The organism is Blastococcus sp. SYSU D00868 (assembly GCF_054050575.1).
Genome location: NZ_JBJGZO010000007.1, coordinates 112,782 through 167,941, shown reverse-complemented (window position 1 = coordinate 167,941; position 55,160 = coordinate 112,782). Strand labels below are relative to the sequence as shown.

Here is a 55,160-nt window from a genome sequence, read left to right as displayed (position 1 = left end):
CTGGGGTGGCTGTTGCCCATCCGGAACGGCACGACGCCGCCGGCGACGTAGGCGCTGGTCTGGTTGACCAGCCCCGACATCGCCGAGGAGAGCAGGTTGACCTCGACGTGCTGCCCGCGGCCGGTCTCGTGCCGCAGGTTCAGGGCCGACAGCACCCCGATCGTGGCGTGCAGCCCGGCCATCACGTCGAACACCGCGACGCCGGCGCGGTAGGGGTCGCCGCCGGGGTCGCCGGTCAGGCTCATCAGCCCGGAGATCGCCTGGACGATGAGGTCGTAGCCGGGCAGCGCCCGCCCGCCGGGCCCGCTGCCGAAGCCGCTGATCGAGGCGTAGACGATCCGGGGGTTCGTCGCCGCCACCGAGGAGTGGTCGAGGCCGAAGCGGGCCAGGCCGCCGGGCTTGAAGTTCTCCACCAGGACGTCGGCGCGGCGGGCCAGCTCGCGGGCGGCCGCGGCGTCGTCGGGGTCCCTGAGGTCCAGGGCGACCGAGCGCTTGTTGCGGTTGACGCCCAGGTAGTAGGTGGAGGTCGCCTGCCCGCCGACGTCGCGCACGGGCGGCGCCCAGGTGCGGGTGTCGTCGCCGCCGGGCCCCTCGACCTTGACCACCTCGGCGCCCAGGTCGGCCAGCAGCATCGTGGCGTAGGGGCCGGCGAGGATGCGGGAGAAGTCGGCCACCAGCAGCCCGGACAGCGGCCCGCCGGTGGTTCCAGTCGTCATCGCCGTGCGTGTCCCTCCGCCGTCCGGGCACCGCGTTCCGCCGCTGTGCGGACGCCTGTCCGCCGGAGTCTCGGCGCCGGTCCGCGCGCCTGTCAACCGGACGCGATCGTCCGTCTCGATGCCTTGACACGTGTCGCCGGTCACGGCCAGGGTGGCCGCACCCGGCGTGCCGACCGCATCGCGGACGGGCGTCCGACAGCGTCGTCGTCCGAGTCGAGGAGGATCCCCATGAGCGACCCGAGCACCGAGGCCGGCCGGCCCGTCGTCCTGCGCGGCGGCACCGTCCTCCCGATGGACGACGCGGGCAGCGTGCTGTCCGGCGCTGACGTGCTGGTCGCGGACGGCCGGATCGCCGCCGTCGGCACCGCGCTCGACGTGCCCGAGGGCACCCAGGAGATCGACGCGACCGGCGGCATCGTGATGCCCGGCATGATCGACACCCACCGGCACATGTGGCAGACGGCGATGCGCGGCTACGGCGCCGACTGGACGCTCACCCAGTACTTCGTCTGGTACTACCTCGAGCACGGCAAGAAGTTCCGCCCGCAGGACATCGCCGCCGGCAACCGGCTCGCCGCGATCGAGTCGCTCGACGCGGGCGTGACCACGACCGTCGACTGGTCGCACAACCTGCAGAGCGTCGAGCACGGCGAGGCCGCCCTCGAGGCGCTCCGGTCGACGCCCGGCCGGTTCGTGCTGGCCTACGGCAACATCCAGGCCGGCCCGTGGGAGTGGACCGCCGACCCGGCCGTGCGCTCGTTCCTCGAGCGGCTGCGCGACGAGCGCGACGACATGATGGGCGTCCAGCTGGCCTTCGACGTCACCGGCGACCCGGCGTTCCCCGAGAGGGCGGCGTTCGAGGTGGCCCGCGAGCTGGGGCTGCCGGTCACCACCCACGCCGGCGTGTGGGCCGCCACGAACGACACCGGCATCCAGCAGATGTACGACGGCGGCTTCATGACGCCGGAGACCACCTACGTGCACGCGGCGACGCTGACCGCCGACAGCTACCAGCGGATCGCCGGCACCGGCGGGTCGATCTCCGTCGCGACCGAGTCCGAGTGCAGCGCCGGTCAGGGGCACGCCCCGACCGAGCAGGTGCTCAAGCACGGCATCCCCGTCTCGCTGTCGATGGACACCAGCGTGTGGTGGAGCGGTGACATGTTCTCCGCGATGCGGGCGACGCTGAACGCCGACCGGATGAGCGAGCACATGGACGCCCACCTCAAGGGCGAGACGATCACGCACCTGCGGCTGCGGGCCCGCGACGTCGTCCAGTGGTGCACCCGGGGCGGCGCGCACACCATCGGCCGCGGCGGCGACCTGGGCCGGCTCGAGCCCGGGTACAAGGGCGACGTCGTCCTGATCAAGAACGACTCCTCGCCGGTGTCGTTCCCGCTGCTCAACCCGTTCGGGCACGTGGCGTTCCAGGCGCAGCGCGGCGACGTGCACACCGTGCTGGTCGACGGCCGGGTGGTGAAGTCGGAGGGGAAGCTGGTCGGCGTCGACCTCGCCGCGGTGCGCCGGGAGGTCGAGAACACCATCGACCACCTGCGCGGCGAGTGCGGCGAGGAGGTCTGGGAGGCCGGGATGTTCCCCGAGATGCCCGAGGCCGAGGCCGAGATCCTGGACAACCCGTACCAGTACAGCGACTACAAGGACGAGTCGAAGCGGGCCGGCGGCGAGGACCGCGTGCTGGGTCGCTGAGGCGCGGAGGACAGAGATGGCGGGACGCGGGGCGGGGCCGGACTTCGTCGAGGCGCTGGCGCGCGGCCTCGACGTGCTGGCCTGCTTCGGGCCCGCCCACCGGGTGATGTCCCTGTCGGAGGTGGCGGCTGCCGCCGGCCTGGCCCGGCCCACGGCCCGGCGGCTGCTGCTGACCCTGACCGAGCTGGGCTACGTGCGGTCGGGGCCCGCCGGGTTCGAGCTGACCCCGCGGGTGCTGGACCTGGGCATGGCGTACGTGGGGTCGCTCGGGCTGTGGGACGTCGCCCGGCCGCACCTGGAGGACCTGGTCGCGCAGACCGGCGAGTCCTCCTCGATGGCGCAGCTCGACGGCTCCGACATCGTCTACGTCGCGCGGGTGTCGGTGCCGAAGCTCATCGCGCTGCGGGTGGAGATCGGCACCCGCTTCCCGGCCGCGCAGACCTCGCAGGGCAAGGTGCTGCTGGCCGCGCTGCCGCCGGCCGAGCTCGCCGGGGTGCTGGCCCAGCCGAGCCGCGCCGGGCTCCCGCCGTACATCGGCACCACCGAGGAGCAGCTGCGCGAGGAGCTCACCGGGGTGCGGGCCCGCGGCTGGGCCCTGGCCGACGAGGAGCTCGCGCCCGGCGTCCGGTCGGTGGCCGTGCCGGTGCGCGACGGCGACGGCGCCGTCCGGGCGGCGATGAACGTGACCGTGCACGCCTCGGAGACCTCGACCGAGCGGCTGCTCGGCGAGCACCTGCCCCGGCTGCTGCGCGCAGCCGGCGAGGTGAGCGCGGACTGGGCGCGGTGGCGGGCCCGCCCGCACGCCGAGCTGCCCCGCCCCGCCGCCCACGGCTGACCCCCGGCCCCCGGCGCGGCGGGAGCGTTGCCCCGCGACCGGCCGGGAGCAGCCCCGCCGTGGCCGCTGCCGGGACGACCCTCAGCGGTGGTGGCGGTGACGACGCTCGGTGGTGGCGGCCGGTCAGCCGATGCCGCCGCCGGGCCCGCTCAGCCCGGCCGAGGGCAGGTTCCCGTACGGGGTGCCGGTCCGCTTCCCGCAGAGGCGGCAGATCTTCTGGTCCGGTCCGTGGCTGCGCTCGTCGTCCGGCCGCCGCTGGACGTACGAGTGGAACCCCAGCCGGCACCGGAGGGGCTTGTGCGTCATGGGCAGACGCTAGGGCGGGGGCCGTCGCGCGCGCAGTGCCGGAGGACCCCGGGACGCCCGATGGCGAGCGGCTGGTGCCCCGTCGAGATCTGCACACTCGGCGGCATCAGGCGCTGATGGTGACGAGTGTGCAGATCTGGCCGGTCAGGTGAGGGCGGCGACCGCGGCGGCCAGGCGGGCGCGGGCGCCGGCCAGCGAGGGGCCGTACCAGGTGAGGTCGCGGCCGGAGACCAGCGCGGCGGGCAGTCCGTCGAACGCCTCGGGGCCGTCGTCGGCGGTGAACCGGTAGGGCTCGTCGGGCAGCAGCACCGCCTCGGTGCCGGCCGCCCGGATCTCCTCGACGGTCACCCGCGGGTAGCGGTCCTCCCCCGCCCCGAACGCGTTGACCAGACCCAGACGGTCGAGCACGTCCCCGGCGAAGGTGCGCGGGCCGACCACCATCCACGGGTCCCGCCAGATCGGGACGGCGACGCGGAGCCCGGACGCCGGCGCGGGTGCCGCCCAGGCCGCACCCGCCTCGGCCAGCCAACCCGGCTCGCCCACCCCGAGCGCCTCGGCGAACAGCCGGCGCAGCGAGGCCAGCGCCTCGTCCACCGACTCCACCACCGTGACCCACACCGGGATACCGGCCGCCCGCAGCCGGTCGACGTCCAGCCGGCGGTTCTCCTCCCGGTTGGCGACGACGAGGTCCGGCGCCAGCGCGGCGATCGCCGCCCGGTCGGGGTTCTTCGTGCCGCGCACCCGGGCGACGTCCAGCCCGGCCGGGTGGGTGCACCAGTCGGTGGCGCCGACCAGCCGGTCGGGCACGGTGGCGGCCAGCGCCTCGGTGAGCGACGGGACCAGGGACACCACCCGCCGCGGCGGCCGGGCCAGCGGCACCGCCGTCCCCAGGTCGTCGACGGGCGTCACCGGGTCAGGAGGCGAAGTCGCCGGCCGAGCGGCGCAGGTCGCGCAGGATGTCGATCAGCTCGCGCATCCGGTCGTTGCTCAGCTCCGGCGCGGCGAAGACCTCGTTGATGCGGGCCGTGGCCTCCGCGGCCAGCGACCGGCCGGCGTCGGTGATCTCGACCAGCACGCCGCGGCCGTCCTCGGGGTGCGGACGCCGCCGCACCAGCCCCGCGGCCTCCAGCCGGCTCGCCGCGTTGGTGACGCTGGCCGGGTGCACCTGCAGCCGCGCGCCGGCCTTGGCCATCGGCAGCGCGCCGGTGCGGGTGAACGACAGCAGCATGAGCAGCTCGTAGCGGGCGAAGGTCAGCTGCAGCGGGCGCAGCACCTCGTCCACCCGCGCCTGCACGATGGCCTGCGCGCGCATCAGCGACGTGACCGCCTCCATGCCGACGGCGGCGTCCCCCCAGCCGTGCTCGCGCCAGTGCCGGGTCGCCTCCGCGACGGGGTCGAAGGGCAGGGACGGCGTGCTCACGGCGGTCATGATGACTCACACGCTGCGGCGGTACCGGCCACCCACCTCGAAGAAGGCCTCGCTGATCTGCCCGAGGGAGCACACCCGGACGGCGTCCATGAGCTCGGCGAACACGTTGCCGCCGCCCATCGCGACCTCCCGGAGCCGGGCGAGGGCGGCCGGGGCCTCGGCGGCGTGCCGGGTGTGGAAGTCCTCCAGCCGGGCGAGCTGGGACTTCTTCTCGTCCTCGGTGGCGCGGGCGAGCTCCAGCGAGGTCGCGGGCTGCTCGGAGCGGTGCGGATCGAGGAAGGTGTTGACGCCGATGATGGGCAGCGAGCCGTCGTGCTTGCGGTGCTCGTACAGCATCGACTCGTCCTGGATCCGGCCGCGCTGGTAGCCGGTCTCCATCGCGCCGAGCACGCCGCCGCGCTCGGCGATCCGGTCGAACTCCGCCAGCACCGCGGCCTCGACCAGGTCGGTGAGCTCCTCGACGATCGCCGACCCCTGCAGCGGGTTCTCGTTGGCGGCCAGGCCCCACTCGCGGTCGATGATCATCTGGATGGCCAGCGCGCGGCGGACCGAGTGCGCCGACGGGGTGGTCACGGCCTCGTCGTAGGCGTTGGTGTGCAGGCTGTTGGCGTTGTCGTAGATCGCGCACAGCGCCTGCAGGGTGGTGCGGATGTCGTTGAAGTCCATCTCCTGGGCGTGCAGCGACCGCCCCGAGGTCTGCACGTGGTACTTCAGCTGCTGGGCGCGCGGGCCGGCGCCGTAGCGGTCGCGCATGGCCACCGCCCAGATCCGGCGGGCGACCCGGCCGATGACGGTGTACTCGGCGTCCATCCCGTTGGAGAAGAAGAAGGACAGGTTGGGCGCGAAGTCGTCGATCGCCATGCCGCGGGCGAGGTAGGCCTCGACGTAGGTGAAGGCGTTGGCCAGCGTGAACGCCAGCTGGCTGATGGGGTTCGCCCCGGCCTCGGCGATGTGGTAGCCGGAGATCGACACCGAGTAGAAGTTGCGCACCCGGTGGTCGATGAACCACTCCTGGATGTCGGCCATGCACCGCAGCGCGAACTCGGTGGAGAAGATGCAGGTGTTCTGGCCCTGGTCCTCCTTGAGGATGTCGGCCTGCACCGTGCCGCGCACGGTCGACAGCACGAAGGCCCGGATCTCCTCGGCCTCCGCGGCGTCGGGCCCCCGGCCCTCCTCGGCGCGGAAGGCCGCCAGCCGCTGGTCGATGGCGGTGTTCAGGAACATCGCGAGGATCGCCGGCGCCGGGCCGTTGATCGTCATGGACACCGACGTGGTGGGCGCGCACAGGTCGAAGCCCGCGTAGAGCTCCCGCATGTCGTCCAGCGTGGCGATCGAGACCCCGGAGGTGCCGACCTTGCCGTAGACGTCGGGTCGCAGCTCCGGGTCCCGGCCGTAGAGGGTCACCGAGTCGAACGCGGTCGACAGCCGGGTGGCCGGCTGGCCCTCGCTCAGCAGCTTGAAGCGGCGGTTGGTGCGGAACGGGTCGCCCTCGCCGGCGAACATCCGGGCCGGCGCCTCGCCCTCGCGCTTGACCGGGAAGACGCCGGCGGTGAAGGGGAAGGCGCCGGGCAGGTTCTCCCGGCGCAGGAACCGGACCAGTTCGCCGTCGTCGCGGGTGCGCGGCAGCGCGACCCGCCGCACCTTGGTGCCCGACAGCGTCTCCCGGGTCAGCGGCACGGTGATGTCCCTGCCGCGGACGGTGTAGGTCAGCTCGTCGCCGGAGTACTGCTCGACGGTGGCCGGCCAGCGCTCGAGCAGCCCGGCGACCTCCGGGAGCAGCCCGGTGGCGTCGGCGGCCGCCCGCGCGGCCGCCGCGGCTTCCCCGTCGAGCACCTCGGCGGCGGTGGCCAGGTGCTGCCGGCGGCGGGCCAGCCCGGCCTGCTCCTCGGTGGCGCGGTGGTAGCCGCGCACGGTCTCGGTGATCTCGGCCAGGTACCGCGACCGGGACGACGGGACGACGCTCGACAGCCCCGACGAGGCGCGGACGTCGACCGCGGGCAGCGCACCCTCGCCCACCGCGAGGCCCCGCTCGGCCAGCAGCGCGCGCAGGTGCTGGTACAGCGCGGTGACGCCGTCGTCGTTGAACCGGGCGGCGCTGGTGCCGAAGACCGGCATGGCCTCCCACGGCTGCCCGAACGCCTCCCGGTTGCGGACCATCTGGCGGGCGACGTCCCGGCGGGCGTCCTCGGCGCCCCGCCGCTCGTACTTGTTCACCGCCACGACGTCGGCGAAGTCGAGCATGTCGATCTTCTCCAGCTGCGACGCGGCGCCGAACTCGGGCGTCATCACGTACAGCGAGACGTCGCTGAACGGCACGATCGCCGCGTCGCCCTGCCCGATGCCCGGCGTCTCCACCACCACCAGGTCGACCCCGGCGGCCTTCACCGCGGCCAGCACGTCGTCCAGGTGCTCGGGCACCTGCGCGCCGGCGGTCCGGGTGGCCAGGGAGCGGAAGAAGGTGCGGTCGCCGCCGACCGTCTCCTCCAGGGCGTTCATCCGGATCCGGTCGCCCAGCAGGGCGCCCCCGCCGCGCCGGCGGGTCGGGTCGATCGCCACGACGGCGACCCGCAGCCGGTCGCCCTGGTCCAGCCGCAGCCGGCGCAGCAGCTCGTCGGTCAGCGAGGACTTGCCCGACCCGCCGGTGCCGGTGATGCCCAGCACCGGCACCGCGCGGGCCGCGGCCGCCTCCCGCAGCGCCGCCGCCAGCTCCGGCGCCCGGCCCGCCTCGAGCACGGTGACCGCGCGGGCCAGCGCGGCCCGGTCGCCGCCCAGCACCGCCTCGGCGGACGGCGCGGTGGCGGCCAGGTCGACGTCGCACTCGCGGACGAGCTCGTTGACCATGCCGGGCAGGCCGAGGCGGGCGCCGTCCTCCGGGGAGAAGACCCGCACCCCGCGCTCGGCCAGCAGCGCGATCTCCTCGGGGACGATCACCCCTCCCCCGCCGCCGAACACCCGCACGTGCCCGGCGCCGGCGGCGGTCAGCCGCTCCCGCAGGTAGGAGAAGTACTCGACGTGCCCGCCCTGGTAGGAGGAGATCGCCACCCCCTGCACGTCCTCCTCCAGGGCCGCGCGGACGACGGCGTCCACCCCGCGGTCGTGGCCGAGGTGCACCACCTCCGCGCCCTGGCTCTGCAGCAGCCGGCGCATCACGTTGATGGCCGCGTCGTGGCCGTCGAAGAGGCTGGCGGCGGTGACGAACCGGACCGGGTGGACGGGGACGTGCAGCGGGGCGGCGGTCACGGCGGGCTCCAGACGCGGGATGCTCGGACGTCCAAGGACCCTACCCGATTGTTTGGACGTCCACGGATCTTTTCCGGGCCGCCGGCGGTGTAGCGTCGACCCGTTCCGGCTACACATGCCAGGTAGGTCGAATCGACGGCCCGCACCGCACTCCAACCGAGTAGGTCGGCCATGTCGCTCGCCTTCCGCGCCTCCTCCGACTCCCCCCTGGTCGTCTCCGTCGACGCGCACTACGCGCGCGTGACCCTGATCGGGGAGCTCGACCACTGCTCGGCCCACCTGCTGGCCGAGGCGCTGCCCGCGCTCGCGGCCGCGCCGCCCGGGGCCACCTGGACGGTGGACGCCGCCGCGGTCACCTTCTGCGACGGCGGCGGGCTGGCCGCCCTCGTCCGGGCCCGCGACCGCGCCGCCGCCGACGGCCGCCGCCTCGTGCTCACGCGGGCCAGCCGGGGCGTCCGCCGGCTCATCGAGGTGACGGGCACCGGCGACCTGCTGCCGGTGCTGCACCCGGTGCCCCCGGTCGCGGGGTGACCGCGCGGCGGTGACGGCAGCGGAGTCGCTGGGGAACGGAGACCGTTCCCCGGCGACTCCGCTCAAGCGTTGCGGGTGGCGGCGGCGGCCTCCAGGCCCAGCTCGCGCACCGAGACCTCGCGCATCTCGACCTTGCGGATCTTGCCCGTGACCGTCATCGGGAAGGCGTCGACGACCTTGACGTAGCGCGGGACCTTGTAGTGGGCCAGCCGGCCGGCGCAGAACTCGCGCAGCGCCTCGGCGGTGAGCGGCTCGGCGCCCTCGCGCAGCCGCACCCACGCCATGAGCTCCTCGCCGTAGCGCTCGTCGGGGACGCCGATCACCTGCGCGTCGACCACGTCGGGGTGGGTGTAGAGGAACTCCTCGATCTCCCGCGGGTACACGTTCTCCCCGCCCCGGATGACCATGTCCTTGATCCGGCCGACGATGTTGACGTAGCCCTCGCCGTCCATCACGGCGAGGTCGCCGGTGTGCATCCAGCGGGCGGCGTCGATGACCTCGGCGGTCTTCTCCGGCTCCTCCCAGTAGCCGAGCATCACCGAGTAGCCGCGGGTGCAGAACTCCCCCGGCGTCCCGCGCGGCACCGTCAGCCCCGTCTCGGGGTCGACGATCTTCACCTCCAGGTGCGGGTGCACCCGGCCCACGGTGGAGGTGCGCCGGTCCAGGTCGTCGTCCGCGCCGGTCTGCGTGGACACCGGCGAGGTCTCGGTCATGCCGTAGCAGATGGTCACCTCGGTCATGCCCATCTCGGCGACCACCCGCTTCATCACCTCCACCGGGCACGGCGAGCCGGCCATGATCCCGGTCCGCAGGGAGGACAGGTCGTACTCGCCGACGTCGGGCAGGGCGAGCTCGGCGATGAACATCGTGGGGACGCCGTACAGCGACGTGCAGCGCTCCTCCTGCACGGCCCGCAGGGTCGCGGCCGGGTCGAAGCCGGGGGCCGGGATCACCATCGTCGCGCCGTGGCTGGTGGCCGCGAGGTTGCCCATCCCCATGCCGAAGCAGTGGTAGTAGGGCACCGGGATGCAGATCCGGTCCGCCTGGGTGTAGCCGCAGCCCTCGCCGACGAAGAAGCCGTTGTTGAGCAGGTTGTGGTGGGTGAGCGTGGCGCCCTTCGGGAAGCCGGTCGTGCCGGACGTGTACTGGATGTTGATCGGGTCGTCGGCCGACAGCTCCGCCTCCCGGCGCGCCAGCAGCTCCCGGTCGCCGGCCCGCCCGGTCTCCAGCAGCCGCTCCCACGCCGGGTCGCCCAGGAAGACGACCTCGCGCAGGGCCGGGCAGTCGCCGCGGACCTCGCCGACCATCGCCCGGTAGTCGCTGGTCCTGAACTCCGGGGCGCTGACCAGCACGGAGATCCCGGCCTGGCGCAGCACGTAGGCCAGCTCGTGGGTGCGGTAGGCCGGGTTGATGTTCACCAGGATCGCGCCGAGCTTCGCCGTCGCGTACTGCACGAACGCCCACTCCGCGCAGTTGGGCGCCCAGATGCCGACCCGGTCGCCCTTCGCGACGCCGAGCGCGTCCAGGCCGAGGGCCACCGCCTCGACCTCGGCGGCGAACTCCGGGTAGCTGTAGCGCCGGCCGGTGGCGCACTCGACCAGCGCCTCGTGCTCCCCCACCCGCGCGACCGTGCGGTCGAGGTTCGCGCCGATCGTGTCGCCGAGCAGCGGCACGGTCGACGTCCCGCTGGCGTAGGAGGGCTGAGGCGGCTGGCTGCTGGTCATGGCGCGTCCTCCGCGGACGACGACGACGGGGTGACCGGGCCACCCTCCACCCGGAGCGGGGCACGTCACCACCTACGGACGGGGGGACCGGGAAGCGGACGGCCGCGCGGGCGGTTGCCCCCGACAACGACACTCGCCCCTAGTCCGGGCGATCCCGCTCGCCCCCGGTCGGGGTGCCGAGCCGAACGAGAGGTCCCCGCACCATGTCGCCGTCCCAGCCCCTGCCGCTGTCCGTCCTCGACCTGGCCCCGATCGCGCCCGGGCAGACCGCCGGCGAGAGCATCGCGGCCAGCGTCGCCCTCGCCCGCGCCGCCGAGGAGCACGGGTTCCGGCGGGTCTGGTACGCCGAGCACCACAACATGCCGACCATCGCCTCCTCGGCGACCAGCGTGCTGATCAGCCACGTCGGCGCGCACACGCGCACCATCCGGCTCGGCGCCGGCGGCGTGATGCTGCCCAACCACTCGCCGCTGACGATCGCCGAGCAGTTCGGCACGCTCGAGGCGATGTACCCGGGCCGGATCGACCTCGGCCTGGGCCGCGCGCCGGGCAGCGACCAGAACACGATGTACGCGCTGCGCCGCGACGCCCACTCGGCCGACCGCTTCCCGCAGGACGTGCTGGAGCTGCAGGGCTACCTCGCCGGCGAGACCCGGGTGCCGGGCGTGGACGCCGTCCCCGGCAAGGGCTCCCGGGTGCCGCTGTACGTGCTGGGCTCCTCGATGTTCGGCGCCACGCTGGCGGCCGCCCTCGGCCTGCCGTACGCCTTCGCCTCGCACTTCGCCCCCCAGCTGCTGGAGAAGGCGGTCGCGGCCTACCGCAGCGAGTTCCGGCCCTCGGCGGAGCTGGCGCAGCCGTACGTGATCGCCGGGGTGAACGTGGTCGCCGCCGACAGCACCGACGCCGCCCGCGCCGACCTCGAGCAGGTGCGCCGCCGGCTGGCCGTCGGGCTGTTCGGCCGCGGCCGCGAGCTGACCGACGCCGAGGCCGACCTGCTGCTGGACGGCGGCGCCGGGGTGCACGTCGACGGGATGCTCACCCACACCGCGGTGGGGACGGCCGCCGAGGTGCGCGAGCAGCTGACCGCCTTCCGCGCGCTCGCCGACGCCGACGAGCTGATCGTGGCCTTCCAGGCGCCCCGCCCCGAGGCCCGGCTGCGCGCCGTCGAGCTGACCGCCGCGGCGATGGAGTCGGTCGCCGCGTGAGCCCCGCTCCCGGCCGGGGCCACGGGACGTCGGGGTGAGGCGTCGCGCCGGTGCCGGGAGGATGCGGCGGTGAGTGTCGAGACCGCCCTGCTCCTCGTCCTCGCCGCGATCGCGGTGACCGTCGCCGTCCACCGGGTGGCGGAGCGGACCGGCCTGCCCGCGGCGGCCCTGCTCACCCTGCTGGGGATCGCCTACGCGTACCTGCCGGGGCCGAACGTGGAGCTGGACCCGCACGTGGTGCTGACCCTCGTCCTGCCGCCGCTGCTCTACAGCGCGGCGCTGGACTCCTCGCTGCTCGCGATCCGCAAGAACCTGCGCACGGTAGTCAGCCTGTCGGTCCTGCTGGTGATCGCGACGGCGGTGCTCATCGGCATCGGGTTCGGCCTGTTCGTCGCCGGGGCCACCGTCGCCGCCGGGATCGCGCTGGGAGCCGCCGTCGCCCCGCCGGACCCGGTGGCCGCGCTGGCCGTCGGCCGGCGGGTCGGCCTGCCGCCGCGACTGCTCACCCTGATCCAGGGCGAGGGGCTGCTCAACGACGCCACCGCGCTCACGCTGCTCACCGTCGCGGTCGCCGCGGCGCAGGGCGACGGCTTCTCCACCCCAGCCGCGCTGGGCCAGTTCGCCCTCGCCGCGGCCGGCGGCGTCGTCGCCGGCCTGGCAGTGGCCTACGGCGTCCGGCCGCTGCGCCGGCTGCGGCGCGACCCGCTGTCGTCGAACGCGGTGTCGCTGGCCACGCCGTTCGTGGCCTACCTGCTCGCCGAGGCGGTGCACGTGTCGGGCGTGCTCGCCGTCGTCGTCGCCGGGCTGGTGATCGGGCACAACGCGCCCTACTGGCAGTCGGGCGCGACCCGGCTGCAGACCCGGGCGGTGTGGCGGCTGGTGGACTACCTGCTCGAGGGCGTCGTCTTCCTGCTGATCGGCCTGCAGCTGCCCTCGGTCATCGAGAACCTCAGCGACTACGCCGTCTCCACGATCGTGATCGCCGTGTCGATCACGATCGGCGTGATGCTGCTGCTGCGGCCGCTGTGGATGCTGCTCACCGAGTCGATGCCGGCCTGGATGCACGCCCGGCTCGGCGGACAGGACACCGGGGACGGCGAGGGCGCCGCGGACGCGCCGCCGGTCACGGGCCGGTCGGCGACGGCGTTCGGCGGGCGGCACCGCACCGGGCGGCTGTCCGGCCGCGAGATCGTCGTGCTCAGCTGGGCCGGCACCCGCGGGGTCATCAGCCTCGCCGCGATCTTCACCCTGCCGCTGACCACGGACGCCGGCGAGCCGTTCCCCGACCGCGACCTGCTGCTGTTCTGCGCCTTCGTCGCCGTGCTGGTCACCCTCGTCGGGCAGGGGCTCACCTTCGCGCCGCTGGTCCGCACGCTGCGGGTGCGGGCGAACTCGGCCGAGGAGGCGCGGCTGCGCAACGAGGCCCGCGCCGCCGCCGTCCGGGCGGGGCTGGCGCGGCTGGAGGAGCTGGACGCCGAGCAGCACACCGACCTGGAGGACAAGGCCATCGACACCCTGCGGCTGTCGCTGCAGACCCGGCTGGACCGCTACGAGCGCCGGCTGTCGCTGCTGCAGTTCGCCGAGGGCGGCGAGATCCCCGTGTCCCCGGAGTACGAGGCGGCGCTGCGGGTCCGGCGGGCCGTGCTCGACGCCGAGCGGGAGGAGCTGCTGCGCTGGCGCGACGTCGGCCGGCTGCCCGACGAGAGCCTGCGGACCCTGCAGCGCGAGCTCGACCACGCCGAGGGCCTGCTGCCCTCCCGCCCGGCCTGACCGCGCCGGCGGACGCGGCGGCCGCGCCCGCCCTCGCTACGGGAGCCGCTCGGCCAGGTGGACGGTCACGGTCTCCCCGGCGCCCTTGCCGATCGCCCGGCGGACGTCGGCCCTGAGCGGCAGCTTGTGCGTGCCGTCACCCAGGGCCATGAACGAGGCCTGGAAGGGGTGCCCGTCGACGGTGCCGCGGACGCGGACCAGGCCGCGGGTGCCGAAGAACTCCGCGGAGCCGGGCATCTGCACGTAGGTCCAGCCGCCCGTCGCCGGGCTGTGTACCAGCGGCGCGGTGAACTCCACGTCGACCGGACCCGGCCGGTGCGCGGTGGTGCCGTCCATGTCCCCTCCGGACGCCGGGCGGCGCGTGCGGACGGCCCGGCGTCAGGAGTGACCGCCGGGCCGGCCGGAACTCATCGCCGGCGCGGAGCGGTGCGGCCCTGCCCGCCCGCGGGTCCAGCCGTCCGGCTGACCGTGGAGCCGCGTCACGGCGCGGCTCCACGGTCGGCGACGCGGCTCGACCCCGGTGCCGGGCTCACTCCCGTGCGAGCACCTCGTCCAGGCGCTCGTAGCCCTCGCGGACGCCGATCTCCATGCCGCTGGCCACGAAGGCGTCGCGGCCCTCGAAGGAGTCGACCAGCGAGGTGGCGGTCAGCCGGCACCGGCCGCCGGGCAGCTCCTCGAGGACGAGCTTCTCCAGGGCCACGCCGTCCGGCACGCCCTCGTAGGTGAACGTCTGCACGATCAGCTCGTCGGGCCGCACCTCGTGGAAGCAGCCGTGGAAGCCGTACTCCTCGCCGCCCTGGGTGTGCACGTACCGGTAGGAGCCGCCGGTCCGGCAGTCCCAGTGGTCGACGCGCATCTCCAGGCCGCGCGGCCCGTTCCACAGGCGCACCAGCTCGGGGTCGGTGTGGGCCCGGAAGACCTTGGCGGGCGGCGCGTCGAACTCGCGGGTGATGCGGACCATCGGGACGTCGGGGTCGGCGACGATCTGCGTCTCGTGCGCGGTGCCGGTGCTCATGGCCGTGCTCCTCCATCGGTGGGGTGGGTGGGGGCGTCGGCGTCCGGCAGGGACGCCAGGACGTCGTCGAGACGGCGGTAGCGCTCCTCCGCGGCGCGCCGGTAGCGCTCGAGCCACTTGGTCATGAGGTCGAACACCTCCGCCTCCAGGTGCACCGGCCGGCGCTGCGCCGACCGGCTCCGGCTCACCAGCCCCGCGTCCTCCAGCACGCGCACGTGCTTGGAGACGGCCTGCAGGCTGATGTCGTACGGCGCCGCCAGCTCGTTGACCGTCGCGTCCCCGAGCGTCAGCCGCGCCACCATGTCCCGGCGGGTGGGGTCGGCCAGGGCCGCGAACACCCGGGAGAGCGGGTCCGCCGCCATGTCGGCCTCCTCGTTGCTCAACCAACCGGTTGAGGAAGAGGCTAGGAAGCCGTTCCCGCGTTGTCAACCCCTTGGTTGAGTACGCCGGGGCCTTCCCGGCGCGCCGCCCCCGGGTCGACCATGCGGCATGAGCAGCACGCTCCCCCGGCCGGCCGGACCGCCGGCCCCCTCGGCCGGCCCCCGCGCCGGCTCGCGCACCGCCGAGCAGGTCGCCCTCGCCGAGGCGGTCACGGCCCACAACTACTCCCCGCTGCCGGTGGTCGTGGCGCGGGCCGAGGGCGCCTGGGTGACCGACGTCGACGGCCGCCGCTACCTGGACTGCCTGGCCGGCTACTCGGCGCTGAACTTCGGCCACCGCCACCCGGCGCTGGTGGCCGCCGCGCGGGAGCAGCTGGAGCGGGTCACCCTCACCAGCCGCGCCTTCGGCAACGACCGGCTCGGCCCGTTCGCCCGTGACCTCGCCGCCCTGGCCGGCATGGACCTGGTGCTGCCCATGAACACCGGCGCCGAGGCGGTGGAGACGGCGGTCAAGGTGGCCCGCCGCTGGGGCTACCGGGTGCGCGGCGTGCCGGCCGGCCGGGCCCGCATCGTGGTGGCCGCGGGCAACTTCCACGGCCGGACGACGACGATCGTCGGGTTCTCCACCGACCCGGTCGCCCGCGACGACTTCGGCCCGTTCACCCCCGGCTTCGACGTCGTCCCCTACGGCGACGCGGCCGCGCTGCGGGCGGCGCTCACCCCCGACACGGTCGCGGTGCTGCTCGAGCCCGTGCAGGGCGAGGCCGGGGTGGTCGTGCCGCCGCCCGGCTACCTGCCCGCGGTCCGGGCGGCCTGCGACGAGGCCGGCGTGCTGTTCGTCGCCGACGAGATCCAGTCCGGCCTCGGCCGCACCGGCAGCACCTTCGCCTGCGACCTCGAGGGCGTGACCCCGGACGTGTACGTGCTGGGCAAGGCGCTCGGCGGCGGCATCCTGCCGGTGTCGGCCGTCGTGTCGCGGGCCGACGTCCTCGGGGTGGTCACCCCCGGCAGCCACGGCTCCACGTTCGGCGGCAACCCGCTCGCCTGCGCGGTCGGGCACGCGGTGGTGCGGCTGCTGGAGACCGGCGAGTACCAGGCGCGGGCGCGCGAGCTCGGGGCGCGGCTGGCCGCGCGCCTGCAGGAACTCGTCGGCGCCGGAGTCACCGCGGTGCGCAGCCGCGGCCTGTGGGCCGGCGTCGACGTCGACCCGGGCCTGATGACCGGCGCCGAGGCCTGCCGGCGGCTGGCCGCCCGCGGCGTGCTCACCAAGGACACCCACGGCTCGACCATCCGGCTGGCGCCGCCGCTGGTCGTCACCGCCGAGGAGGTGGACTGGGCGGTCGACCAGCTGGCCGCCGTCCTGGGCGCGGCTGGTCAGACGGCCGGCAGCAGCCCCGAGTAGATCCGCAGGGCGTTGCCGCCGAGCACCAGCGGGACGACGTCCTCGGGGATGTCCAGCGCCGCCACCGCCCGGGCGTTGGCCGCCTGGCCGGGGACGCCGGGCCAGTCGGTGCCGTAGACGAACTTGCGGGCCAGCCGGGCCAGGTCGAACCGGCTGTAGTACTCGGGCAGCCGCTTGGGCGGCAGCCCGGACAGCTCGATCCAGACGTTGGGCCGGGAGACGGCGAGGAACGCCGCGGCGTCGTACCACCAGCCGCGCCCGCCGTGCGCGAGCACGACCTGCAGGTCGGGGAAGTCGCGCAGCACCGGGTCGAGCAGCACCGGGTCGGCGAACTGGTTGGTCGACCCGGGGAAGGTGCTGGTGCCGCAGTGCACCACCAGCGGCACGCCGCGCTCGACCAGCACCGCGTAGGCGGGGTACATCATCGCGTCGTCGGCCCGGAAGCCGCCGTGCACCGGGTGGATCTTCAGCGCCGCCGCGCCCAGGTCCAGCTGCCGGGTCAGCTCCCGGCCGATCGGGTGGTGCAGGTGCGGGTTGACGTTGGCCACCGGCCGGAACCGGCGCGGGTTGTGCTCGACCAGCGGCAGCAGGTCGTCGAAGTGCTGGTAGCCGGTCGCCTTGGGGCTGTACTCGCAGAACAGCAGGGCGACGTCGACGCCCTGCTCGCCCATGTGCTCGTCGAGCGAAGCCGGGTCGGGCGTGCCGTCGGGCCGCCAGATCTCCTCGAGGATCCCCGGCCGGCCGAACTGCCGGGCCCAGTCGATCCAGGCCGGGGCGAGGCTGCCGAGGTGCGGGACGTGGACGTGGGCGTCCACCAGGACGTGACCGTCGAGCACGGGAGCCGACCGTACGCCGCGGTCAGATCCACCGCGGCAGGGCGGGCAGCGGGCCGTCGGCCCGCAGCTCCTCCCCCGCCGTGCGGCCGGTGACCCAGCCGGTGACCGCCGGCAGCGAGCCGGCGACGGCCGGGCCGCCGCTGCCCCACTCGCGGTCGCCGGCGAACACGGTGACCTCCGGCAGGGTGCCCTTGCGCGCCCAGGTGGTGAACACCTCGTCGACCAGCGCGGCCAGGACGTCGGCCGGGACGTCGGCGAACCCCACGCCGGCGTCGAGGTCGACCGCGTGCACCCACACCTCGCGGGCGCGGATCCAGAGCACCTCGGTCGCCGGGACGGTCCGGCCCTGGAACGTGCGGACGTCGGCCGCCCACGCCTGCTCCGGCATGCCGGTGACCGCGTCGGCCAGCCGCCGGGTGGACCCCAGCAGCTCCTCCTCCAGCTGCGCCGGGGGCAGCGCCGCGCGCCGGGCGATCTCGGCGTCGCGGGCCTCCGGCGAGGCGTACATCGGCGTCTCGACGCCGGTGCGGGCCCAGGTCAGCAGGTTGGTCAACGCGTCGGCGTTGCCGGCGATGTGGGCGAGCACGTGGGCGCGGTCCCAGTCCGGCAGCAGCGAGGGGCCGGCGTACTCCTCGGGCACCAGCCGGCCCAGCGCGGTGCCGACGGCCCGCTCGCCGTCCACCCACCGCCGCCGGGCGGCCGCGTCGGGGGCGCTCACTTCTCCGCCACGCAGGTGTTGCGGCACTCGCCGAGCCCGGCGATCGCCGTGGTGAGCACCGAGCCGGGGGCGAGGTAGCGCGGCGGCTTCCGCGCGTGCCCGACGCCGCCCGGGGTGCCCAGCGCGATCACGTCGCCGGGGCGCAGGGTGAGCACCGTCGAGACGTAGGCGATGGTCGCGGCGGCGCCGAACACGAGGTCGGCGGTGTTCGCGGACTGCACGACCTCGCCGTCGACGGCGCAGGTCAGCTCCAGCCCCTCGCCGGCCTCGTCGGGGGTGACCAGCTCGGGGCCGAACGGGGTGGTGGCCTCGAACGTCTTGCCCTGCAGCCACTGCAGCGTGCGGTACTGCCAGTCGCGGGCGGTGACGTCGTTGAGCACGGAGTAGCCGGCGATCGCCGCCGCCGCGGCGGCCTCGTCGGCGTGCCGCACGGTCGCCCCGACGACGACGGCGAGCTCGCCCTCCCAGTCCACGGCCTCCGAGGCAGCGGGGAGCACGACGTCGTCGTGCGCGCCGATCAGCGCCTCGGCGTACTTGGCGAACAGCGTCGGGAACTCGGGGGTCTCCCGGCCCATCTCGGCGATGTGGGCGCCGTAGTTGACCCCGACGCAGAGGATCTTCCCCGGCCGCGGGACCACGGGCGCGTGGTCCAGGCCCTCCTTCGGGTGGGCCGGGCCGTCGGCGGCCTCGGCGACCGCCCGCCAGCCGGGGTCGGCCAGCAGCTCGCCGACGTCGGTGTGGCCGGTCTCGACGGCGCGGTCGGCGTCGACGCGGACGGCGCGCGTCCCGCTCGCGGTGCGGATGGTGGCCAGGCGCATCAGGCGCTCGCTTCCGTGCGGAGGAGGGACAGCTTCTCGAAGACCGGGGCGTCGGAGAAGGTGAACAGGTCGAGGTCGCCCTCGGCGGACAGGGAGAACTCGGTCCACGACGGGACGGCGAGGACGTCGCCGTGCTCGAGCGCCGCCGTCGTCCCGTCCATCGTCACCGTGCCGCCGCCGGAGAAGACCTGCCAGACCGACGAGGCGGTGGTGCGGGTGCGCCGCGTGGTCGCGCCGGCCGCCAGCCGGTGCATCTCGGTGCGCATCGTGGTCAGCGCGTCCCCGCCCGTGGTCGGGTTGGTGAAGCGCACCGCGGCGTGGCCGGGCTCGACCAGCGTGCCGGGGACGCCGTCGGCGGCGAGCTCGAGCTGGGCGGCCAGCGCGGCGTCGGTGTGCGCCCAGCGGTAGGCCATCAGCGGGGAGTGCGGCTGCGGGCCGGCGGCCGCGACCGGGGTCAGGCCCGGGCCGCCCCACAGCCGCTCGGAGGCCGAGCGCTCCGGCGTCCGCCGGTCCCGGACCACGTCCGGGCCGAACTCGAAGAACCCCTGGTCGGTCTGCGCGACGAGCGGGATGTCGAGGCCGTCGAGCCAGGCCATCGGGGTGTCGGAGACGTTCTGGTGGCCGTGGAAGCGCCAGCCGGGGGTGAGCAGCAGGTCGCCGCGGCGCATGGCCACCGGGTCGCCGTCGACGACGGTCCACACGCCCTCGCCCTCGAGCACGAACCGGAACGCCGACTGGGAGTGCCGGTGCTCGGGCGCGTCCTCCCGCGGCGCCAGGTACTGGATGGCGGCCCACAGCGTCGGGGTCGTGTACGGGTCCCCGGGCAGGCCGGGGTTGCCCAGGCTGATCGCCCGGCGCTCGCCGCCGCGGCCGACCGGCACCAGCTCGGCGCTGCGGGCCGCGAGCGGGTACAGCTGCGCCCAGCGCCACAGGTGCGGCACCGCCCGCGGGGACGGCGCGTGCGGCATGAGGTCCGCGCGGGTCGTCCACAGCGGGGTCATGCCGACGGCGGCGAGGTCGCGGTAGAGCTCGGCCAGCCGGGCCTGGTGCTCCGGGCTGTCGAAGTCGGCGGGGCTCTTCTGGACGGCGGTCATCCGGCGCTCCTCCCGGCGAGCCGCGCGGCGAGGTCCTCGCGCAGCGCCTTCTTGTCGATCTTCCCGACCTTGGTGGTGGCCAGCTCGGCGACGACCTCGAGCCGCTCGGGCCAGGTGAACCGGGCGACGCCGGCGGCGGCGAAGGCGGCGCGGACGCGGTCCAGGTCGGGGGTCGCCCCCGGTGCGGGGACGACGTAGACGCAGACCCGCTCCCCCAGCTCCGGGTCCGGCATCGCGACCGCGGCCACCTGCGCCACCTCCGGCAGCGTGTAGACGACGTTCTCCACCGCCTCGGCGCTGATCTTCTCGCCGCCGCGGTTGATCATGTCCTTGTCGCGGCCCTCCACGACGAGGTTGCCGTCCGGCCGGCGGCGGACGACGTCGCCGCTGCGGTACCAGCCGTCGGCGGTGAACGCGCGGGCGTTCTGCTCCGGCGCCCGGTAGTAGCCCCGCGGGGTGTACGGCCCCCGGGTGAGCAGCGCGCCGGGGACGCCGTCGGGCAGGTCCCGGTCCTCGTCGTCGACGATGCGCACCTCGTCTCCCTCGCTCATCGGCCGGCCCTGCGTGGTGCAGACGACGTCCTCGGGGTCGTCGAGGCGGGTGTAGTTGAGCAGCCCCTCGGCCATCCCGAAGACCTGCTGCAGGGTGGCGCCGAGCACCGGCCGCACCCGGCGGGCGACCTCGTCGGCCAGCCGCGCGCCGCCGACCTGGAGCACCTCGAGCGAGGCGAGCTGCGCCGCACCGGCCTCGGCGGCGTGCGCCAGCCAGCGCTGGGCCACGGCGGGGACGGCGGCGGTGACCGTCACCCCCTCGGCGGCGATCGCGGCGAAGGCCCGCTCCGGCTCCGGCGAGCCGAGCACCACGACCCGACCCCCGGCCAGCAGCGCGCCGAGGATCCCCGGGCAGGCCAGCGGGAAGTTGTGCGACGCCGGCAGCGCGACGAGGTAGACGGTGCCGGGGCCGAAGCCGCAGACCGCCGCGGACTGCCGGGCGTTGTAGGAGTAGTCGTCGTGGGTGCGGGCGATGAGCTTGGGCAGCCCCGTCGTCCCGCCCGAGAGCAGGAACACCGCGACCGAGCGGCTGCCGGGCTGGTCGGCGTCCCAACGGGCCCGCTCGGCCGCGGCGTCGGCCGGCGGCGCGCACATCGCGGTCAGCCCGGTGCTGCCGGGCCGGACCTCGTCGCCGGCGACGAGCACGTGCCGCAGCGTCGCCGAGCCGGCGACCAGGTCGGCCGCCATCGCCTGGTGGTCGAAGCCGCGCAGCGTGCCGGGCACGGCGATCGCGGCGGCCTCCCCGTGCGCGGCGAGGTGGGCGAGCTCGGCCTGCCGGTGGGCGGGCAGCGCCATGACCGGCACGATCCCCGCCCGCAGGCAGGCGAGGGTGAGGACGACGAACTCCCAGCAGTTGGGCAGCTGGACCACCACCCGGTCCTCGCGGCGCAGGCCGAGGTCGTCGACCAGCCGGGAGGCGAGCGCGTCGGCCCGCGCCATGAGCTCGCCGGAGGTCAGCCGGACGTCGCCGTCGACCAGCGCGACCTCGTCGGGGCGGGTGTCGGCGACCGCGTACAGGTCCGCGCCCAGCGAGCGCCCGCGCCACCAGCCGCGCCGGGTGTACTCGCGGGCGAGCTCCTCCGGCCACGGGACGGTGCCCGCGGCGATCGGGGTGGCGGTGGTGGGCTCCATGTCAGCGTGCCTCCTCGACGAGCGTGACGACGGCGTCGAGGGCGAGCAACCCGTCGGCGGTCACCCGGAGCGGGTTGACCTCCACCGCCTCGACCTCCGGGTGGGCGGCGAGCAGGTCGCCCAGCGCCGCCAGCACCGCCCCGAGCGCCGCGCGGTCGGCGACCGGGCCGCCGCGGAAGCCGTCGAGCAGCGCGCGGCCGGCCAGCTCGTCGGCGAGCCCGGCCGCGGCCGTCGCGTCCAGCGGCGCCGGGGCGACGGCGACGTCGGCCAGCGCCTCGGCGACCACGCCGCCGAGGCCGAGCAGCACGGTGGGCCCGAACACCGGGTCGCGGGTGGCGCCGGCGATGAGGTCGACGCCGGGCGCGGCCATCGACTCGACGAGGAACCGGGTCGCGCCCGCGGCCGCCAGCGCGTCCAGCGCCGCGTCGAGGCCGGCGGCGTCGTGGACGCCGAGGACGACCCCGCCGACGTCGCTCTTGTGCGTCACCGCGGCGTCGAGGAGCTTGACCGCCACCGGCCCGGGCAGCTGCGCCAGCGCCGCGTGGGCGGCGGCGCGGTCGGCGCACGCGCGCCGCGGCGGGCAGGGGACGCCGCGGCCGGCGAGCAGCGTCTTGGCCTCGTCCTCGTCGAGGTCCCGGTCGAGGCGGCCGGTCGCCGGCCCGACGTCGACGGCGTCCCGGCGCGCCGCGCGGCCGCGGGCGTCGTCCACCAGCGCGGTCACCGCGGCCGTGAGCCCGGCGGGGCTGGTCAGGGCGGGCACGCCGAGCCCGCGCAGCGCGCGGCGCTGCGGCTCCACCTGCTCCGCCGGGCCGCCGACGCCGACCACGAGCGGCCCGGCCCCCGCCGCCCGGACGGCCGCGGGCAGGTCCAGGGCGTCGGGCTCGGCCAGGGCGTAGGCGCTGACCAGGCCGACCGCCGGGTCGGCGGCGACGGCGGCGAGGACGTCGGCGAAGCCGGTCCCGGGGCGGCCGGTGTCGACCGGGTTGGCCTGGAAGGTCAGCGGCGGCAGCAGCCCGGCCAGCCGCTCGCGGGTGGCGTCGGCCAGCGGCGGGACGGCGACCCCGCGCCCGCGCAGGCCGTCGACGTGCAGCAGGCCCGGCCCGGCCTGCGCGGTGACCACGCCGACGCCGGGGTCGGCGGCCGGCGCCAGCCGCAGCGCCGAGAGCGCGGTGACCGCGTCGACCAGCTGCCGCTCGTCGTCGACCAGCACCGCCCCGGCGGCGCGGAGCGCGGCGCGGGTGGTGCGCCAGGAGGTGGCCAGCGCGCCGGTGTGCGAGCGGGCGAACTCGGCGACGTCGGCGCGGCCGACGACCAGCGCGGCCACCGGCACCCGGGCGGTGGCGGCCCGGACGGCGGCGACCAGGGCCGGGCCGTCGGTCACCGACTCGACGTGCAGCGCGACCGCCCGGGTGGCCGGGTCGGCGGCCAGGTGGGTCAGCACGTCGGCGGCGGTGACGTCGACCGCGTTGCCGAGCCCCACGGCCAGGGAGACCCCGAGGCCCGCCTCGGCCAGCAGGAAGGCCAGCGCGTGGTTGACCCCGCCGCTGGCCGCGACCACGGCGACGGGCCCGGGGCCGACCGCGGCCGCGCCGGGCACGAAGGAGGCGGTCAGCGAGCGGCCGGGCGCCAGGAACCCGGAGGTGTTCGGCCCGAGCAGGGCGACACCGGCGTCGGCGGCCGCGGCGGCCAGGTCGGCCTGGTGGCCGACGCCCGGCCCGCCGGCCTCGGCGTACCCGCCGGAGCAGACCAGCGCGGCGCGGACCCCGCCCGCGGCGGCGTCGGCCAGGGCCCGCGCGGAGACGGCGGCGGGCACGCACAGCACCGCCAGGTCGATCGGGCCGGCGCCGGCCGCGGCGTCGGCCACCGAGGCGTAGCGCCCGGCGGCGGGGTCGACGTCGCGGGCGTTGACCCCGGCGACCGGGCCGGGGAACCGGGCCAGCGACCGGGCCATGACCGCGCCGAGCTTGGCCGGGTCGCGGGAGGCCCCGACCACCGCGATCCCGCGCGGCGCGAACAGCGGCGCCAGCCGGTCGGTGTCACCAGGCATGGGAAGCAACACCCCCCATCCCGGTCGCCAGGACGTGGGCATCGCTTCCTGTGCCTCGCACTGTCGGGGTCACTCCGCGGCCACCAGGTCGGCGCGCCCGGAGAGGACGGCGGTCAGCCGGACGTCGGGGTCGGCGTCCTCGACCAGCAGCGCGGGCACCCGGTGCTCCAGGCGGGCGGCCTCGCACAGCAGCCGCCGGGTCAGCGGCGTGCCGCCGGACACCGCGACCAGCGCCGCCCCGGCCGCGGCCCCCTCGGCCACCGCCGCCAGCGCGCCGGCCATCCCGGCCTCGTCGTCCGGCGCGGCGACCGCCAGCCCCCACGGGCCCGGTCCGGCCGGCGGGCCGTCCCGCAGGGGCACCGCCCCGCCCGGCAGGTCCACCGCGCCGGGCCGGACGCCGACGACCCGCCCGGGGAGCCGGCGGCCGGCCACCTCGATCGGGCTCTCCAGCGGCGGCGCGCCGTGCTCGGCCTCCCAGGCGCGGTGCACGCCGTCGACGAAGCCGGCGTCGCGGCGGCGCAGCTTGGCGTCGGGCAGGCTGCGGGTGAAGAAGTGGTAGGCGAACTGCCAGGGGGGCATCGCGTCGTGGGTGCGGCCGAAGTGCTCCCACCAGGAGAGGCTGGGCCGCGCCGAGTCCTGGATCTTCGCGACCTGCGGGCGGCGCGCCTCCGCGTAGTCGGCGAGCGCGGCGTCGACGGCGTCGGGCGAGCCGCCGGGGTGGGCGTCCAGCGCGGCCACCAGGGCGATCGCGTCCTCCATCGCCATCTTCGTGCCGGAGCCGACGGAGAAGTGCGCGGTGTGGGCGGCGTCGCCGAGCAACGCGATGCCGGTGCCGCCGACCCGGTGGGTCCAGCGGGCGGTGCGCAGCGTCCGGAAGTTGGCCCACCGCGAGTTGTTGACCAGCAGCGGGGCGCCGTCGATCGCGTCGGCGAAGAGGTCCTGCAGGTAGTCGCGGGTGCGCTCGTCGCTGGGCCCCGGCGGCTGGGTGACGTCGAAGCCGTCGAGGCCGGCGGCCCGCCAGGAGGCCTCGTCGGTCTCGACGATGAAGGTCGAGACGCCGGTGCCGATCGGGTAGCCGTGCACGGCGAACACCCCGTGCGGGCCGCGCTCGTGCACGAACGTCAGCCCGTCGAACGGGTAGGTGGTCCCGAGCCAGACGAACTTCGCCGTCGCCGTCTCCACGGACGCCCCGAAGACCTCCGGGAACCGGCCGCGCAGCCGCGAGTTCGCGCCGTCGGCGGCGACCACGAGGTCGTAGCCGGCCGCGAGCAGCGCGTCGGGGTCGGCCTCGGTGGAGAAGCGGACGTCGACGCCGGCGCCGATCGCCCGCTCCTGCAGCAGCCGCAGCAGCGTGCGGCGCTCGACCGCGGCCATGCCGTTGCCGCCGCAGGACAGCCGCTGCCCGTGCAGCCGGACCTCGATGGGGTCCCAGTGCACGCCGTGCTCGGTGAGCGCGGTCCGCAGCACCGGGTCGGCGGCGTGGATCCCCGCCAGCGTCGCGTCGGAGAAGACGACCCCGAACCCGAAGGTGTCCTCCGCCCGGTTGCGCTCGAACACCGTGACCTCGCGGGAGGGGTCCGAGCTGCGGGCGAGGGCGGCGGCGAAGAGGCCGCCCGGGCCGCCGCCGAGCACCGCGATCCGCATTCGCTCCCCCTCCGGACGCCGGTCGGACGTGGCAACGTGTGTCATCCGCTTGACGGACGTCTTGATGTTGGCACACATTGGGGCGGTCGCGACAGGGTCCCGGGCGGGGAGGAGGCGGATCGGTCGTGAAGCCGCGCGCGGTCGTCTTCGACCTCTTCGGCGACCACCTGCGCTACTGCGGCGGCGCGGTGCGCATGCAGGCGCTGGCCGAGCTGCTCGGCCTCTTCGGCATCGGCGAGAGCACCGCGCGCGTCGTGCTGTCCCGGATGCGCCGGGAGGGGTGGTTCGCCACCCGCCGCGAGGGCCGGCAGACGGTCTACGAGCTGACCGAGCGGAGCTGGCGGCTGCTCGACGAGGGCCGCGACCGGATCCTCGACCGCGGGCACGCGCGGTGGGACGGCGAGTGGCGGATGGTGCTCTACGCCGTCCCGGAGGCCGAGCGCGCCGAGCGGGAGCGGGTGCGGCGGGCGCTGTCCTGGCTGGGCTTCGGCCCGCTGGCCCCGTCGGTCTGGCTGAGCCCGCACCCCCGGCTGCCGGCCGCCGAGGAGGCGCTGGCCGGCACCTCGGCCACCCGGGTGGAGCTGCTCACCGCCCGCAGCGCCGGCCGCGAGGCCGACCGCCGGATGGCGGCCCGCTGCTGGGACCTGGACACCCTGGGCCGCGACTACGCCGAGCTGGTCGCCGAGCTCGAGCAGCTGCCCCCGGCGGCCGGGCTGGCCGCGCTGCCCGGCCCGGAGGCGCTGCGCCGGAGGATCGCGCTGATCTCTGCCTACCGGCGCTTCCCGTTCCGCGATCCGGACCTGCCCGCCGAGCTGCTGCCCGAGGGCTGGCCCGGCGGCCGCGCGCACGCACTGTTCCTCGGCGCGCACCAGGCGCTGGAGGCCCCCGCCGACCGGTACGTCCGCGAGGTGCTCGCCCGGCACGCTCCCTGACCCACCGCCGCGCACGGTGCGCGGCCGGCCCCCGACGAGGAGGAACGGACATGGCGGACTTCGTCCTGCAGCACGGCGCCTGGCACGGCGGGTGGTCCTGGCAGCCGGTGGCCGCCCGCCTACGCGCCGCCGGGCACCGGGTCAGCACGGTCACCAGCCCGGGGCTCGGGGTCGACGACGACCCCCGCGGGGTCACCCTGGCCGACTGCGTCGACGCGCTGGTCGCGCACGTGGAGGCGACCGACCGCCGCGACGTCACGCTGGTCGGGCACAGCTGGGGCGGCTACGTCGTCGCCGGCGCCGCGCCGCGGCTGGCCGACCGGCTGGCCGGCGTCGTGTTCTGGAGCGCGTTCGTCCCGGAGGCCGGCCGCTCGCTGTACGACGAGGTGCCGCCGGCCTACCAGGAGCTGTTCGACTCGCTGGCGGCCGCCTCGGACGACGACACGGTCGCCCTGCCGCTGGAGGTCTTCCAGAGCGGCTTCATGAACGACGCCGACCCCGCCACCGCCGCCGTCGTCCACTCGGTGCTGCGCCCGCAGCCCTACCGGACCTTCACCGACGAGCCGGTGGACGGCGACGCCTACCGCGGGCTCGGCGTCCCGCTGCACTACGTCTACTCGACCGAGGACGTGGCGCTGCCGCCGGGCGAGCACGCCTGGACGCCGCGCTTCCCCGACCGCTGCGGCGCGACGCCGGTGACGGTGCCGGGCAGCCACGAGTCGGTCTTCACCCGGCCCGCCGAGCTGGCCGAGGGGCTCCTGCGCGCGGTGTCCGCGGGCTGACCGCGCCCGGCCGGGCGCCCAGCAGGTGCCCAGCGGATGACAGCCGGGCCCGCCCACAGCACGATGAGAGCTGGATCACACACCGACGAGGAGCGTCATGACCGACCGACCGGGCGTGCCCGCCCGCGAGCTGTCCGACGAGGAGCTGGAGCGCCAGGGGGTGCACGCGCACGCGATGCGGCACTGGGTCTTCCTGCACGGCACCGCCGACCAGTTCCGCACGCACACCGAGCGCATGCTCGAGCTCGAGCAGGAGTACCTGCGCCGGCACCCCCAGCGCACGTGGCAGGGCTCCGGCGGCAGCGCGGACACGCCCTCGCGCGACGACCGAATCCGCGACCTGGTGCAGACGTTCTCGCGGGCGATCACGGCGCTGCTCGACGAGGAGCCTGCCGCCGCCGCCCCGGCGCCGCGGCGCGACCCGGTGGAGGCCCAGGCGAGGCTGCTGCAGCGGTTCGCCGAGGCGCCCGGCGGCCGGCTGGACAAGCTGGAGGCGCACCAGATCGCCCGGCAGCTCGCGCCCGACAGCCACCTGGTGGCCCGGCTGTACCGGCAGGAGCCGCCGCTGCTGCAGGCCGAGAAGGACGCCCGGATCATCACCGAGGCGGGGCGCGCCTGGCTGGCCGCGCACCCGGTGCCCGCCTAGGGCGGACGACGCGGTGGCGCGGTCAGCCCTCGCGGGCGAGCTCCGTCCACGCCGTCTGGGCGCGCGACGCCCAGGCGGCGTGCCGCTCGCGGAAGACCTCCGCGGCGCGGTTGCCGCTCCACCGCGGCGGCAGCAGCTCCCGCGGCAGGCCGGGGTCCAGCAGCGGGAAGCGCCGCCACTCCTGCACGAGCCGCACCTGCGCGACCAGCGCCTGCCGGTCGGTCCGCGGCCGGCGGCGGCCCACCAGCTCCAGGAAGTCCTCGTAGCGACCCTCGATGTCGTCGAGGTCCCAGGCGGCGCGGGCCAGCGAGCGCTCGTCGCCCACCCGCCCCGCCCCGGCGACGAAGGTCCAGCTGCCGGCGAGCAGCCCCAGCTCCTCCAGCGCCTCCCGCACCTCGGCCTCCCGGCCGGTCCACGGGGTGACCCAGGTGCCCGGCGCCGGGGAGCCGAGACCGGCCCAGCCCAGCTGGGTGCGCAGCCGCTGGCGCAGCGCCCGGTTGTTCTCCGGGACGCCGACCAGGGCCACCAGCCAGCGGCCGTCCCACTGCCGCTCGTCGGTGGCGAAGCCGTAGATGCGCTCGCTGCCCTCGCGCAGCAGCCGGGTGCCGGCCGCGGTCAGCGACCAGCGGGTCTCCCGGCCGACGCGCGAGGCGGCGATCCACCCGGAGTCCGCCGTCCGCATGATCGCCTGGCGGGCGGCCTTCTCGGCGACGTCCAGCTCGCCGAGGAGCTCGATCAGCGTCGCCGTCCAGACCGGGCGGCCGGCGGGCAGCACGAACTCGCCGAGCACCGTCAGGAGCAGGCTGCGGGCGCTGGCGGCGCCCAGCTCCTGGCGGCGCGTCACGAACGGCCCGTCGACTGCCTCCACGTCGCCCATCGTGGCATCCCCACCCCCCGCGCCCGCGTCCCCCGGACGGGGGCCGCGGGCGTCGGCAACGAGTCGATAACGGTGCACCAGGTCGGACTGTGGCGCTTGACACAGCTTGGTGTGCTCTACAGCATTCCTCAAGACAGGCGTGCAGCTGTAGCACGTCGCGCACCTCTCGCGGAGACCATCATGGCCTTGCCGGACCTGTCCCGTCGTCAACTGCTCGGTGTCGCGGGGGTGGGGGTCGGCGGCCTCGCCCTGAGCGCCTGCGGCGGCGGCAGCCTGGGCGACGACGACGGCGGCGACGGCGGCGGCGGGGGCGGGGGCGGCACGATCCGCGTCGGCCTCGTCATCCCGCAGGCCGGGGTCTACACGCCGCTGGGCGTCGACATGAAGAACGGCTGGGACCTCTGGCTGGAGCAGAACGACGGCCGGATGGGCGACTGGACGGTCGAGACCGTCACCGCCGACGAGGGCGAGGGCCCCGACACCGGCGTCCCGGCGATCCAGCAGCTCATCGGCGACGTCGACGTCGTCGTCGGCATCGTCAACTCCGCCACCGCGCTCGGCGTGGTGGAGCAGTTCACCGAGGAGGAGAAGCTCCTCCTCATCAGCAACGCCGGGGCGGTGGCCATCACCGGCGACGCGCGGTCGGACTACGTCTGGCGGGTGTCGTTCACCAACGCCCAGAACTCCTACGCGATGGGCGAGTACCTGGCCGGCCAGAACGTGGGCTCGGTCTTCATCATGGCGCCGGACTACGCGGCCGGTCAGGAGAACGTCACGGCCTTCACCGAGGCGTTCGAGGCCGGTGGCGGCACCGTCGCCGGCTCCGCGCTCTCCCCGTTCGGGACCACGCAGGACTTCCAGCCGTTCCTGCAGCGCGCCCAGTCCTCCGGCGCGGCCGCGGTCTTTTGCTTCTACTCCGGCGGGGAGGCCGTCAGCTTCGTCAACCAGTACGCCGACTTCGGGCTCAAGGACTCCATCCCGCTCTACGGCTCGGGGTTCCTCACCGAGGGCAGCGTGCTCGAGGGCCAGGGCCCGAACGCCGTGGGCATCCAGACGACGCTGCAGTACTCGACCGAGATCGACAACGAGGCCAACCAGACGTTCGTCGAGGCCTACCAGGCGGCCTACGACGTGCTGCCGACGGTGTTCGCCATGTCCACGTTCGACGCGGCGAACGTGCTGAACAAGGCGCTCGCCGAGGCCGGCGCGACCGACGGCCCGGCGCTGATCGAGGCCCTCGGGGGCCTCGGCAGCATCGACGACAGCCCCCGCGGGCCGTGGGAGTTCGAGGACCAGAACCCGAACCAGACCATCTACCTGCGCGAGGTCGTCGACGAGGGCGGCACGCTGATCAACTCCGTGGTCGAGGAGCTCGGGCAGTACGGCACCGTCTGACCCAGCGTCCGGGCGGGGCGAGCGCCCCGCCACAGGCACCCCGTCCGGGGCCGGGTCCCGACCCGGCCCCGGACGGCCGTAACCGGGAAGGCCCCACCATGGCGGACTGGTTCTCCGAGAACCTGGTCAGCATCCTCAACGGCTTCGCGATCGGCTCGCTGCTGTTCATCCTCGCGGTCGGGCTGTCGATCGTCTTCGGGATGATGGGCGTGCTCAACCTCGCCCACGGCGCCTTCTACCTCGTCGGCACCTACCTGGCGTACTCGCTTCTCGACGACGGCGTGACCTGGGGCGGGTTCCTCGGCGCGCTGGCCCTGGCCACCGTGTTCGGCCTGGTCGCCGGCGGCGCGCTGTCGGTGATGACCGAACCGCTGGCCAAGCGGCCGATCCTCGACCAGGCGCTGCTCACCCTCGGCGTCTCGCTGATCATCGCCGAGGTGCTGTCGATCATCTACGGCAACGACGTCTACAGCATCGCGCCGCCGCCGGGCCTCGACGACCGCGTCGACGTCGGCGACGGCAGCATCCCGGTCTACCGGCTGGCGCTCATCGGCGTCGGCCTGGTGCTGGCGCTGGCGGTCTGGCTCATCGTCGAGAAGACGTCGGTGGGCGCGCTGGTCCGCGCCAGCGTCGCCGACCGGGAGATGGTCTCGGCGATGGGCATCGACAACCGCAAGGTGAAGGTCGCCGTCCTGGGCATCGGCTCGGCGCTGGCGATGGTGGCCGGCGTGCTCGGCACCCCCGTCTACGGCGTCGACCCGGGCCTGGACGAGTCGGTGCTGCTGCTGGCGCTCATCGTCGTCGTCATCGGCGGCCTCGGCTCGGTCAAGGGCGCGCTGATCGGCGCGCTGGTCATCGGCCAGGTCGACTCCCTCGGCCGGGCGCTGCTGCCCGAGCTGGCCTCGTTCATCCTGTTCGGCGCGCTGGCCGTCGTCCTCGTCGTCCGCCCGCGCGGGCTCTTCGGCCCGAGGAAGGTGCCGTCATGAGCGCCCCTGCCCGTCCCACCACCCCGGCCGCGCCGACGTCGGCCGGGGGGAGCTCCCCCGCGACCGGGGCGCGCCGCCCGCGCGGCCGCGCGCCGCTGCGGGCCGTCCCGGCGCTGGCCGCCCTCGTCGTCCTGGCGCTGGTGCCCTACTTCATGGGCCCGGACGAGACGTCGATCCTCAGCCGGGTCCTGGTCTTCGGCCTGTTCGCGGTCAGCCTCGACCTGCTGGTCGGCATCACCGGCCTGCCCTCGCTGGGCCACGCCGCCTACTTCGGCGTCGGCGCCTACGCCGCCGGCCTGGTCGCCGAGCACTGGACGCCGAACGCGCCGGTGCCGGTGCTCATGGGCGCCGCCGCCGGCGGGGCGGCCGCCGTCCTCACCGGGTGGCTGGTCGTCCGCAGCGACGGGGTCTTCTTCCTGATGCTCACCCTCGCCATCGGCGAGATCACCGCGCAGCTGGCGCTGCAGCTCGACGACGTCACCGGCGGGTCGGACGGCCTGTTCGGCATCCCGAACTTCCGGATCGGCGGCGAGGTGCTGCGGCTGGAGGGGTACCGCTACTGGTACGTCCTCGCGGTCTTCGTGATCGCGTTCGCGGCGATCTGGCTGATCTCCCGCTCGCCGTTCGGCCTGGCGCTGCGCGGCATCCGGGACAACGAGGCGCGGATGCGCTCGCTGGGCTACTCGCCCTTCCGCTACAAGTACGTCGCCTACGTGCTGGCCGGGGCCTTCGCCGGGGTGGCCGGCGGGCTGTTCGCCCAGCTGAACCGGATCGTCAACCCCAGCGACGCCGGGTTCGCGCTCAGCGCGATCACCCTGCTGGCCCTCGTGCTCGGCGGCGCCGGGTCGCTGTGGGGCCCGGTGGTCGGCATGGCGGTCGTGGTCGTCGTCCGCGACTACTACGGCCCCGACCTGGGCGGGCACGGCCCGCTCGTGCTCGGCATCGTGTTCGTGCTGGCCGTGTACGTCCTCCCCCGCGGCTTCGCCGGGCTCGCCGGCCTCGGCGGCCTGCGGCGGGGACGACGCGACCGCACCCCCGGCGACGGCGCCATCCCCGGCAGCGGCTCGTCGGCCGACGGCAACGAGGAGTGACCGGCATGACCACCCCCCTGCTCGAGCTGCGCGGCGTCACCCGGCAGTTCGGCGCGCTGCGCGCCGTCGACGGCGTCGACCTGCAGGTGCCCGCGGGCGCCCGGCACGCGCTGATCGGCCCGAACGGCGCCGGCAAGAGCACGCTGTTCAAGCTCGTCACCGGCGCCATGCCGGTCACCGGCGGCACCGTCGCGCTCGACGGCACCGACATCACCCGGCTCGGCGAGGCGCAGCGGGCCCGCCGCGGGATCAGCCAGACCTTGCAGCACTCGAGCCTGTTCCTCAGCCAGACCGTCGAGCGCAACGTGGTGATGGCCGCGCAGCGCCAGCCGGGCGGCAGCCGCCACTCGCTGGTCCCCCGCCGGCAGAGGGCGACCCGCGAGCGGGCCGCCCAGCTGCTCGAGGACGTCGGCCTGGCGTCCCGGTCCGGCGCGCTGGTGTCGGCGCTGTCGCACGGCGAGCGGCGGCAGCTGGAGGTCGCCGTCGCGTTGGCGTGCGAGCCGCGGCTGCTGCTGCTGGACGAGCCGGCGGCCGGCATGTCCCCGGCCGAGAGCGCCCGCCTGGTGGCCCTGCTCAAGGCGCTGCCCGAGAGCGTGACCCTGGTGATCGTCGAGCACGACCTCGACGTCGTCTTCGCCCTCGCCACCTCGGTGACCGTGCTGCACCTGGGCAAGCTGCTGCTGACCGGCTCGCCGGACGAGGTGCGGGCCAGCTCGGCGGTGCAGGAGGCCTACCTCGGCACCGGCCGGGAGTCGCTGTTCCTCGACACCGACGAGGCCGCCGGCCTCGGGGTGTCCCGCGCCGAGCAGGGGGTGGGCTGAGTGCTCGAGGTCCGCGGGCTGGAGTCCGGCTACAAGCGCAGCACCGTCCTGCAGGGGGTCGACCTCGACCTCGACGCCGGGCGCGTGCTCGGCCTGCTGGGGCGCAACGGGGTGGGCAAGTCGACCCTGATCAACACCCTGATGGGCCTGGTGACGCCGTCGGGTGGCCGGGTCACCCTGGACGGCCGCGACCTGACCGGCCGGCGGCCCGACGTCATCGCCCGCGCCGGCGTGGCGCTCGTGCCGCAGGGCCGGCGCACCTGGGCGCCGCTGACGGTCACCGAGCACCTCGACCTCGCCGCCCGCCGCGGCCGGGGCAAGGGGCCGTGGGACCCCGACCGGGTCGTCGACCTGCTCCCCCGGCTCGGCGAGCGCCGCCGGCACGAGGCCGGCCAGCTCTCCGGCGGGGAGCAGCAGATGCTGGCCATCGCCCGCGCCCTGCTGACCAACCCCCGGCTCGTCCTCATGGACGAGCCCTCCGACGGGCTGGCGCCCGCGGTCGTCGACCTCATCGGGGAGGCGATCGGGGGCATGAAGGCCGAGGGCGTCACGCTGCTCGTCGTGGAGCAGGACCTGCACCTGGCCTTCGCCGTCGCCGACGAGATCGCCGTCATGGACAAGGGCCGGATCGTGCACCGCTCCCCCACCCTGGAGTTCCGCAAGGACTCCCGGGTCGCCTCCGCCCTGCTCGGCGTGGCCTGAGCCGGGGGCCGCCGTGCGCGCCGAGGAGAACGTCCGCATCACCCGCACCGGGCCGGGCACCCCGGGCGGGGAGTTCATGCGCCGCTACTGGCAGCCGGTGGCCCTCACCGAGGAGCTCGCCGGCGACCGACCGGTCGTGCCCGTCCGGGTGCTCGGCGAGGACCTCGTCCTGTTCCGGGACGACGACGGCCGGCTGGGGCTCGTCGACCGCCGCTGCCCGCACCGCGGCGCCGACCTGGCCCTGGGCCGGCGCGAGGACGGCGGCCTGCGCTGCTACTTCCACGGCTGGCTGCTGGCCGCCGACGGGCGCTGCCTGGAGACCCCCGCCGAGCCGGAGGACAGCACGCTCGCGTCCAAGGTCCGGTTCACGTCCTACCCGGCGCGGGAGCGCAACGGCATCGTGTGGGGGTACCTGGGCCCCGGCGCGCCGCCGGAGTTCCCCGCCCTGGACTGCTTCGCCGCCCCCGACGAGTACACGTTCGCCTTCAAGGGCTTCCTCGACTGCAACTGGCTGCAGGCACTGGAGGTCGGCATCGACCCGGCGCACGCCTCCTACCTGCACCGCTTCGAGGTCGACGACGACCCGGCCGACAGCTACGGCCGGCAGTTCCGCTCCGCCAGCCTGGGCACCGACCTGCCGATGACCCGGATCCTGCGGGAGTACGGCCGGCCCGAGATCCTCAACGCCCGCACCGACTACGGGCAGCGGATCGTCGCCCTGCGCACCCTGGACAAGGACGGCGAGGACGGCAGCCGGACCCACGTGCGGATCACCCACCAGGTGTTCCCGCACGGGATCACCATCCCGCTGTCCTCGACCATGGCGATCACCCAGTGGCACGTGCCCGTCGACGACGTCTCCTGCTACTGGTACGCGATGTTCACCAGCCTCGACGAGCCGGTGGACAAGGCGACGATGCGCGCACAGCGGCTCGAGGGCATCACGCTGCCGGACTACAAGCCGGTGCGGAACCGGGCGAACAACTACCGGTTCGACCCCGAGGAGCAGCGGACGACGACCTACACCGGCCTCGGCCCCGACATCAACGTTCACGACCAGATGGCCGTCGAGGGCCAGGGCCGCATCCACGACCGCACGCGCGAGAAGCTCAGCCGCTCGGACCGGGCGATCATCACCTACCGCCGGATGCTCATGGCCGCCATCGACGCCGTCGAGGCCGGCGGCGACCCGCAGACGCTGCTGCACGACAAGGCGGAGGTGGAGAGCCGCGGCCCCATCCCCCTCGACGGCATCGGGCCCACCGGGGCGTGGGAGCCGTTCTGGGCCGAGGCGATCGCCCGGCTGCGCGCGGCGAGCCCCTGGGCCGGCACGTGGACGGCGGCGCTGACCACCGGGCCGGCCGGCGTCCGCGCCGACGAGGTCGAGCCGGAGGACCCGGCGGTGTTCGCCCCCCGGCGCCCGTGAGCGGGTTCGTCGAGCAGTTCGGCGGGTGGGGCGACGCGGAGCGCACCGCCGCCCAGGAGGTCGTCGAGCGCATCGACGTCGAGCAACTGGAGGCCGTCCGCGTCGGCTTCGTCGACCTGCACGGCCTGGTCCGTGCCAAGACCGTCGCGGCCGACCAGCTCCCCGGCGTCCTCGCCTCGGGCCTGCCGATCGTCAGCACGCTGCTGTCCAAGGACACCTCGGGCCGCACCGTCTACGGCGCCTTCGCCCCCGACGGCGGGGTCGGCGTCGCCGGGATGGGCGGCGCCGGGGACGTCGTGATGGTCCCGGACCCCACCACCTTCCGGGTGCTGCCCTGGGCCGGCCGCACCGGCTGGCTGCTGTCGGACCTGCGGCTCAAGGACGGCGGGCCCGTGCCGTTCGACCCCCGCGGCGCCCTGCGCACGGCGCTGGGCCGCGCCGCCGACCGCGACCTGGACCTGGTGACCGGCCTGGAGCTGGAGTTCCACCTGCTGCACGCGGGCGACGGCCCGCTCGACGGCCCGCTCGACCCGGCGGAGGTGAACCGCCCCGGCGCCCCCGGCCGGGCCCGCCCGGTCTCCCCCGTGGACCGCGGCTACCAGCTGCTCGCCGAGGACCGCGGCGACGCGCTCGAGCCGCTGCTGGGCGAGCTCGCCCGCACGCTGCGCCGCCTGGGCATCCCGCTGCGCACGGTCGAGGTCGAGTTCGGGCCGGGCCAGGTCGAGGTGACCACCGCGCCGCTGCGGGGCCTGGCCGGCGCGGACGCGATGGTGCTGCTGCGCGCCGCCGTCCGGTCCGTGGCCCGCCGCGCCGGGCTGCTGGCCACCTTCATGTGCCGGCCGCAGATGCCGGAGGCCTGCTCCAGCGGCTGGCACCTGCACCAGTCGCTCGTCCGCCCCGACGGCGGCAACGCGTTCGTCGCCGGGGGCGGCCTCTCCCCCGTCGGCGCCGGCTACCTGGGCGGCCTGCTGCGGCACGCCCGGGCGGGGTGCGTCTTCGCCGTCCCCACCGTCAACGGCTACAAGCGGTTCCAGCCGAACTCCATGGCCCCCGACCGCGTCCTGTGGGCGCACGACAACCGCGCCGCGATGCTGCGCGTCGTCGGCTCCGCCGCCCGCGGCGACCTGCACGTGGAGAACCGCGCCGGCGAGCCGGCCGCCAACCCGTACCTGGCGATGGCGGCGCAGCTGGTCGCCGGGCTCGACGGCGTCGACCGCGGCCTGGACCCCGGCCCGTCGGCCGACCAGCCCTACGCCACCGAGGCGCCGCGGCTGCCCACCAGCCTGGCCGAGGCCGTCCGCGCGCTGGCCGACGACCCCGGGCTGCGCGACCTGCTCGGGCCCGCCCTCGTCGACCACTACGCCGGCGTCAAGCGCGCCGAGGTGGCGCGCTTCGAGGCGACGGTGACCGACTGGGAGCAGCGCGAGTACCTGCACCTGTTCTGACGCGCGCCGCGGATGGAGTGACGCACGACACAGGGCGACGGGCGGCCGCCGGCGCGGCTCCCGGCGGAAGCGCCTCGCGCCTCCCGCCGATCGGCCGTCCGCACAGCTCAGCGGGCCGTTCGGCGCGGAGGCCGCCGAGCCGACGGCCCGCGCGCCGGTGCGCCCGGCTGCGCACCGGCCTACGATGGTGACCTGTCGCACACATCTACAGAACCCGAGCCAGTTGCACACAGACCTGTAGCACGTCAGGATGGGCGCACGAGGCCTGCGGGGAACCCCTGCGCCTGTTCCATCCCCTCTGGGAGGCACCGTGACCACGCTGGAACACCGCTCGTCGGGCACGACGACGACGGAGGGCCCGGCGCCGGTCGCCGAGCCGGCCGCGACCGTCGAGGTCTCCTTCGAGACCTCGCCCGACCGGTACCGGCACTGGCGGCTGTCGGTGGACGGCGAGATCGCGACGCTGACCCTCGACGTGGCCGAGGACGGCGGCATCGTCCCGGGCTACGAGCTGAAGATGAACAGCTACGACCTGGGCGTGGACATCGAGCTGCACGACGCGGTGCAGCGGCTGCGGTTCGAGCACCCCGAGGTGAAGGCGGTCGTCGTCACCAGCGGCAAGGAGCGGATGTTCTGCGCCGGCGCGAACATCAAGATGCTGGCCGCCTCGCCGCACAGCTGGAAGGTGAACTTCTGCAAGTTCACCAACGAGACCCGCAACGGCATCGAGGACGCCACCGCCCACTCCGGCCTGCCGTTCGTCGCCGCGGTCAACGGCACCGCGGCCGGCGGCGGGTACGAGCTGGCGCTGGCGTGCGAGCAGATCGTGCTGGTCGACGACAACTCCTCGGCCGTCTCGCTGCCCGAGGTGCCGCTGCTCGGCGTGCTCCCGGGCACCGGCGGCCTGACCCGGGTGGTCGACAAGCGCGGCGTGCGGCGCGACCTGGCCGACATCTTCTCCACCACCGCCGAGGGGGTCCGCGGCGAGCGGGCCGTGCAGTGGCGGCTGGTCGACGCCGTGGCCAAGGCCCGCGACTTCGACGCCGAGGTGGGCCGCCGGGCCGCCGAGCTGGCCGCCGGCTCCACCCGGCCCGGCGCGGGCGCGCAGGGCGTGGCCCTGACCCCGCTGCAGCGGGAGACCACCGCGGACGGCTTCCGCTACGAGCACGTGCGGGTCGTCCTGGACCGCGAGTCCGGCACCGCCACGATCACGGTGCTCGGCCCGGCCGCCGTCCCCGCGTCCGTCGAGGAGCTGCAGGCCTCCGGGGACCAGGGCTGGTTCCTCGCGATGACCCGCCAGCTGGACGACACGATCCTGCACCTGCGCACCAACGAGCTGGCGCTGGGCACCTGGCTGCTGCGCACCGAGGGCGACCCCGCCGTCGCCACCGCCTACGACGAGTTCCTCCTGGCCAACCGGGAGCACTGGCTGGTCAACGAGCTGATCGGCTTCTACAAGCGCACGGTGAAGCGGCTGGACACCACCTCCCGCAGCCTGTTCGCGCTGATCGAGCCGGGCAGCTGCTTCGTCGGGGCCCTGGCCGAGACCGCCTTCGCCGCCGACCGGCAGTACATGCTCGAGGGGCAGTTCGAGGAGGACGAGGACCCCAAGCCGCCGGCGGTGATCCGGCTGGACGGCTTCAACACCGGCCTGCTGCCGATGAGCAACGACATGACCCGGCTGCAGGTCCGCTTCCTCGGCTCCGCCGACGAGCTCGCCGCCGCCGAGGCCGCGGTGGGCCGGGACCTGGCGGCCGCCGACGCCGACGCCCTCGGCCTGGTCACCGCCACCCCGGACGACATCGACTGGGAGGACGAGGTCCGCCTGGCCATCGAGGAGCGGGCGAGCTTCTCCCCCGATGCGCTGACCGGCATGGAGGCCAACCTCCGCTTCGCCGGCCGCGAGACCCCCGAGACCAAGGTCTTCGGGCGGCTCACCGCGTGGCAGAACTGGATCTTCCAGCGGCCCAACGCCGCTGGCCCCGAAGGAGCACTGCGCCGCTACGGCACCGGCAAGCGCGCCGACTACGACAGGAAGCGGGTCTGAGCATGACCACCACCGAGTCCACGCCGCAGACCGGCACGGTCACCGGCGACGCCCCCGAGCCCACCGGCCCGCTGTCGCGGATCGACTACAGCGAGCGGATCCCGAACAACGTCGACCTGGCCAGCGACCGCAAGCTGCAGCGGGCGCTGGAGGGCTGGCAGCCGAAGTTCCTCGACTGGTGGAAGACCCTCGGCCCGTCCATCCCGACGCAGGACGTGTACCTGCGCACCGCGGTCGCCGTCGGCCGCGACGGCTGGGCGCACTTCGACCGGGTCCCCATGGAGGAGTACCGGTGGGGGATCTTCCTCGCCGAGCGCGACCCGGACCGCAAGGTGAACTTCGGCCAGCACAAGGGCGAGCCGGCCTGGCAGGAGGTCCCCGGCGAGTACCGGTCGGACCTGCGCCGGCTGATCGTCGTCCAGGGCGACACCGAGCCCGCGTCGGTGGAGCAGCAGCGCCACCTCGGCGCGACCGCGCCGTCGCTGTACGACATGCGCAACCTCTTCCAGGTCAACGTGGAGGAGGGCCGCCACCTGTGGGCGATGGTCTACCTGCTGCACGCCTACTTCGGGAAGGACGGCCGCGAGGAGGCCGAGCAGCTGCTCAAGCGCAACTCCGGTGACTACGACAGCCCGCGCATCCTCGGTGCCTTCAACGAGGACACCACCGACTGGCTGCAGTTCTTCATGTTCACCTACTTCACCGACCGGGACGGCAAGTACCAGCTCGGCACGCTGAAGGAGAGCGGCTTCGACCCGCTGGCGCGCACCTGCGAGTTCATGCTCAAGGAGGAGGCGCACCACATGTTCGTCGGCACGACCGGCGTGCAGCGGACGGTGGAGCGCACCGCGCAGCTGATGAAGGAGCACGGCACCGACGACATCTGGGAGCACGGCGGCATCCCGCTGTCGGTGATCCAGAAGTACCTGAACTTCCAGTTCTCCGTGTCGATGGACCTGTTCGGCGCCGAGACGTCGTCCAACGCGGCCGCCTACTACACCGCCGGGCTCAAGGGCCGGTGGATGGAGACCCGCCGCAAGGACGACCACCTGCTGCACGACCTGACCATGGACGTGCCGGTGATCGAGGACGGCCGGATGGCCACCAGGACGGTGCCGATGCTCACCGCGCTCAACCTGGACCTGCGCAACGAGTACGCCGCGGACTGCGAGAACGGCGTCAAGCGGTGGAACCAGGCGCTGGAGGAGGCCGGGCTGGAGCAGCGGCTGACCCTGCCCCACCAGGGCTTCAACCGGAAGGTCGGCGCCTTCGCCGGGCACCACGTCTCCCCCTCCGGCGAGGTCCTGGACGCCGCGACGTGGGAGCAGCGGGCCGCCGACTGGCTGCCCAGCGCCGAGGACCGGGCCCGCGTGGCCGAGCTCATGAAGCCCTGCCACGAGCCCGGGCAGTTCGCCGGCTGGATCGCCCCGCCGTCGGTCGGGATCAACTCCCTCCCGGTCGAGTACGACTACGTCCGCTTCTGAGCGGTCCGCCCTCCGCGAGATCTGCACACCCGTCGCCATCAGCGCCTGATCGCGACGGGTGTGCAGATCTCGCACGAGTCCGAAGGGACGTGCACCGTGGCCACCCTGGACACCGCTCCGCCCGCGACCGCGCCCGTTCCCGGCGCCGAGCTGTTCAACGCCGCCGAGTGGCTGGTCACCCGGCACGCGCGCACGTCCCCCGGCCGGCGGGCCATCACCGCCGTCGACCTGGACGGCAGCGTGCGCACGGTGAGCTACGGCGAGCTCGACGAGGCCGTCACCCGGTTCGCGGCCGCGCTCGTCGCCTCCGGGGTGCGGCCCGAGGAACGGCTGCTGCTGTGCATGGGTGACAGCCCCGAGCTGCTCACCGCCTTCCTCGCCGGCCTGTGGATCGGTGCGGTCCCGGTGCCGGTGAGCACGATGCTCAAGCCCAAGGACATCGCCGTGATGGCCGCCGACAGCCGCGCCCGGCTGGTCGTGCTGAGCTCCGAGTTCGCCGGGCTGGCCGACGGGCTGGCCGGCCGCCGCGACCTCGCCGACGTCGTCGTCATGAGCTCACCCGCCGAGGCGCCGTCCGCGCTGCCGGAGGTCCCCGACGCCCGGGTCCGCTCCTGGGACTCCTTCGTCGCCGCCGGCACCGGCTCCCTGGACGAGGTGACCCAGCCCTACCCCACCATCGCCGACTCGCCCGCGTTCTGGCTGTACACCTCCGGCACGACCGGCACCCCGAAGGGCGCGATGCACCGGCACGGGTCGCTGCGCGACACCGCCGAGACCTACGCGCGCGACGTGCTGGCCATCGGCCCGGACGACGTCACCTTCTCCGTCGCCAAGTTCTTCTTCGCCTACGGCCTGGGCAACACCCTGACCTTCCCGTTCTCCGTCGGCGCGAGCACCGTGCTGGACCGCTCCCGCCCCAGCCCCGCCGGCACGCTGCGGGTGCTGCAGGAGCACCGGCCGACGCTGTTCTTCGCCGGCCCGACGTTCTACGCGGCGCTGGTCAACGCCGGCCTGCCCGCCGACGCGTTCGCGAGCGTGCGGGAGTGCGTCTCCGCGGGCGAGGCGTTCCCCGCGCCGCTGTTCGAGCGGTTCACCTCGACGTTCTCCGTGGAGATGCTCGACGGCATCGGCTCCACCGAGATGCTGCACATCTTCATCAGCGGCCGCCCCGGCCGGACCCGGGCCGGCGCCACCGGCGAGATCGTCGCCGGCTACGAGGCCCGCATCCTCGACGACGACGGCAACCCGGTGCCCGACGGCACCCCGGGCAACCTGTGGGTGAAGGGCAGCTCGGCGGCGACCGGGTACTGGCAGCGCATGGAGGTGACCCGGCGGGTGTTCCAGGGCGACTGGGTGCGCACCGGCGACACCTACGTCCGCAGCGCCGACGGCTACTTCTCCTCCCTCGGCCGCACGGACGACATCATCAAGGCCGGCGGCATCTGGGTCTCGCCCACCGAGGTCGAGGAGCGGCTGCGCGCCCACCCCGAGGTCAGCCAGGTCGTCGTCGTGTCGGTGCCGGACGAGACGGGGCTGGACAAGCCGGTGGCCTGCGTCGTCCTGGCCGCCGGCGCGACGGTCACCAGCGACGGGCTGGTCGCGTTCTGCCGCGACGGCCTGGCGGCGTTCAAGCGGCCGCGCAACATCCTGGTGTTCGACGAGCTGCCGCAGACCGCGACCGGCAAGCTGCAGCGCTTCCGCGTCCGCGAGCTGGCGATCGAGCGCCTGGGCAGCGCCCGCGCCGACGCCGCCGTGCCCGACCTGACCGCCAGCACCCCGGGGAGCCCCGCGTGACGGCGCCGCCGCGCGCGGCCGCCGCCTGACCCCACCCCTTCGAGCCCGTTCCAGGAGAGACCCCCGTGCCCTACGTCATCGGCAGCGAGTGCATCGACACCACCGACATGTCCTGCGTGGACGAGTGCCCCGTCGACTGCATCTACGAGGGCGACCGCAAGCTGTACATCAACCCCAAGGAGTGCATCGACTGCGGCGCCTGCGAGCCGGTGTGCCCGGTCGAGGCGATCGCGCAGGACCGCCGGGTCACCGAGGAGAACGAGCCGCACATCGCCGACAACCGGCGCTTCTTCATCGAGCCGCTGCCCGGCCGCGACGAGCCGCTGGGCAGCCCCGGTGGCGCCTCCAAGGTGGGCAAGGTCGGCGTCGACACCGAGCTGGTCGCCGGCGCATGACGTTGTGGGCGCTCGACGGCGTGGCCCCGGTCGTCCACCCGACCGCCTGGGTGCACCCCGACGCCACCGTGATCGGCCGCGTCGAGCTCGGCCCCGAGGTCAGCGTCTGGCCGCAGGCGGTGCTGCGCGGCGACTACGGCGACATCCGGATCGGCGCCCGCACGTCCATCCAGGACGGCACGGTGCTGCACACCACCGCCGAGCACCCGACCGTCATCGGCGCCGACTGCGTGGTCGGCCACCTCGCGCACCTGGAGGGCTGCACGATCGGCGACCGGGTGCTGGTCGGGTCGAACTCGGTGGTGATGAACCGGGTGGTCGTCGGCGACGGTGCGCTGATCGGCGCCGGGGCGCTGGTGCCCGAGGGCACCGTCGTCCCGCCCGACCACCGGGCGCTGGGCGTGCCGGCGCGGGTGCGCGAGGGGGCCGGCACCGGCGCCTGGGTCACCGACGCCGTCGCCCTCTACGTGGAGAACGCCCGCCGCTTCCGCGACGGGCTCACCCGCGTCGGCTAGCCGTCCCCGGGGCCGCGCGCCTCTCGGATCACCATCTCCTGCGCGCAGCTGGCCAGGGCGGCCCCGGTCCGGTCGAACAGGGTGCTCGAGTACCAGCCGCGGCCGGCGGCCACCGACGTCCCGACGTGGTCCATGAGGACCCAGTCGTCCATCCGCACCGGCCGGTGGAACCACACCGCGTGGTCGAGGCTGGCCATCGACCGCACTCGCGGGCCCATGAGGTGCGCCAGGCCGCTGAACAGGTCGGAGACGTACACCAGCACGGCCGCGGAGTGCAGCGGGTCGCCGGCGTCCGCACCCGGGGCCCGCACCCAGGTCCGCATCGGGTGCTGCCGCTCGGCGCTCGGCTCCGGGTCGCGCACCTCGACGCCGGTCAGGGTCGGCGGCAGCGGCTGCGAGTCCTCCGGCGCCCGCACCGGGGGCATGGCGACGGCCTGCCGGTCGGGCCCGTCCTCGCGGCCGGCGAAGGACGCCGCCATCCGGAAGACCACCCGGTCCTCCTGGCGGGCGACGACGGTGCGCGCGGAGTAGCTGTGCCCGTCGCGGTCGCGCTCGACGTCGAAGAGCACCGGCAGCCGCGCGTCGCCGCGGCGCAGGAAGTAGCCGTGCAGCGAGTGCGGGGCCCGCTCGGCGGCCACCGTGCGGGCGGCCGCGACCAGCGCCTGCGCCGCGACCTGCCCGCCGTACAGGCCGTTGTGCCGGCCGGGGGCCAGGGCGTCGGCCAGCCAGCGGTCCGGCCCCACCTCGCGGACCGAGAGCAGCTCGGGCAGCGGCGTCCCCTCCGCGGCGGTCACCGTCCCGCCCCGTCCGCGGCGAGCACGCCGTCGTCCAGCAGGCGCTGCACCTCGTCGCTCCCGACGCCCCAGGCGGCCAGCGCCGTCCGGGTGTCCTGGCCCGGCAGCCGCGGGCCGCTGCGCACGGCGCCGGGGGTCCGGGAGAACCGCGGGGCGACACCGGGCTGGGCGACGCCGCCGACCTCGACGTAGCTGCCCCGCGCGGCCAGGTGCGGGTCGGCCGGCGCCTCGGCCAGCCCGAGCACGGGGGTGACGCAGGCGTCGGTGCCGGCGAAGTGCGCCGCCCACTCGTCGCGGGTGCGGGTCGCGAAGACGGCGGCCATCGCCGCGCGGTGCTCCGGCCACCGGGCCACGTCGTGCTGGCCGCCGGGCAGGGTGAGGCCCAGGCCCTCGAGCAGCCGGGCGTGGAACTGCGGCTCGAGCGCGCCGACCGCGACGTGCCGGCCGTCGGCGCACGCGTAGGTCGTGTAGAACGGCGCGCCGCCGTCGAGCAGGTTGGCCTCGCGGCGGTCGGTCCACAGCCCGGCGCGCAGCAGGCCCTGGACCATCGTGACCAGCGAGCTGGCGCCGTCGACCATGGCCGCGTCGATCACCTGGCCGTGGCCGCTGCCGGCCCGCTCCAGCAGCGCGGCGAGCACGCCGACGACGAGGAACAGCGAGCCGCCGCCGAAGTCCGCCCCGATGTTGAGCGGCGGCACCGGGCGGTCGGCCGGGCCGATCGCGTGCAGCGCGCCGGTCAGCCCGAGGTAGTTGATGTCGTGCCCGGCCTCGGCGGCCCGCGGGCCGGTCTGCCCCCAGCCGGTCATCCGCGCGTACACCAGCCGCGGGTTGCGGGCCAGGACGTCGTCGGGGCCGAGCCCCAGCCGCTCGGTGACCCCGGGGCGCAGCCCCTCGACCAGGACGTCGGCGGAGTCCAGCAGCCGCAGCACCAGGTCGCGGCCCTCGGGCCGCTTGAGGTCGACCGCGGCGCAGGGCCGGCTGCGGTGCAGCAGCTCGTGCTGCGGGGGCAGCAGCACCGTCCCGCCGCCGGGCCGGTCGACGCGCAGCACGTCCGCGCCCAGCTCGGCCAGCAGCATGCCGGCGTAGGGGCCGGGGCCCAGCCCCGCCAGCTCGACGACGCGGATCCCGCGCAGCGGGCCGGCGGGCGGGTCGACGTCGGGACGGGAGGGGTCAGGGTCCACGGCCGGTCACCGTAACCAGCCGGCCCGCCGGTGCCCGGGCGGCACCCCGCGACGGCCTCCCGGAAGCGGTACCGATCGGTCTACTGTCTCCGCCCATGGCCTCCGCTACCCGCCCGGTCGACCTGTCCTTCCTGCAGACGGCGCCGCACCGGACCACGCGCTCCTTCTCCCTCGCCGCACCGCCGGCGGAGGTCTTCGCGGCGCTGGCGCACGACCCGGCCGGCTGGGGCGAGTGGTTCCCCGGCTTCTCGAAGCAGGGCCGGTACCTCACGCCGGCGCCGCACGGTGTCGGCAGCCAGCGGGAGGTGCGGGTCGGCCGCAGCCGCCTCGTGGAGACCGTCATCGCCTGGGAGGAGGGCCGGCGGTGGGCGTTCACCATCGCCGAGGGCGGGATGCCGGGGGTCAGGGCGCTGGCCGAGGACTACGTCGTCGAGCCCGAGGGCACCGGCACGCGGCTCACCTGGACGCTGGCGTCGGAGACCTGGCCGCACCTGGCCGGCAGGCTCAGCGGGGCGCTGGCCGGCGTCCTGGGCAAGCGGGCGTTCGGCAGGCTCGACCGGGTGCTGGCGGCCCGCCGGGGCTAGCCGTCGGCGGCCTCGCTGCCGGCCCCGTCCAGGACGGCGAGGCGGCCGGTGACCAGCGCGGCGCTGGCGTCGCCGAACGGGGCGGTGGCGAAGCCCAGGCCGGCGAGCAGGCCCGCGAGGGTGCGGTTCATCGTCTCCTGCAGCCACCGCTCGGTCTCCGCCGGCCGCGCCGCGTCCCGCGTCGCGCGCAGGTGCTGGGTCCAGGCGACGACGACGCCGTCCTGCAGCGGGCTCGGGGTCAGGCAGACGCCGCCGCGGGTGCGGGTGGCCGTGCGGCCGCCGCAGTCGTGCAGCGGCAGCCCCACCTCCACCAGCGCCGCGCCGAGCTGGCAGAGCAGCCCGACCAGCGGCGAGCCGTCGTCGACCAGGGGGTCCCACTCCTCGCCGACCCGCTCCAGCTCTCCGGACAGGTCGGCCAGCCACGCGCGGTCCTCCGGCGACGGGCGCCGGGCCAGCCGGCCGCTGTCGCGCCGCATCCCGTAGGCCGGGGTGCCGCCGGCGCCGTCCTCGGGACCGAACGGGCCGGTGGCCCAGACCACCTCGCCCTGGTCGGCGTAGGGGCCGGCCACCACGCGGTCGGCGCCGTCCACCAGCCACCACGCCGGCCCGGTCGCCTCCTGCTGGGCGGTCCCGCAGTTCTGCACCGGCCCCGACCCCTGCACCCCGCACCCCCGATCCCTGCCGTCCGCTCCGGCCGCCGGTCGATCCCCGCTCGGTCCGACGCTGGAACATCGGCGAGGGGGTGTGCGGCCTCCAGTCCCACTTCTGCCAGCGATCGGCCGAAACGGCAGCAAGGGTTGCCCGTGTCAGACCGGGCGCGGCGGGTCAGGCGGTGACCGGCTGCCGGTCCCCCGCGGCGGCCGGCGCCCGGTAACAGCGCAGGTAGGCGAGGGCGGCGGCGTCCCAGCCGTGCCGCTGCGCCACGGCCCGGCCGGCCGCGGCGCGCCCGGGGTCGGGCGGACCGGCGGCGAGCAGGCCGGCGGCGAGCCCGGGCGGGCCGGCGGCGAGGACGGCGACCCCGGTCAGCACCTCCCGCAGCTCCGGCAGGTCCCGCCCGACCACGGGCACCCCCGCGGCGAGGGCCTCGACCGCGGCGGCACCGGCGCCGTCGGCCGCCGACGGGACGGCGAGGGCCTGCGCGGCGGCGACGAGCCCCGGCAGCTCGTCGTCCGGCACCGGCCCGAGCACCAGCGGGTAGACCTCGCGCTCCAGGGCGCGGGCGTCGACCACCTGCCGGTACCCGGCGGCGCCGGGCGTGGGGTCCTCGCCGGCGACCACGAGCATCAGGTCGGGCCGGGCGAGCTTGACGGTGGCCATGGCCTCGACCAGGTCGAGGACGCCCCGGCGCGGCCCGACGCCGCCGAGGGCCAGCACGTACCGGCCCAGGCGGGCGCGCCACCGGCCCCGGGCGGCGGCGCCCTCGGGCCCGGCCGCCGCGGCGAACCGGTCGACGTCGGCGCCGAGCGGGACGACGGTGGCGTCCCGGCCCCACGCGGCGCGCGCCTGCGCCGCCACCGCCGCGGAGGTGCACAGCAGCGCGCGGGGACCCACCACCGCGGGCTCGCCGGCGCCGGCCGGGTCGACCGCGTGCACGGTGCGCAGGCAGCCGGGGACGGCCGCCGCGCCGACGTCGTCCAGGGCGTGCACGACGTCGTACCCCTCCCCCGCCGCCGCGAGCGCCGACCGCAGCGCAACGGCCGACCGGGCAGCGAGCGCACCGGCGTCCTCCCCCGGGACGTCGGGCAGGGGCACCGTGCGCAGCCGCACCGCCGGATCGACCGGCTGCCCCGGCCCGACGCCGCCGAGCGCCCAGACCGTCACCCGGGCCCCGGCCCGGGTGAGCGCCGCGGCCAGCGCCAGGGTGCGCGCGGGGCCGCCCGGCCCGGGGCGGCACGTCAGCAGGGCGACCCTCACGCGGCACCCCTCATGCTCCGGCACCTCTCATGCCGCCCAGGCTGCCGGGCGGTCGTGTCCGCCCGGTGACGCCCGCGGCGACATCTCGTTACCTCCGCGCCGACGGCCGGACCGGCGGCGTCGCCCGACCGGTGACGCGGCTCACAGGTCCTTCACAGGATGGCGGCGCACGCTGGCGCCATGCGCCGCCCCGCGGCGCCCCCCGGCCGGGCGCCGAGCTCCCGCGTCCACCCCCGGGCGGCCCTCTGCTGGCTGGCCGTCCTCGTGGTCGCCGCGGGGCTGACGTTCGTCCCGGTGCTCCCGCAGGACGCCGGGCCGCTGACGAGCGGGGGCTCCGTGCCGGCGGCCGGTCGGGCGGCCGGGCCGGACGGTGGGGTCGCCGGCGTGCAGGCCGCCCCGCTCCCCCCGGCGCGGGCCGTCCCGCCGCCGCCCGCCGTGGCGCAGGTCGCGCAGGCCGCGGGAGGCGCCATCTCGTTCGTCGTCCTCCGCCGGGACGGCGCGCTGCTCACCGCCGCCGACCCCGACCGGCGGCTGCCGACCGCCTCGCTGGTCAAGCTGCTCGTCGTCGAGGAGCTGCTCACCCGGCTCTTCGCCGGGTCCGCGGCGCTCACCATGACCGACCTGGCGCTGATGTCGGCGGCGCTCACCCGCTCCGACGACGCCGCCATGAGCGCGCTGTGGGTGCGCCACGACGGCCCGGCGCTGGTCACGGCGGCCGCCGCCCGGCACGGGCTCACCGGCACGGCGCCACCGGCCGTGCCCGGCCAGTGGGGGCTGGCCCCGACGACGGCGCGCGACGTGGCCGTGGTGCTCTCCGCCGTCACCCGCGGGAGCCGGCCGGCCGACGCGACCATGCGGGACGCGCTGCGGGGGGTGACACCGGTCGCGGCCGACGGGTTCGACCAGGTCTACGGCGTGCTCGGCGCGGGCGGCGCGATCGGGGCGAAGCAGGGCTGGATGTGCTGCGTGGACGGCCGGCGGCACCTGCACTCGGCCGGCGTCCTGCCCGACGGGCGGGTGGTCGTGCTGCTCGGGGAGTTCCCCGCGGCCGTCCCGTGGGCCACCGCCGTCGGCGCGCTGGACACCGCGGCCGGTGCGCTGATCGCGGCCACCGCTGCCAGCGACCTCCCAGCGCGCTGACCGGCTGCTCCCACCGCCGCGGTCCAGCGTGGGGGCATGCAGGGATCCCCCGCCGGACGCACCTGGCTCTTCGACCCCGCCGCCGCGCACGCCACCGTGCTGGCGCACCGGCCGCCCGGCTCCTCGGCGGTGACGTGCGTCGTCTACGACGCGGTGTGGGCCGACGTCGTGGGCCTGCTGCGCTGGGCCGACGCGGGCGCCCGCCTCGACCCGGCCCGGCCGGTGCCGGTCGCCGCCGGCACGTGGTGGCGGCTGGCCGCCGGCTGCGCGGACCTGCTGCGCCGGCTGCCCGGCCTGTGCGCCGAGCTCGGCGAGCCGTGGGACGTCCGGGGCCGGCCCGGCGAGGACGGCCGGCCGGCCGGCGAGCGGATGCGGCGGGCGACGGCGCGGCTGGCCGGCCTGCTGTGCTCCCCCGGGCCCGTGCCGCTGCGCCGGCTGGCGGGCGAGGTGGACGCGCTCGGCGCGGCCGCCGTCGCCGTCCTGGTGGAGAGCGGACTCAGCGGACCTCGGTGAGCCGGCCGGTCGCGGCCCGGGCCGGGACGCGCGCCGGCGCGGCCCTGGGACACAGCCCGTCGACGGCGTGCAGCCGGCGGCCGGGCCAGGAGGCCTCGAGATCGGGTCGGCTCACGGCGACGAGCCTGCCGCACCGCGACACGAAACCCTACCAATCCGATGGACTTGACAGGTAATGCCTCGTCCCGTTGGGTGGACGCCGTGCCTCCCGCGCCCGCCCTGTACCGCCGGTCCGCCGTGGACCTGCTGCGGGTCGCCAGCGCGCTGTGTCCGGCCGCCTGACGCCGCCGTCACCCATCTCCCCCGCGCGCTCCCGGCCGAGGAGCCGCGCCTGCCGTCAGGACTCCCGTGACCCTCAGCACCGCCCTGCCCTCCCCCGCCGCCGACCTGCTCGCCACCATCACCTCCGGCCGCCGCCGCGACGACGTCACCGCGCGCCGGACCAGCGCCGCGGCACTCGCCGCCGCCCTCGCCGCGAACGCCGCTGCCTGGGCCGACCTCGTCGAGTACCGGCCCGGGAGCCGCTGGACCCACCTGCTCGACCCGGCCACCGCCGCCGCGGCGCTCGACCCGGCCCTGCACGCCGACCTCGACGCCGCCCAGGTGTGGGTGCTGTCCTGGCTGCCGGGCCAGGGCACCCCGCTGCACGACCACGGCGGCTCGGCCGGTGCGTTCGGCGTCGTGCAGGGTGCACTGACCGAGCTGACCGTCACCGAGACGCGCACCGGCGGGGTCCGCGACGAGGAGGTCCTGCTCGACACCGGCCGGGTGCGGCCCTTCGGCCCGCACCACGTGCACCAGGTGACCAACGTCGGCGTGCTGCCCGCGGTGAGCGTGCACGTCTACGCGCCCCGGCTGACCGTGATGAACACCTACCGGATCGCCGGCTGCGGCCTGCGGCACACCGGCACCGAGCGGGCGGGCGTCGACTGGTGACGCCTCCCGCCTGAGGCCCGCGCCCGGGCGGCGGCGTCCGACGGAGGGACGTCGTCGCCCGGGCGCGTCCTCGCCGGGTCAGCGCACCGGCGCCGGCGGGCCGTCGTCGTCGCTGAGCGGCCGCTGGAACCAGGTGACGTCGTGCCAGCGGCCCTGCTTGAAGCCCACCCGCGCGAACGTGCCGACCGGCGTGAAGCCCAGCGCCCGGTGCAGCCCCTCGCTGGCCGGGTTGGGCAGCGTGACGCCGGCGAGCGCGGTGCGGTACCCGCGGTCGGCCAGCCGCGCGAGCAGCGCCTCGCACAGCGCTCGGCCCGCGCCGGTGCGGCGCCGGCCGGGCTCGAGGTAGACGCTGACCGTGCAGGTCCAGCGGTAGGCCGCGCGCGACATCCACTCCCCGCCGTACGCGTAGCCGACCACCCCGCCGTCCTCGCCCTCGGCGACCAGCCAGGCGTGCCGCTCCTGCGCGCGGGCGATGCGGGCGGCCATCTCCGCCGCCGTCGGCGGCTCGGCCTCGAACGACACCGCGGCGTCGGCGACGTAGGGCGCGTAGACCTCGGCGCAGCGGGCGGCGTCGGCGGGGTCGGCATCGCGGACGAGCACTGTGGCACGGTACGGGGCCATGACCGCCGTCCTGTCGATCCAGTCGCACGTGGCCTACGGACACGTCGGCAACTCCTCCGCGGTGTTCCCGCTGCAGCGGCTGGGGATCGAGGTGTGGCCGGTGCACACCGTCCAGTTCTCCAACCACACCGGCTACGGCGAGTGGCGCGGGCGGGTGTTCGACGGGCAGGCGGTCGACGAGGTGGTCGAGGGCATCGCCGACCGCGGAGTGCTCGGCGGCTGCGACGCCGTCCTCTCCGGCTACCTCGGCTCGGCCGACATCGGGCACGCCGTCGTCGGCACCGTGGCGCGGGTGCGCGCGGCCAACCCGTCGGCGGTCTACTGCTGCGACCCGGTGATCGGCGACGTGGGTCGCGGGGTGTTCGTCCGGCCCGGCATCCCGGAGTTCATGCGCGAGGTCGCCGTCCCCGCGGCGGACCTGGTGACCCCCAACCACTTCGAGCTGGACCTGCTCGCCGGGGAGACGACCGGCTCGCTGCAGTCGGTCAAGGACGCCGTCGCCGCCGTGCAGGCCCTCGGCCCCCGGGTGGTGCTGACCACCTCGCTGGTCGCCGAGGACACCCCGGACGACGCCGTGGACCTGCTCGCCTCCGAAGGCGGCCGGCACTGGCGGGTGCGCACCCCGCGGCTGGACGTGTCGGTCAACGGCGCCGGGGACGCGATCGCCGCGCTGTTCCTCGCCCACTGGCTGGACACCCGCTCGGCGGCCGAGGCCCTGGCCCGGGCCGGCGCCTCGGTGCACGGCCTGCTCGCCGCCACCGAGGCGGCGCGCTCGCGGGAGATCCTGCTGGTCGCCGCCCAGGAGGAGTTCGTCGCCCCGAGCCGCACCTTCGCGGTCGAGGAGGTCTGACGAAGGACCTCCCTGCCCCCCACCGCTCGCCAGCTCGCGGCGGGCCCCTGCAGGGAGGCCGTCCCACCGGACGCCGAGCGGCCTCCACCCTGCGCCGCCGGCCGGGGGCGCTCAGGCTGGCCGGGTGGACCTGTTCCGGACGAAGTCGGTCGAGGACATCCGGGCCGAGGCCGGCGACGCCGACGGTTCCGGCGGCAGCGGGGGCCTGCGCCGCCGGCTGACCGCCCGGCACCTGGTCGGGTTCGGCATCGGCGTGGTGATCGGCACCGGCATCTTCACCCTGACCGGGGTGCAGGCGAGGAACAACGCCGGCCCGGCCGTCGTCGTCTCGTTCGTGCTGGCCGGCGTCGTCGCCGCGCTGGCGGCGCTCTGCTACGCCGAGCTCGCCTCGTCGGTGCCGACGGCGGGCAGCGCCTACTCCTACGCCTACGCGACCGCCGGGGAGGTCGTCGCCTGGGTCATCGGCTGGGACCTGTTCCTCGAGTTCGCCCTCGGCGCCGCCGTCGTCGCCCGCGGCTGGTCGGGCTACGTGGGCAACCTGCTGGACCTGCCGCCGTCGCTGTTCGGCGAGGACGCGCCGGTCAACGTCGGCGCGGTGCTGATCGTGCTGGTGCTGGTGGCCGTCGCGGTGCTCGGCATCCGCGAGTCCGCACGGGTCACCGCCGCGCTGGTCGTCGTCAAGGTCGCCGTCTGCGTGTTCATCGTGGTCGCCGGCGCCTGGTTCGTGCGCGGCGCCAACCTGACGCCGTTCGTGCCGCCGTCGCGGCCGGCCGAGGGCGAGGGCGGGCTCGCCCGGCCGCTGCTGGAGGCCGTCGCCGGGCTGGAGCCGGTGGCGTTCGGCATCGGCGGCGTCCTCACCGCGGCCGCCGTGGTGTTCTTCGCCTACACCGGGTTCGAGGCGGTGGCCAACCTGTCCGAGGAGACCCGCCGGCCGGCGCGCGACCTGCCGCTCGGGCTGCTGGGCACCCTGGCGCTGTCGACCGTCCTGTACGTCGGCGTCTCGCTCGTGCTGGTCGGGATGGTCCGCTACGACCGGCTCGACGAGGGCGCGCCGCTGGCCGACGCCTTCGACCAGGTCGGCGCCGGCTGGGCGTCCTCGCTCATCTCGCTGGCCGCCGTCGCCGGGCTGACCTCGGTGATCCTGGTCGACCTGCTGACCGCCAGCCGGATCGGCTACGCGATGGGCCGCGACGGGCTGCTGCCGCCCGCGGTCGCGGGGATCAGCCGGCGCACCGGGACGCCGGTGCGGATCACGCTGCTGTTCGGCGGGCTGGTCCTCGTGCTCTCCGCGCTCGTCCCGCTGGGGACGCTCGCCGACCTGGTGAGCATCGGCACGCTCTTCGCGTTCCTGCTGGTCTCCGCCGCCGTCCCGGTGCTGCGCCGCACCCGGCCGGACCTGCGCCGGCCGTTCCGGGTGCCGCTGTCGCCGGTGCTGCCCGCCCTGTCGGCGCTGGCCTGCCTGTACCTGATGCTCAACCTCAGCATCGAGACGTGGCTGCGGTTCGCCGCCTGGCTGGCCCTCGGCGGGCTCGTCTACCTCGCCTACGGCCGGCGGCACTCCCGGGTCCGCGCGCGGGCGCGCTGAGCGGCCGTCAGCCCTCGGCGGCGTGCCCCTCCACCGAGGCGAGCAGGTCGCGCAGGTCGTCGGCGATCCGGCGCAGCCGCCGCTCGGGGAGGTCGGCGAGCATCTGCTGCTGCTGGGCGAGGCCGGCGGTGACCGCCTCGTCGATGAGCCGGCGGCCGCCCTCGGTCAGCCGGACGATCAGCGCGCGGCGGTCGGCCGGGTCGGGCGAGCGGACGATGTGCCCGGCCTTCTCCAGCCGGTCCAGCCGGCTGGTCATCCCCCCGCTGCTCAGCATCATCTCGGCGGTGAGCCGGCCCGGGGAGAGACCCTCGGCGCCGCCGGCCCGGCGGAGCGTGGCGAGGACGTCGAAGTCGGCGCGGGTGATGCCGAAGCGGGCGTGGAAGCGCTCCTGGGCGTCGCCGGCCACGCGGGCCGCCCGGTAGATCCGCCCGAAGACCTCCATCGCCGCCGTCTCCAGGTCCGGCCGCTCGGCCGCCCACTGCTCGATGATCGCGTCCACGCCGTCCCGTCGCTGCACGCGTGCAGCATCGCACACCTGTACGCCTCCGAGATACACGGTCCCAAGTATCTTGACATCGAGATACATGACGGCGAACTATCAGCGTCATGACCGCCACCGCCCTCCCCGTCCCGGTGGCCGTCCCGACGCCCTCCCGCCGGCTCGGCCTCCTCACCCTCGCCACGGCGCTGGCCCCCGTCACCTGGGGCACCACCTACGTCGTCACCACCGAGTGGCTGCCGCCGGACCGGCCGCTGCTCGCCGCCACGGTCCGGGCCCTGCCCGCGGGCCTGCTGCTCGCCGCCGCCGGCCGGCTGCTGCCGCGCGGGGCCTGGTGGTGGAAGGCGGCCGTGCTCGGCGTGCTCAACATGGGCGCGTTCTTCGCGCTGCTCTTCGTCGCCGCCTACCGGCTGCCGGGCGGGATCGCGGCCGTGCTCGGCGCGGCCCAACCGCTGCTGGTGGCCGTGCTCGCCGTGCCGCTGCTCGGCGAGCGGCTGCGCGGGCGCACCGTGGGCCTGGGCGTCCTCGGGGTGGCCGGCGTGGCGCTGATCGTCGTCACCGGCCCGGTCGCCCTGGACCCGGTGGGCCTGCTCGCCGGCCTGGCGGGGACGGCCTGCATGGGCACCGGCGTCGTCCTCACCAAGCGGTGGGGCCGGCCGGTGCCGGTGCTCGCCTTCACCGGCTGGCAGCTGGCCGCCGGCGGCCTGTTCCTGCTGCCGCTCGCCCTGGTGTTCGAGGGCCTGCCCGCGGCTCTGACCGCCGGGGAGGCCGGCGGGCTGCTCTACCTCGCCACCGTCAACACCGCGCTCGCCTACGTGCTGTGGCTGCGCGGCGTCGGCTCGCTGCCCACCGCGCGGGTCAGCTTCCTCGGCCTGCTCTCCCCCGTCGTCGCGGCGACCGCCGGCTGGGTGCTGCTCGACCAGCTGCTCACCCCGCTCCAGCTGGCCGGCATGACCCTGGCGCTCGCCACGGTCGCCCTGGCCCAGCGCTCCCCCGCCCCCACCCCTCGAGAGGACCGACCCTCATGCACGTGTTCCTGACCGGCGGCACCGGCCTGATCGGCTCCGCCGTCCTCCGCGCCCTGCTCGCCGACGGCGTCACCGTCTCGGCGCTGGCCCGCACCGACGCCGCCGCCACCCGCCTCGCCGCGGCCGGGGCCACCCCGGTCCGCGGCGACCTCACCGACGGGCGCCTGCTCGTCGCGGCGGCCCGGGACTCCGACGGGTTCGTGCACACCGCCTCGCCCGGCGACGAGACCAGCGCCGCGGCCGACGCCGCCCTGCTCGACGCCGTGCTGCCGGCGCTGGCCGGCAGCGGGAAGCCCTACGTGCACACCAGCGGCGCCTGGGTGCTCGGCGCCGGCGACGTCGACGAGTCGACCCCGGCCGCCCCGCCGGAGCTCACCGCGTGGCGGGTGCCGCTGGACACCCGGGTGCGCGCCGCCGCCGCGACGGGCGTCCGCTCCGTCGTCGTCGCGCCGGGGATCGTGCACGACGCCGGCGCCGGCATCCCCGCCGCGGTGGTCGGCGACGGCCCGCGCACCGCCGACGGCGCCCTGCTCCTCCCCGGCAGCGGGGAGCAGCACTGGACCACCGTGCACGCCGCCGACCTCGGCCGCCTGTACGCGCTGGCGCTGCGGTCGGCCCCGGCCGGCAGCTGGTACCTCGGCGTCAGCGGGCACAACCCGACCGTGCGCGAGATCGGGCTGGCGGCCGCCGGGGGCGGGCCCGTGGTGGGCAGCACCGACGACGCGACGGTCGAGCGGCTCGGCCTGTTCGGCGCCGCCCTGCTGCTGGACCAGCGGGCCACGGGCGCGCTGGCCCGGGCCGAGCTCGGCTGGGAGCCGACCGGGCCGACCCTGGTCGCCGACCTGGACCGCAGCGCGGTGCTCAGCCGCTGACGGCCTCGCCGGGGTCCACCGGCCACGTCCGCGCCGCCGCCGGGCCCAGCGTCCGGGAGATGCCCCGGGCGGCGGCGCGGACGCCGGGGGTGAGCGCGCGGACGGCGGCCGCGGAGTCGCCGCGCACGACCACCGACAGGGCCGCCACCACGTCGTCCCCGGCGGTGATCGGGGCGGCCACGGACACGGCGTCCGCGGTCACCTGC

Annotated in this window: 55 protein-coding genes (2 of these 55 cut by a window edge); 30 read left to right on the top strand and 25 right to left on the bottom strand. The window is 75.8% G+C overall.

Annotated features, from left to right (window positions below):
• Positions 1-716 carry the 5' portion of a CaiB/BaiF CoA transferase family protein gene (locus tag ACI79F_RS08965; RefSeq protein WP_456545935.1) on the bottom strand. It extends 466 nt beyond the left edge of the window, so 716 of the gene's 1,182 nt are visible here — the first part of the coding sequence; the start codon lies at positions 714-716; its stop codon lies off the left edge, out of view.
• Positions 717-944: 228 nt separating this feature from the next.
• Between ACI79F_RS08965 and ACI79F_RS08960 the strand changes: the two genes are divergently transcribed.
• Together ACI79F_RS08960 and ACI79F_RS08955 are read left to right on the top strand one after the other, a co-directional pair.
• On the top strand, positions 945-2,423 hold the full coding sequence (locus ACI79F_RS08960; protein WP_456545936.1) for an amidohydrolase family protein: 1,479 nt from the start codon (positions 945-947) through the stop codon (positions 2,421-2,423).
• 16 nt (positions 2,424-2,439) lie between these two features.
• The gene (locus tag ACI79F_RS08955; protein ID WP_456545937.1) at positions 2,440-3,258 is read left to right on the top strand and encodes an IclR family transcriptional regulator domain-containing protein; all 819 of its coding nucleotides are present in this window, start codon (positions 2,440-2,442) and stop codon (positions 3,256-3,258) included.
• Positions 3,259-3,381: 123 nt separating this feature from the next.
• On the opposite strand, the gene ACI79F_RS08950 is transcribed toward ACI79F_RS08955, so the two are convergent.
• From ACI79F_RS08950 to icmF, 4 genes are all read right to left on the bottom strand, one after another.
• A complete protein-coding gene (locus ACI79F_RS08950) occupies positions 3,382-3,564 on the bottom strand; it encodes a hypothetical protein (RefSeq protein WP_456545938.1) in 183 nt (60 codons plus the stop codon).
• Positions 3,565-3,708: 144 nt separating this feature from the next.
• Positions 3,709-4,473, bottom strand: coding sequence for a helical backbone metal receptor (locus ACI79F_RS08945; RefSeq protein WP_456545939.1), 765 nt, complete (start codon positions 4,471-4,473; stop codon positions 3,709-3,711).
• A 4-nt stretch (positions 4,474-4,477) separates the two neighbouring features.
• Positions 4,478-4,984 (bottom strand): MarR family winged helix-turn-helix transcriptional regulator, encoded by a 507-nt coding sequence (locus ACI79F_RS08940; protein ID WP_456545940.1) that lies wholly within the window; start codon positions 4,982-4,984, stop codon positions 4,478-4,480.
• Between the two features lie 15 nt (positions 4,985-4,999).
• Positions 5,000-8,233, bottom strand: coding sequence for a fused isobutyryl-CoA mutase/GTPase IcmF (gene icmF, locus ACI79F_RS08935; RefSeq protein ID WP_456545941.1), 3,234 nt, complete (start codon positions 8,231-8,233; stop codon positions 5,000-5,002).
• Between the two features lie 171 nt (positions 8,234-8,404).
• Here icmF and ACI79F_RS08930 point away from each other — a divergent pair, with 171 nt between their 5' ends.
• Positions 8,405-8,764, top strand: a complete 360-nt coding sequence (locus tag ACI79F_RS08930; RefSeq protein ID WP_456545942.1) for an STAS domain-containing protein — start codon at positions 8,405-8,407, stop codon at positions 8,762-8,764.
• A gap of 62 nt (positions 8,765-8,826) precedes the next feature.
• On the opposite strand, the gene ACI79F_RS08925 is transcribed toward ACI79F_RS08930, so the two are convergent.
• A complete protein-coding gene (locus tag ACI79F_RS08925; protein ID WP_456545943.1) occupies positions 8,827-10,488 on the bottom strand; it encodes an AMP-binding protein in 1,662 nt (553 codons plus the stop codon).
• Positions 10,489-10,691: 203 nt separating this feature from the next.
• Between ACI79F_RS08925 and ACI79F_RS08920 the strand changes: the two genes are divergently transcribed.
• Positions 10,692-11,693, top strand: coding sequence for an LLM class flavin-dependent oxidoreductase (locus ACI79F_RS08920; protein ID WP_456545944.1), 1,002 nt, complete (start codon positions 10,692-10,694; stop codon positions 11,691-11,693).
• Between the two features lie 69 nt (positions 11,694-11,762).
• Positions 11,763-13,463, top strand: coding sequence for a cation:proton antiporter (locus ACI79F_RS08915; RefSeq protein WP_456545945.1), 1,701 nt, complete (start codon positions 11,763-11,765; stop codon positions 13,461-13,463).
• Between the two features lie 36 nt (positions 13,464-13,499).
• Here ACI79F_RS08915 and ACI79F_RS08910 read toward each other — a convergent pair whose 3' ends face one another.
• The 3 genes from ACI79F_RS08910 to ACI79F_RS08900 form a co-directional block, all read right to left on the bottom strand.
• Complete coding sequence (locus ACI79F_RS08910; protein WP_456545946.1) at positions 13,500-13,799, bottom strand: DUF1905 domain-containing protein; 300 nt, start codon at positions 13,797-13,799, stop codon at positions 13,500-13,502.
• A gap of 193 nt (positions 13,800-13,992) precedes the next feature.
• Positions 13,993-14,478 carry an SRPBCC family protein gene (locus ACI79F_RS08905; RefSeq protein WP_456545947.1) on the bottom strand — a complete coding sequence of 162 codons (486 nt, stop codon included), beginning with the start codon at positions 14,476-14,478 and terminating at the stop codon, positions 13,993-13,995.
• Positions 14,475-14,840 (bottom strand): ArsR/SmtB family transcription factor, encoded by a 366-nt coding sequence (locus ACI79F_RS08900; RefSeq protein ID WP_456545948.1) that lies wholly within the window; start codon positions 14,838-14,840, stop codon positions 14,475-14,477. Before ACI79F_RS08900 ends, ACI79F_RS08905 begins: the two co-directional genes overlap by 4 nt.
• Before the next feature lie 127 nt (positions 14,841-14,967).
• On the opposite strand from ACI79F_RS08900, the gene rocD reads away from it, so the two are divergent.
• Entirely contained in the window at positions 14,968-16,260 is a 1,293-nt protein-coding gene (rocD, locus tag ACI79F_RS08895; protein WP_456545949.1) for an ornithine--oxo-acid transaminase, read from the top strand.
• On the opposite strand, the gene ACI79F_RS08890 is transcribed toward rocD, so the two are convergent.
• From ACI79F_RS08890 to ACI79F_RS08860, 7 genes are all read right to left on the bottom strand, one after another.
• Positions 16,233-17,096, bottom strand: a complete 864-nt coding sequence (locus ACI79F_RS08890) for an amidohydrolase family protein (protein ID WP_456545950.1) — start codon at positions 17,094-17,096, stop codon at positions 16,233-16,235. The two genes, rocD and ACI79F_RS08890, sit on opposite strands and share 28 nt — an antisense overlap.
• Before the next feature lie 22 nt (positions 17,097-17,118).
• Complete coding sequence (locus ACI79F_RS08885; RefSeq protein WP_456545951.1) at positions 17,119-17,814, bottom strand: maleylpyruvate isomerase family mycothiol-dependent enzyme; 696 nt, start codon at positions 17,812-17,814, stop codon at positions 17,119-17,121.
• Positions 17,811-18,632 (bottom strand): fumarylacetoacetate hydrolase family protein, encoded by an 822-nt coding sequence (locus tag ACI79F_RS08880; protein WP_456545952.1) that lies wholly within the window; start codon positions 18,630-18,632, stop codon positions 17,811-17,813. Before ACI79F_RS08880 ends, ACI79F_RS08885 begins: the two co-directional genes overlap by 4 nt.
• The gene (locus tag ACI79F_RS08875) at positions 18,632-19,726 is read right to left on the bottom strand and encodes a cupin domain-containing protein (protein ID WP_456545953.1); all 1,095 of its coding nucleotides are present in this window, start codon (positions 19,724-19,726) and stop codon (positions 18,632-18,634) included. The genes ACI79F_RS08880 and ACI79F_RS08875 overlap by 1 nt, the downstream gene beginning before the upstream one ends.
• On the bottom strand, positions 19,723-21,408 hold the full coding sequence (locus ACI79F_RS08870) for a (2,3-dihydroxybenzoyl)adenylate synthase (RefSeq protein ID WP_456545954.1): 1,686 nt from the start codon (positions 21,406-21,408) through the stop codon (positions 19,723-19,725). Before ACI79F_RS08870 ends, ACI79F_RS08875 begins: the two co-directional genes overlap by 4 nt.
• Before the next feature lies 1 nt (position 21,409).
• Complete coding sequence (locus ACI79F_RS08865; protein ID WP_456545955.1) at positions 21,410-23,455, bottom strand: acetate--CoA ligase family protein; 2,046 nt, start codon at positions 23,453-23,455, stop codon at positions 21,410-21,412.
• A 69-nt stretch (positions 23,456-23,524) separates the two neighbouring features.
• Complete coding sequence (locus tag ACI79F_RS08860) at positions 23,525-25,099, bottom strand: FAD-dependent monooxygenase (RefSeq protein WP_456545956.1); 1,575 nt, start codon at positions 25,097-25,099, stop codon at positions 23,525-23,527.
• Between the two features lie 125 nt (positions 25,100-25,224).
• Here ACI79F_RS08860 and ACI79F_RS08855 point away from each other — a divergent pair, with 125 nt between their 5' ends.
• The 3 genes from ACI79F_RS08855 to ACI79F_RS08845 all read left to right on the top strand — a co-directional run bounded on the left by ACI79F_RS08855 (position 25,225) and on the right by ACI79F_RS08845 (position 27,459).
• The gene (locus ACI79F_RS08855; protein WP_456545957.1) at positions 25,225-26,031 is read left to right on the top strand and encodes a PaaX family transcriptional regulator; all 807 of its coding nucleotides are present in this window, start codon (positions 25,225-25,227) and stop codon (positions 26,029-26,031) included.
• A 50-nt stretch (positions 26,032-26,081) separates the two neighbouring features.
• Positions 26,082-26,813: an alpha/beta fold hydrolase gene (locus tag ACI79F_RS08850; protein ID WP_456545958.1), complete on the top strand. Its 732-nt coding sequence runs from the start codon at positions 26,082-26,084 to the stop codon at positions 26,811-26,813.
• Between the two features lie 97 nt (positions 26,814-26,910).
• Entirely contained in the window at positions 26,911-27,459 is a 549-nt protein-coding gene (locus ACI79F_RS08845; protein WP_456545959.1) for a DUF6158 family protein, read from the top strand.
• 22 nt (positions 27,460-27,481) lie between these two features.
• Here ACI79F_RS08845 and ACI79F_RS08840 read toward each other — a convergent pair whose 3' ends face one another.
• Positions 27,482-28,336 carry a PaaX family transcriptional regulator gene (locus ACI79F_RS08840; protein ID WP_456578896.1) on the bottom strand — a complete coding sequence of 285 codons (855 nt, stop codon included), beginning with the start codon at positions 28,334-28,336 and terminating at the stop codon, positions 27,482-27,484.
• Positions 28,337-28,516: 180 nt separating this feature from the next.
• Between ACI79F_RS08840 and ACI79F_RS08835 the strand changes: the two genes are divergently transcribed.
• From ACI79F_RS08835 to ACI79F_RS08780, 12 genes are all read left to right on the top strand, one after another.
• Entirely contained in the window at positions 28,517-29,731 is a 1,215-nt protein-coding gene (locus tag ACI79F_RS08835; RefSeq protein ID WP_456545961.1) for an ABC transporter substrate-binding protein, read from the top strand.
• A gap of 98 nt (positions 29,732-29,829) precedes the next feature.
• Positions 29,830-30,717 (top strand): branched-chain amino acid ABC transporter permease, encoded by an 888-nt coding sequence (locus ACI79F_RS08830; RefSeq protein WP_456578895.1) that lies wholly within the window; start codon positions 29,830-29,832, stop codon positions 30,715-30,717.
• Positions 30,714-31,808 carry a branched-chain amino acid ABC transporter permease gene (locus tag ACI79F_RS08825; RefSeq protein ID WP_456545963.1) on the top strand — a complete coding sequence of 365 codons (1,095 nt, stop codon included), beginning with the start codon at positions 30,714-30,716 and terminating at the stop codon, positions 31,806-31,808. The genes ACI79F_RS08830 and ACI79F_RS08825 overlap by 4 nt, the downstream gene beginning before the upstream one ends.
• A 5-nt stretch (positions 31,809-31,813) precedes the next feature.
• Positions 31,814-32,629, top strand: a complete 816-nt coding sequence (locus tag ACI79F_RS08820; RefSeq protein ID WP_456545964.1) for an ABC transporter ATP-binding protein — start codon at positions 31,814-31,816, stop codon at positions 32,627-32,629.
• Positions 32,630-33,331 (top strand): ABC transporter ATP-binding protein, encoded by a 702-nt coding sequence (locus ACI79F_RS08815; RefSeq protein WP_456545965.1) that lies wholly within the window; start codon positions 32,630-32,632, stop codon positions 33,329-33,331.
• Positions 33,332-33,344: 13 nt separating this feature from the next.
• Positions 33,345-34,757: a Rieske 2Fe-2S domain-containing protein gene (locus ACI79F_RS08810; RefSeq protein ID WP_456545966.1), complete on the top strand. Its 1,413-nt coding sequence runs from the start codon at positions 33,345-33,347 to the stop codon at positions 34,755-34,757.
• Positions 34,754-36,202: a glutamine synthetase family protein gene (locus ACI79F_RS08805; protein ID WP_456545967.1), complete on the top strand. Its 1,449-nt coding sequence runs from the start codon at positions 34,754-34,756 to the stop codon at positions 36,200-36,202. The genes ACI79F_RS08810 and ACI79F_RS08805 overlap by 4 nt, the downstream gene beginning before the upstream one ends.
• 310 nt (positions 36,203-36,512) lie before the next feature.
• The gene (gene boxC, locus ACI79F_RS08800) at positions 36,513-38,249 is read left to right on the top strand and encodes a 2,3-epoxybenzoyl-CoA dihydrolase (RefSeq protein WP_456545968.1); all 1,737 of its coding nucleotides are present in this window, start codon (positions 36,513-36,515) and stop codon (positions 38,247-38,249) included.
• Between the two features lie 2 nt (positions 38,250-38,251).
• Positions 38,252-39,733, top strand: a complete 1,482-nt coding sequence (gene boxB / locus ACI79F_RS08795) for a benzoyl-CoA 2,3-epoxidase subunit BoxB (protein WP_456545969.1) — start codon at positions 38,252-38,254, stop codon at positions 39,731-39,733.
• A gap of 96 nt (positions 39,734-39,829) precedes the next feature.
• Complete coding sequence (locus ACI79F_RS08790) at positions 39,830-41,527, top strand: benzoate-CoA ligase family protein (RefSeq protein ID WP_456545970.1); 1,698 nt, start codon at positions 39,830-39,832, stop codon at positions 41,525-41,527.
• A 65-nt stretch (positions 41,528-41,592) separates the two neighbouring features.
• Positions 41,593-41,922: a ferredoxin gene (gene fdxA / locus ACI79F_RS08785; protein WP_456545971.1), complete on the top strand. Its 330-nt coding sequence runs from the start codon at positions 41,593-41,595 to the stop codon at positions 41,920-41,922.
• Positions 41,919-42,437: a gamma carbonic anhydrase family protein gene (locus tag ACI79F_RS08780; RefSeq protein ID WP_456545972.1), complete on the top strand. Its 519-nt coding sequence runs from the start codon at positions 41,919-41,921 to the stop codon at positions 42,435-42,437. The genes fdxA and ACI79F_RS08780 overlap by 4 nt, the downstream gene beginning before the upstream one ends.
• Here ACI79F_RS08780 and ACI79F_RS08775 read toward each other — a convergent pair.
• Both ACI79F_RS08775 and ACI79F_RS08770 read right to left on the bottom strand, forming a co-directional pair.
• A complete protein-coding gene (locus ACI79F_RS08775; RefSeq protein ID WP_456545973.1) occupies positions 42,434-43,231 on the bottom strand; it encodes an acyl-CoA thioesterase in 798 nt (265 codons plus the stop codon). The two genes, ACI79F_RS08780 and ACI79F_RS08775, sit on opposite strands and share 4 nt — an antisense overlap.
• Positions 43,228-44,412 (bottom strand): CaiB/BaiF CoA transferase family protein, encoded by a 1,185-nt coding sequence (locus ACI79F_RS08770; protein ID WP_456545974.1) that lies wholly within the window; start codon positions 44,410-44,412, stop codon positions 43,228-43,230. The genes ACI79F_RS08775 and ACI79F_RS08770 overlap by 4 nt, the downstream gene beginning before the upstream one ends.
• A gap of 95 nt (positions 44,413-44,507) precedes the next feature.
• On the opposite strand from ACI79F_RS08770, the gene ACI79F_RS08765 reads away from it, so the two are divergent.
• Positions 44,508-44,996, top strand: coding sequence for an SRPBCC family protein (locus ACI79F_RS08765; RefSeq protein ID WP_456545975.1), 489 nt, complete (start codon positions 44,508-44,510; stop codon positions 44,994-44,996).
• Here ACI79F_RS08765 and ACI79F_RS08760 read toward each other — a convergent pair.
• Positions 44,993-45,658: a hypothetical protein gene (locus ACI79F_RS08760; protein WP_456545976.1), complete on the bottom strand. Its 666-nt coding sequence runs from the start codon at positions 45,656-45,658 to the stop codon at positions 44,993-44,995. The genes ACI79F_RS08765 and ACI79F_RS08760 overlap by 4 nt on opposite strands.
• 163 nt (positions 45,659-45,821) lie before the next feature.
• Positions 45,822-46,910 carry a glycosyltransferase gene (locus ACI79F_RS08755; protein WP_456545977.1) on the bottom strand — a complete coding sequence of 363 codons (1,089 nt, stop codon included), beginning with the start codon at positions 46,908-46,910 and terminating at the stop codon, positions 45,822-45,824.
• Between the two features lie 180 nt (positions 46,911-47,090).
• Between ACI79F_RS08755 and ACI79F_RS08750 the strand changes: the two genes are divergently transcribed.
• Both ACI79F_RS08750 and ACI79F_RS08745 read left to right on the top strand, forming a co-directional pair.
• Positions 47,091-48,050, top strand: a complete 960-nt coding sequence (locus ACI79F_RS08750; RefSeq protein WP_456545978.1) for an LppW family protein — start codon at positions 47,091-47,093, stop codon at positions 48,048-48,050.
• Between the two features lie 36 nt (positions 48,051-48,086).
• Positions 48,087-48,563, top strand: a complete 477-nt coding sequence (locus tag ACI79F_RS08745; protein ID WP_456545979.1) for a hypothetical protein — start codon at positions 48,087-48,089, stop codon at positions 48,561-48,563.
• Here the strand turns inward: ACI79F_RS08745 and ACI79F_RS08740 are convergent.
• The gene (locus ACI79F_RS08740) at positions 48,547-48,678 is read right to left on the bottom strand and encodes a hypothetical protein (protein WP_456545980.1); all 132 of its coding nucleotides are present in this window, start codon (positions 48,676-48,678) and stop codon (positions 48,547-48,549) included. The genes ACI79F_RS08745 and ACI79F_RS08740 overlap by 17 nt on opposite strands.
• A 44-nt stretch (positions 48,679-48,722) precedes the next feature.
• On the opposite strand from ACI79F_RS08740, the gene ACI79F_RS08735 reads away from it, so the two are divergent.
• Positions 48,723-48,845 (top strand): putative leader peptide, encoded by a 123-nt coding sequence (locus tag ACI79F_RS08735; protein WP_456545981.1) that lies wholly within the window; start codon positions 48,723-48,725, stop codon positions 48,843-48,845.
• A gap of 66 nt (positions 48,846-48,911) precedes the next feature.
• Positions 48,912-49,499 carry a cysteine dioxygenase gene (locus ACI79F_RS08730; RefSeq protein ID WP_456545982.1) on the top strand — a complete coding sequence of 196 codons (588 nt, stop codon included), beginning with the start codon at positions 48,912-48,914 and terminating at the stop codon, positions 49,497-49,499.
• 78 nt (positions 49,500-49,577) lie between these two features.
• On the opposite strand, the gene ACI79F_RS08725 is transcribed toward ACI79F_RS08730, so the two are convergent.
• Positions 49,578-50,099 (bottom strand): N-acetyltransferase family protein, encoded by a 522-nt coding sequence (locus tag ACI79F_RS08725; RefSeq protein ID WP_456545983.1) that lies wholly within the window; start codon positions 50,097-50,099, stop codon positions 49,578-49,580.
• A gap of 19 nt (positions 50,100-50,118) precedes the next feature.
• Here ACI79F_RS08725 and pdxY point away from each other — a divergent pair, with 19 nt between their 5' ends.
• A complete protein-coding gene (gene pdxY / locus ACI79F_RS08720; protein ID WP_456545984.1) occupies positions 50,119-50,970 on the top strand; it encodes a pyridoxal kinase PdxY in 852 nt (283 codons plus the stop codon).
• 124 nt (positions 50,971-51,094) lie between these two features.
• Entirely contained in the window at positions 51,095-52,555 is a 1,461-nt protein-coding gene (locus ACI79F_RS08715) for an amino acid permease (protein ID WP_456545985.1), read from the top strand.
• A gap of 7 nt (positions 52,556-52,562) precedes the next feature.
• Here the strand turns inward: ACI79F_RS08715 and ACI79F_RS08710 are convergent, their stop codons facing one another.
• Complete coding sequence (locus tag ACI79F_RS08710; protein WP_456545986.1) at positions 52,563-53,072, bottom strand: MarR family winged helix-turn-helix transcriptional regulator; 510 nt, start codon at positions 53,070-53,072, stop codon at positions 52,563-52,565.
• A gap of 89 nt (positions 53,073-53,161) precedes the next feature.
• On the opposite strand from ACI79F_RS08710, the gene ACI79F_RS08705 reads away from it, so the two are divergent.
• Positions 53,162-54,094, top strand: a complete 933-nt coding sequence (locus ACI79F_RS08705) for an EamA family transporter (RefSeq protein ID WP_456545987.1) — start codon at positions 53,162-53,164, stop codon at positions 54,092-54,094.
• Entirely contained in the window at positions 54,079-54,954 is an 876-nt protein-coding gene (locus tag ACI79F_RS08700) for an NAD-dependent epimerase/dehydratase family protein (RefSeq protein ID WP_456545988.1), read from the top strand. Before ACI79F_RS08705 ends, ACI79F_RS08700 begins: the two co-directional genes overlap by 16 nt.
• On the opposite strand, the gene ACI79F_RS08695 is transcribed toward ACI79F_RS08700, so the two are convergent.
• Positions 54,944-55,160 carry the 3' portion of an IclR family transcriptional regulator gene (locus tag ACI79F_RS08695; RefSeq protein WP_456545989.1) on the bottom strand. It continues 572 nt past the right edge of the window, so 217 of the gene's 789 nt are visible here — the last part of the coding sequence; the start codon falls outside the window, past its right edge — the gene reads right to left on this strand; the stop codon is at positions 54,944-54,946. The genes ACI79F_RS08700 and ACI79F_RS08695 overlap by 11 nt on opposite strands.

What these genes read in the sequence shown, in the direction of transcription:
- ACI79F_RS08960 (WP_456545936.1), top strand. Translation starts at nt 945, where the DNA reads ATGAGCGACCCGAGCACCGAGGCCGGCCGGCCCGTCGTCCTGCGCGGC.
- ACI79F_RS08955 (WP_456545937.1), top strand. Translation starts at nt 2,440, where the DNA reads ATGGCGGGACGCGGGGCGGGGCCGGACTTCGTCGAGGCGCTGGCGCGC.
- ACI79F_RS08950 (WP_456545938.1), bottom strand. Translation starts at nt 3,564, where the DNA reads ATGACGCACAAGCCCCTCCGGTGCCGGCTGGGGTTCCACTCGTACGTC.
- ACI79F_RS08930 (WP_456545942.1), top strand. Translation starts at nt 8,405, where the DNA reads ATGTCGCTCGCCTTCCGCGCCTCCTCCGACTCCCCCCTGGTCGTCTCC.
- ACI79F_RS08925 (WP_456545943.1), bottom strand. Translation starts at nt 10,488, where the DNA reads ATGACCAGCAGCCAGCCGCCTCAGCCCTCCTACGCCAGCGGGACGTCG.
- ACI79F_RS08920 (WP_456545944.1), top strand. Translation starts at nt 10,692, where the DNA reads ATGTCGCCGTCCCAGCCCCTGCCGCTGTCCGTCCTCGACCTGGCCCCG.
- ACI79F_RS08910 (WP_456545946.1), bottom strand. Translation starts at nt 13,799, where the DNA reads ATGGACGGCACCACCGCGCACCGGCCGGGTCCGGTCGACGTGGAGTTC.
- ACI79F_RS08905 (WP_456545947.1), bottom strand. Translation starts at nt 14,478, where the DNA reads ATGAGCACCGGCACCGCGCACGAGACGCAGATCGTCGCCGACCCCGAC.
- ACI79F_RS08900 (WP_456545948.1), bottom strand. Translation starts at nt 14,840, where the DNA reads ATGGCGGCGGACCCGCTCTCCCGGGTGTTCGCGGCCCTGGCCGACCCC.
- rocD (WP_456545949.1), top strand. Translation starts at nt 14,968, where the DNA reads ATGAGCAGCACGCTCCCCCGGCCGGCCGGACCGCCGGCCCCCTCGGCC.
- ACI79F_RS08880 (WP_456545952.1), bottom strand. Translation starts at nt 18,632, where the DNA reads ATGCGCCTGGCCACCATCCGCACCGCGAGCGGGACGCGCGCCGTCCGC.
- ACI79F_RS08875 (WP_456545953.1), bottom strand. Translation starts at nt 19,726, where the DNA reads ATGACCGCCGTCCAGAAGAGCCCCGCCGACTTCGACAGCCCGGAGCAC.
- ACI79F_RS08870 (WP_456545954.1), bottom strand. Translation starts at nt 21,408, where the DNA reads ATGGAGCCCACCACCGCCACCCCGATCGCCGCGGGCACCGTCCCGTGG.
- ACI79F_RS08865 (WP_456545955.1), bottom strand. Translation starts at nt 23,455, where the DNA reads ATGCCTGGTGACACCGACCGGCTGGCGCCGCTGTTCGCGCCGCGCGGG.
- ACI79F_RS08860 (WP_456545956.1), bottom strand. Translation starts at nt 25,099, where the DNA reads ATGCGGATCGCGGTGCTCGGCGGCGGCCCGGGCGGCCTCTTCGCCGCC.
- ACI79F_RS08850 (WP_456545958.1), top strand. Translation starts at nt 26,082, where the DNA reads ATGGCGGACTTCGTCCTGCAGCACGGCGCCTGGCACGGCGGGTGGTCC.
- ACI79F_RS08845 (WP_456545959.1), top strand. Translation starts at nt 26,911, where the DNA reads ATGACCGACCGACCGGGCGTGCCCGCCCGCGAGCTGTCCGACGAGGAG.
- ACI79F_RS08840 (WP_456578896.1), bottom strand. Translation starts at nt 28,336, where the DNA reads ATGGGCGACGTGGAGGCAGTCGACGGGCCGTTCGTGACGCGCCGCCAG.
- ACI79F_RS08835 (WP_456545961.1), top strand. Translation starts at nt 28,517, where the DNA reads ATGGCCTTGCCGGACCTGTCCCGTCGTCAACTGCTCGGTGTCGCGGGG.
- ACI79F_RS08830 (WP_456578895.1), top strand. Translation starts at nt 29,830, where the DNA reads ATGGCGGACTGGTTCTCCGAGAACCTGGTCAGCATCCTCAACGGCTTC.
- ACI79F_RS08825 (WP_456545963.1), top strand. Translation starts at nt 30,714, where the DNA reads ATGAGCGCCCCTGCCCGTCCCACCACCCCGGCCGCGCCGACGTCGGCC.
- ACI79F_RS08820 (WP_456545964.1), top strand. Translation starts at nt 31,814, where the DNA reads ATGACCACCCCCCTGCTCGAGCTGCGCGGCGTCACCCGGCAGTTCGGC.
- boxB (WP_456545969.1), top strand. Translation starts at nt 38,252, where the DNA reads ATGACCACCACCGAGTCCACGCCGCAGACCGGCACGGTCACCGGCGAC.
- ACI79F_RS08780 (WP_456545972.1), top strand. Translation starts at nt 41,919, where the DNA reads ATGACGTTGTGGGCGCTCGACGGCGTGGCCCCGGTCGTCCACCCGACC.
- ACI79F_RS08765 (WP_456545975.1), top strand. Translation starts at nt 44,508, where the DNA reads ATGGCCTCCGCTACCCGCCCGGTCGACCTGTCCTTCCTGCAGACGGCG.
- ACI79F_RS08750 (WP_456545978.1), top strand. Translation starts at nt 47,091, where the DNA reads ATGCGCCGCCCCGCGGCGCCCCCCGGCCGGGCGCCGAGCTCCCGCGTC.
- ACI79F_RS08745 (WP_456545979.1), top strand. Translation starts at nt 48,087, where the DNA reads ATGCAGGGATCCCCCGCCGGACGCACCTGGCTCTTCGACCCCGCCGCC.
- ACI79F_RS08735 (WP_456545981.1), top strand. Translation starts at nt 48,723, where the DNA reads ATGGACTTGACAGGTAATGCCTCGTCCCGTTGGGTGGACGCCGTGCCT.
- pdxY (WP_456545984.1), top strand. Translation starts at nt 50,119, where the DNA reads ATGACCGCCGTCCTGTCGATCCAGTCGCACGTGGCCTACGGACACGTC.
- ACI79F_RS08705 (WP_456545987.1), top strand. Translation starts at nt 53,162, where the DNA reads ATGACCGCCACCGCCCTCCCCGTCCCGGTGGCCGTCCCGACGCCCTCC.
- ACI79F_RS08700 (WP_456545988.1), top strand. Translation starts at nt 54,079, where the DNA reads ATGCACGTGTTCCTGACCGGCGGCACCGGCCTGATCGGCTCCGCCGTC.